General features: G+C 33.7%; 50 protein-coding genes and 1 other RNA gene (2 of these 51 running past the window's edge). 15 read left to right on the top strand and 36 right to left on the bottom strand.

What is annotated here, in order from left to right:
• The 8 genes from PYW35_RS07000 to lysA form a co-directional block, all read left to right on the top strand.
• Positions 1-1,142 carry the 3' portion of an aspartate kinase gene (locus PYW35_RS07000; RefSeq protein ID WP_103322317.1) on the top strand. Its footprint begins 61 nt before the window's first position, so 1,142 of the gene's 1,203 nt are visible here — the last part of the coding sequence; the start codon falls outside the window, past its left edge; the stop codon is at positions 1,140-1,142.
• Positions 1,143-1,162: 20 nt separating this feature from the next.
• Positions 1,163-2,146 carry an aspartate-semialdehyde dehydrogenase gene (locus tag PYW35_RS06995; RefSeq protein WP_103322316.1) on the top strand — a complete coding sequence of 328 codons (984 nt, stop codon included), beginning with the start codon at positions 1,163-1,165 and terminating at the stop codon, positions 2,144-2,146.
• Positions 2,147-2,163: 17 nt separating this feature from the next.
• Positions 2,164-3,054, top strand: a complete 891-nt coding sequence (gene dapA / locus PYW35_RS06990) for a 4-hydroxy-tetrahydrodipicolinate synthase (RefSeq protein ID WP_103322315.1) — start codon at positions 2,164-2,166, stop codon at positions 3,052-3,054.
• Positions 3,051-3,788 (top strand): 4-hydroxy-tetrahydrodipicolinate reductase, encoded by a 738-nt coding sequence (dapB, locus tag PYW35_RS06985; protein WP_103322314.1) that lies wholly within the window; start codon positions 3,051-3,053, stop codon positions 3,786-3,788. The genes dapA and dapB overlap by 4 nt, the downstream gene beginning before the upstream one ends.
• A 1-nt stretch (position 3,789) precedes the next feature.
• Positions 3,790-4,506, top strand: coding sequence for a 2,3,4,5-tetrahydropyridine-2,6-dicarboxylate N-acetyltransferase (gene dapD / locus PYW35_RS06980; RefSeq protein ID WP_103322313.1), 717 nt, complete (start codon positions 3,790-3,792; stop codon positions 4,504-4,506).
• A 70-nt stretch (positions 4,507-4,576) separates the two neighbouring features.
• Positions 4,577-5,725, top strand: a complete 1,149-nt coding sequence (locus PYW35_RS06975; protein ID WP_103322312.1) for a M20 metallopeptidase family protein — start codon at positions 4,577-4,579, stop codon at positions 5,723-5,725.
• Positions 5,725-6,798: an alanine racemase gene (locus PYW35_RS06970; protein WP_103322311.1), complete on the top strand. Its 1,074-nt coding sequence runs from the start codon at positions 5,725-5,727 to the stop codon at positions 6,796-6,798. Before PYW35_RS06975 ends, PYW35_RS06970 begins: the two co-directional genes overlap by 1 nt.
• Positions 6,795-8,060, top strand: coding sequence for a diaminopimelate decarboxylase (gene lysA / locus PYW35_RS06965; protein WP_103322310.1), 1,266 nt, complete (start codon positions 6,795-6,797; stop codon positions 8,058-8,060). Before PYW35_RS06970 ends, lysA begins: the two co-directional genes overlap by 4 nt.
• A gap of 442 nt (positions 8,061-8,502) precedes the next feature.
• On the opposite strand, the gene cspA is transcribed toward lysA, so the two are convergent.
• Positions 8,503-8,703 carry a cold shock protein CspA gene (gene cspA, locus PYW35_RS06960; RefSeq protein ID WP_016912585.1) on the bottom strand — a complete coding sequence of 67 codons (201 nt, stop codon included), beginning with the start codon at positions 8,701-8,703 and terminating at the stop codon, positions 8,503-8,505.
• Between the two features lie 168 nt (positions 8,704-8,871).
• Positions 8,872-9,174 carry a DUF1033 family protein gene (locus PYW35_RS06955; RefSeq protein WP_016912584.1) on the bottom strand — a complete coding sequence of 101 codons (303 nt, stop codon included), beginning with the start codon at positions 9,172-9,174 and terminating at the stop codon, positions 8,872-8,874.
• Positions 9,175-9,321: 147 nt separating this feature from the next.
• On the opposite strand from PYW35_RS06955, the gene PYW35_RS06950 reads away from it, so the two are divergent.
• The 3 genes from PYW35_RS06950 to PYW35_RS06940 are packed head-to-tail and all read left to right on the top strand — an operon-like array spanning position 9,322 to position 11,515.
• Complete coding sequence (locus tag PYW35_RS06950) at positions 9,322-9,591, top strand: acylphosphatase (protein WP_103322309.1); 270 nt, start codon at positions 9,322-9,324, stop codon at positions 9,589-9,591.
• Positions 9,592-9,606: 15 nt separating this feature from the next.
• Positions 9,607-10,320, top strand: coding sequence for a 5-bromo-4-chloroindolyl phosphate hydrolysis family protein (locus PYW35_RS06945; protein ID WP_016912582.1), 714 nt, complete (start codon positions 9,607-9,609; stop codon positions 10,318-10,320).
• The gene (locus tag PYW35_RS06940; protein ID WP_103322308.1) at positions 10,313-11,515 is read left to right on the top strand and encodes a toxic anion resistance protein; all 1,203 of its coding nucleotides are present in this window, start codon (positions 10,313-10,315) and stop codon (positions 11,513-11,515) included. The genes PYW35_RS06945 and PYW35_RS06940 overlap by 8 nt, the downstream gene beginning before the upstream one ends.
• Positions 11,516-11,574: 59 nt before the next feature.
• Here PYW35_RS06940 and PYW35_RS06935 read toward each other — a convergent pair whose 3' ends face one another.
• From PYW35_RS06935 to PYW35_RS06805, 27 genes are all read right to left on the bottom strand, one after another.
• Positions 11,575-12,777, bottom strand: coding sequence for a DUF819 family protein (locus tag PYW35_RS06935; protein WP_103322307.1), 1,203 nt, complete (start codon positions 12,775-12,777; stop codon positions 11,575-11,577).
• Between the two features lie 86 nt (positions 12,778-12,863).
• A complete protein-coding gene (brnQ, locus tag PYW35_RS06930; RefSeq protein WP_103322306.1) occupies positions 12,864-14,201 on the bottom strand; it encodes a branched-chain amino acid transport system II carrier protein in 1,338 nt (445 codons plus the stop codon).
• Positions 14,202-14,316: 115 nt separating this feature from the next.
• Positions 14,317-16,203: a vWA domain-containing protein gene (locus PYW35_RS06925; RefSeq protein WP_103322305.1), complete on the bottom strand. Its 1,887-nt coding sequence runs from the start codon at positions 16,201-16,203 to the stop codon at positions 14,317-14,319.
• Between the two features lie 10 nt (positions 16,204-16,213).
• Positions 16,214-17,011 carry an ATP-binding protein gene (locus tag PYW35_RS06920; protein ID WP_016912577.1) on the bottom strand — a complete coding sequence of 266 codons (798 nt, stop codon included), beginning with the start codon at positions 17,009-17,011 and terminating at the stop codon, positions 16,214-16,216.
• A 95-nt stretch (positions 17,012-17,106) separates the two neighbouring features.
• Complete coding sequence (locus tag PYW35_RS06915; protein ID WP_103322304.1) at positions 17,107-17,310, bottom strand: DUF6501 family protein; 204 nt, start codon at positions 17,308-17,310, stop codon at positions 17,107-17,109.
• A 15-nt stretch (positions 17,311-17,325) separates the two neighbouring features.
• The gene (locus tag PYW35_RS06910) at positions 17,326-18,141 is read right to left on the bottom strand and encodes a VOC family protein (protein ID WP_103322303.1); all 816 of its coding nucleotides are present in this window, start codon (positions 18,139-18,141) and stop codon (positions 17,326-17,328) included.
• Positions 18,142-18,785: 644 nt separating this feature from the next.
• Positions 18,786-20,051, bottom strand: coding sequence for a 2-oxoglutarate dehydrogenase complex dihydrolipoyllysine-residue succinyltransferase (gene odhB, locus PYW35_RS06905; protein WP_103322302.1), 1,266 nt, complete (start codon positions 20,049-20,051; stop codon positions 18,786-18,788).
• Between the two features lie 13 nt (positions 20,052-20,064).
• A complete protein-coding gene (locus PYW35_RS06900; RefSeq protein ID WP_016911872.1) occupies positions 20,065-22,851 on the bottom strand; it encodes a 2-oxoglutarate dehydrogenase E1 component in 2,787 nt (928 codons plus the stop codon).
• A gap of 92 nt (positions 22,852-22,943) precedes the next feature.
• Positions 22,944-24,320 carry a HAMP domain-containing sensor histidine kinase gene (locus PYW35_RS06895; protein WP_103322301.1) on the bottom strand — a complete coding sequence of 459 codons (1,377 nt, stop codon included), beginning with the start codon at positions 24,318-24,320 and terminating at the stop codon, positions 22,944-22,946.
• A complete protein-coding gene (locus tag PYW35_RS06890; RefSeq protein WP_016911870.1) occupies positions 24,317-24,991 on the bottom strand; it encodes a response regulator transcription factor in 675 nt (224 codons plus the stop codon). Before PYW35_RS06890 ends, PYW35_RS06895 begins: the two co-directional genes overlap by 4 nt.
• Before the next feature lie 414 nt (positions 24,992-25,405).
• Complete coding sequence (locus tag PYW35_RS06885; protein ID WP_204107815.1) at positions 25,406-26,014, bottom strand: phosphatase PAP2 family protein; 609 nt, start codon at positions 26,012-26,014, stop codon at positions 25,406-25,408.
• 12 nt (positions 26,015-26,026) lie between these two features.
• Positions 26,027-27,094: an undecaprenyldiphospho-muramoylpentapeptide beta-N-acetylglucosaminyltransferase gene (locus PYW35_RS06880; protein ID WP_103323637.1), complete on the bottom strand. Its 1,068-nt coding sequence runs from the start codon at positions 27,092-27,094 to the stop codon at positions 26,027-26,029.
• 3 nt (positions 27,095-27,097) lie between these two features.
• Positions 27,098-27,613 (bottom strand): GNAT family N-acetyltransferase, encoded by a 516-nt coding sequence (locus tag PYW35_RS06875; RefSeq protein WP_236005708.1) that lies wholly within the window; start codon positions 27,611-27,613, stop codon positions 27,098-27,100.
• 15 nt (positions 27,614-27,628) lie between these two features.
• The gene (locus tag PYW35_RS06870; RefSeq protein ID WP_103323636.1) at positions 27,629-29,056 is read right to left on the bottom strand and encodes a S41 family peptidase; all 1,428 of its coding nucleotides are present in this window, start codon (positions 29,054-29,056) and stop codon (positions 27,629-27,631) included.
• A 95-nt stretch (positions 29,057-29,151) separates the two neighbouring features.
• Complete coding sequence (locus tag PYW35_RS06865; RefSeq protein WP_016911866.1) at positions 29,152-29,373, bottom strand: YozE family protein; 222 nt, start codon at positions 29,371-29,373, stop codon at positions 29,152-29,154.
• Positions 29,374-29,877 (bottom strand): PTS sugar transporter subunit IIA, encoded by a 504-nt coding sequence (locus tag PYW35_RS06860; protein ID WP_016911865.1) that lies wholly within the window; start codon positions 29,875-29,877, stop codon positions 29,374-29,376.
• 14 nt (positions 29,878-29,891) lie between these two features.
• Complete coding sequence (gene msrB, locus PYW35_RS06855) at positions 29,892-30,320, bottom strand: peptide-methionine (R)-S-oxide reductase MsrB (protein ID WP_016911864.1); 429 nt, start codon at positions 30,318-30,320, stop codon at positions 29,892-29,894.
• A gap of 1 nt (position 30,321) precedes the next feature.
• Positions 30,322-30,840: a peptide-methionine (S)-S-oxide reductase MsrA gene (gene msrA, locus PYW35_RS06850; RefSeq protein ID WP_103323635.1), complete on the bottom strand. Its 519-nt coding sequence runs from the start codon at positions 30,838-30,840 to the stop codon at positions 30,322-30,324.
• A 24-nt stretch (positions 30,841-30,864) separates the two neighbouring features.
• Entirely contained in the window at positions 30,865-31,431 is a 567-nt protein-coding gene (locus PYW35_RS06845; RefSeq protein WP_103323634.1) for a DUF2140 family protein, read from the bottom strand.
• Positions 31,421-32,263: a DegV family protein gene (locus PYW35_RS06840; RefSeq protein ID WP_103323633.1), complete on the bottom strand. Its 843-nt coding sequence runs from the start codon at positions 32,261-32,263 to the stop codon at positions 31,421-31,423. The genes PYW35_RS06845 and PYW35_RS06840 overlap by 11 nt, the downstream gene beginning before the upstream one ends.
• The gene (locus PYW35_RS06835; RefSeq protein ID WP_103323632.1) at positions 32,250-32,999 is read right to left on the bottom strand and encodes a lysophospholipid acyltransferase family protein; all 750 of its coding nucleotides are present in this window, start codon (positions 32,997-32,999) and stop codon (positions 32,250-32,252) included. Before PYW35_RS06835 ends, PYW35_RS06840 begins: the two co-directional genes overlap by 14 nt.
• 1 nt (position 33,000) lies before the next feature.
• On the bottom strand, positions 33,001-33,480 hold the full coding sequence (locus PYW35_RS06830) for a dihydrofolate reductase (protein ID WP_103323631.1): 480 nt from the start codon (positions 33,478-33,480) through the stop codon (positions 33,001-33,003).
• 12 nt (positions 33,481-33,492) lie between these two features.
• Positions 33,493-34,446 carry a thymidylate synthase gene (locus tag PYW35_RS06825; RefSeq protein WP_016911858.1) on the bottom strand — a complete coding sequence of 318 codons (954 nt, stop codon included), beginning with the start codon at positions 34,444-34,446 and terminating at the stop codon, positions 33,493-33,495.
• A gap of 433 nt (positions 34,447-34,879) precedes the next feature.
• Positions 34,880-35,680, bottom strand: coding sequence for a class I SAM-dependent methyltransferase (locus PYW35_RS06820; protein WP_103323630.1), 801 nt, complete (start codon positions 35,678-35,680; stop codon positions 34,880-34,882).
• Entirely contained in the window at positions 35,664-36,101 is a 438-nt protein-coding gene (brxA, locus tag PYW35_RS06815; protein WP_016911856.1) for a bacilliredoxin BrxA, read from the bottom strand. Before brxA ends, PYW35_RS06820 begins: the two co-directional genes overlap by 17 nt.
• A 4-nt stretch (positions 36,102-36,105) precedes the next feature.
• Complete coding sequence (locus PYW35_RS06810) at positions 36,106-37,230, bottom strand: virulence factor (RefSeq protein ID WP_016911855.1); 1,125 nt, start codon at positions 37,228-37,230, stop codon at positions 36,106-36,108.
• A 10-nt stretch (positions 37,231-37,240) separates the two neighbouring features.
• Positions 37,241-37,435, bottom strand: coding sequence for a zinc-finger domain-containing protein (locus PYW35_RS06805; protein ID WP_103323629.1), 195 nt, complete (start codon positions 37,433-37,435; stop codon positions 37,241-37,243).
• Between the two features lie 152 nt (positions 37,436-37,587).
• On the opposite strand from PYW35_RS06805, the gene PYW35_RS06800 reads away from it, so the two are divergent.
• On the top strand, positions 37,588-38,277 hold the full coding sequence (locus tag PYW35_RS06800; RefSeq protein ID WP_016911854.1) for a queuosine precursor transporter: 690 nt from the start codon (positions 37,588-37,590) through the stop codon (positions 38,275-38,277).
• 110 nt (positions 38,278-38,387) lie between these two features.
• Here PYW35_RS06800 and PYW35_RS06795 read toward each other — a convergent pair whose 3' ends face one another.
• Together PYW35_RS06795 and PYW35_RS06790 are read right to left on the bottom strand one after the other, a co-directional pair.
• Positions 38,388-39,986, bottom strand: a complete 1,599-nt coding sequence (locus PYW35_RS06795) for a poly(glycerol-phosphate) alpha-glucosyltransferase (RefSeq protein WP_103323628.1) — start codon at positions 39,984-39,986, stop codon at positions 38,388-38,390.
• A gap of 108 nt (positions 39,987-40,094) precedes the next feature.
• A complete protein-coding gene (locus PYW35_RS06790) occupies positions 40,095-47,552 on the bottom strand; it encodes a Rib/alpha-like domain-containing protein (protein WP_239102406.1) in 7,458 nt (2,485 codons plus the stop codon).
• Positions 47,553-47,992: 440 nt separating this feature from the next.
• Between PYW35_RS06790 and PYW35_RS06785 the strand changes: the two genes are divergently transcribed.
• Entirely contained in the window at positions 47,993-48,394 is a 402-nt protein-coding gene (locus tag PYW35_RS06785) for a ribonuclease HI family protein (RefSeq protein ID WP_103322867.1), read from the top strand.
• 374 nt (positions 48,395-48,768) lie between these two features.
• Here PYW35_RS06785 and PYW35_RS06780 read toward each other — a convergent pair whose 3' ends face one another.
• On the bottom strand, positions 48,769-49,653 hold the full coding sequence (locus PYW35_RS06780; RefSeq protein WP_103322868.1) for a 5'-3' exonuclease: 885 nt from the start codon (positions 49,651-49,653) through the stop codon (positions 48,769-48,771).
• An 11-nt stretch (positions 49,654-49,664) separates the two neighbouring features.
• Positions 49,665-53,093, bottom strand: coding sequence for a dynamin family protein (locus PYW35_RS06775; RefSeq protein WP_103322869.1), 3,429 nt, complete (start codon positions 53,091-53,093; stop codon positions 49,665-49,667).
• 286 nt (positions 53,094-53,379) lie between these two features.
• Between PYW35_RS06775 and PYW35_RS06770 the strand changes: the two genes are divergently transcribed.
• Positions 53,380-53,859 (top strand): cytochrome c oxidase subunit II, encoded by a 480-nt coding sequence (locus PYW35_RS06770; protein WP_103322285.1) that lies wholly within the window; start codon positions 53,380-53,382, stop codon positions 53,857-53,859.
• Positions 53,856-55,508, top strand: a complete 1,653-nt coding sequence (locus PYW35_RS06765; protein ID WP_103322286.1) for a b(o/a)3-type cytochrome-c oxidase subunit 1 — start codon at positions 53,856-53,858, stop codon at positions 55,506-55,508. Before PYW35_RS06770 ends, PYW35_RS06765 begins: the two co-directional genes overlap by 4 nt.
• A gap of 460 nt (positions 55,509-55,968) precedes the next feature.
• On the opposite strand, the gene PYW35_RS06760 is transcribed toward PYW35_RS06765, so the two are convergent.
• The 3 genes from PYW35_RS06760 to gpsB all read right to left on the bottom strand — a co-directional run.
• On the bottom strand, positions 55,969-57,090 hold the full coding sequence (locus tag PYW35_RS06760; RefSeq protein WP_103322287.1) for a THUMP domain-containing class I SAM-dependent RNA methyltransferase: 1,122 nt from the start codon (positions 57,088-57,090) through the stop codon (positions 55,969-55,971).
• Between the two features lie 81 nt (positions 57,091-57,171).
• Positions 57,172-57,541, bottom strand: an RNA gene (rnpB, locus tag PYW35_RS06755) — RNase P RNA component class B.
• A 47-nt stretch (positions 57,542-57,588) separates the two neighbouring features.
• On the bottom strand, positions 57,589-57,671 hold the 3' portion of the coding sequence (gene gpsB, locus PYW35_RS06750; protein WP_016912948.1) for a cell division regulator GpsB. It continues 232 nt past the right edge of the window; 83 of the gene's 315 nt are visible here — the last part of the coding sequence; its start codon lies off the right edge, out of view — the gene reads right to left on this strand; the stop codon is at positions 57,589-57,591.

Genomic DNA, 57,671 nt, shown 5'->3' with positions numbered 1-57,671 from the left:
ACATCGCGTATATGTTGAAATCACGCGTTGATAATGGAGAACAATTAGTAGTAGTGGTTAGCGCTATGGGTAAAACGACAGATTCTTTACTTGAGAATATTAGCGCACTAACCTCTCGACCTAAAGATGAACATTTAGCTATGCTTTTAACAACTGGAGAACAACAGACTATTTCATATCTTTCTATGGTATTAAATGATATAGGTGTTCAAACGAAAGCAATGACGGGTTATCAAGCTGGTATTAAAACGGTTGGTCATCATTTGAAAAGTAAAATCGCAGAAATTGATGCGTTACGATTTGAAACAGCTTTTGAAACGAATGACATACTCGTTGTTGCAGGATTTCAAGGTGTAAATGATCATTTAGAAATTACCACTTTAGGTCGTGGTGGTTCTGATACAACAGCAGTTGCGATTGCAGCGAGCATCGATACATCATGTGAAATCTATACAGATGTCGAAGGTGTATATGGTACTGATCCTAGAATTTATAAAGAAGCGAAGTTATTAAATGAAGTTTCTTATGAAGAAATGATGGAAATGAGCGCTCTAGGTGCAGGTGTATTAGAATCAAGAAGTGTTGAAATCGCTAAAAATTACAATACACCTCTTTATCTTGGTAGAACATTATCGAACGTGAAAGGAACATGGATTATGCCACAAACAGAGATTTTAGAGAAAAAAGCAGTCACAGGAGTCGCATTAGATAAACATATGATTCATGTTACTTTAACTTATCCAATGCAAAACTTCGCATTATTACAAAATTTGTTTGATGCTTTAGAAGAACAATCAATGAATGTTGATATGATTTCACAAATTGAAAATCAACAAGGATTACAGCTTTCATTTACGATTAAAGACTCAGAAGTTGTACAAATCGAACAAATTATTGAAAGCTTAACTGAGGATTACCCTCACCTGCGTTACAAAATGAAAGATAATTACGCGAAACTTTCTGTAATCGGAACTGGTATGAGAGATATGTCTGGAATAGCTTCAAAAGCTTTTCGTACTTTAATTAGTCATGACATACGCTTTTATCAAACAACGACTTCAGAAATTAGTATTTCTTATGTCGTTGATCGTGATTCAGGTGAAACTGCCGTTCGAACTTTAAGTGAAGCGTTTAATATATAATTGATGATGGAGTGAAAAAAATGACAAAATTAGCAGTTGTAGGTGCAACAGGTTTAGTAGGAGAAAAAGTATTAGAAGTATTAGATAGAAAGAATGTACCATTTGATGAACTAGTACTATTTTCATCACCAAGATCAGCAGGTAAAGAAGTTGAATTTCAAGGAAAAACATATACTGTTGAAGCTTTAACGGAAGAAAAAACAGATGGTCAATTTGATTATGTGATTATGAGCGCTGGTGGCGGAACAAGTAAAGCATTCGCACCACTCTTTGAAAAACATGGCGCTATTGTTATAGATAATTCTAGTCAATGGAGAATGCATGAAGGTATTGATTTAATCGTTCCAGAAGTTAACGAACCGAAATTAGATCGTAAAATCATTGCGAATCCGAACTGTTCAACTATTCAATCAGTCGTGCCATTGAAACCTTTATTAGATACATTTGGTTTAAAAAGAGTTGCTTATACAACTTACCAAGCAGTATCAGGTTCGGGACTTGCTGGTCGTGAAGATTTGTCTAATGGTGAAAAAGGTGAAGCACCTAAGAACTACCCTCACCCAATATATAATAACGTGTTACCACATATAGATGTATTTTTAGAAGATGGTTATACAAAAGAAGAACAAAAGATGATTGAAGAAACGAGAAAAATTTTAGATCAACCGTCTCTAAATGTTACAGCGACTTGTGTGCGTGTACCTGTACAAGATAGCCACAGTGTCCACATGAACGTAACATTAGATAAAGAAGCAACAGTTGAAGACATCAAGAACTTATTTAAAGAAGATGATCGAGTTGTATTAGTAGACAATGTTGAAAATAACGAATACCCATTAGCTATACACTCTACTGGTAAAGATGAAGTATTTGTTGGAAGAATTCGTAAAGATGATTCTTTAGATAATACTTTCCATATTTGGTGTACTTCAGATAATTTACTAAAAGGTGCAAGTTTAAATGCAGTTCAAGTGTTAGAACAAGTTATGCAATTAAATAAATAAAATGAGGAGTGTTAAGTATGTCACATATTTTTACGGGTGTGGGCGTTGCCCTAACAACACCATTTACAAACGAGGATGTAGACTACGAAGCATTTGAAAATCATATAGAATTTTTAATAGAGAATGGCGTTAAAAGTATTATTATCAACGGTACAACAGCTGAGAACCCAACATTGACAGCTGAAGAAAGAAACGCTTTATTAGAATGCGGTATTAAAAAAGTGAATGGCCGTGTGCCTGTTATTGCAGGAACAGGTACAAATAATACACAAGCTTCAATTGAGGCATCTATTAAAGCAAAAGAATTAGGTGCAGATGCAATTATGTTAATTACACCTTACTATAATAAAACGAGTCAACGAGGTTTAATTGCGCATTTCACTAAAATTGCCAATGAAGTTGCATTGCCAGTCGTTCTATACAATGTGCCTTCAAGAACGAACATGACGATAGAAATTGATACGGTGCTTAAATTAAGTGAAAATCCATATATCGTTGCACTTAAAGATGCAACTGGCGATTTAGAATATGCAAAAACTTTAAAAAGTAAATTACCAAGTGATTTTGCTTTATATAGTGGCAATGATGACAATATGTACGATTATTATCGTCTAGGTGGCGATGGACTTATTTCCGTAGTTGCTAACGCGATACCATTTGAAACACAACAATTATATGATTACGTTTCAAATGATCAATTAGAACAAGCTACTGCTTTAAATGCAGAAATTGTGACTTTATTAAATCACTTAAGTGTCGATGTTAATCCAGTACCAATTAAGTTACTCACTTCTGAATTAGGATTTGGGCAATATGAAGTGAGATTACCACTTGTAACTTTAGAGGAAAAAGAAAGAACTATTTTAAGTGAAGCATTTAATACTTTCAAAGATGGTGTAAAACAATGAGAATATTATTAATTGGTTACGGCGCTATGAATGAACGCGTCGCGAGATTAGCTGAAGAAAGAGATAACGAAATTGTAGGTGTAATTGTAAAGGATTCGTCTAAACAATATCCCTACCCTGCTTTTAATTCAATTTCTAAAGCACCGGAAGCGGATGTTGCGATCGATTTTTCAAATCCTGAACTGTTATTACCGTTGCTAGAAGAAGATTTTACGTTACCTTTAGTCATAGCAACAACTGGTGAAAAAGAAAAAGTAATTGAAAAACTAAAAGAAAAGTCTGCTCATATGCCTGTGTTCTTCAGTGCTAATATGAGTTATGGTGTTCACATACTTAAAGAAATTATTCAATATGCAGTCCCATTACTGGAAGACTTTGATATTGAAATGATTGAAAAACATCATAATAAAAAAGTAGATGCACCTAGTGGTACACTTGTACAACTATATGATGCGATTAAAGAGAAAAGAGAACAGTCAGTGCCAGTTTATGATAGACACGAGTCTTCATCTAAACGTGAAGCAGCAGAAATTGGAATTAGCTCTCAACGAGGTGGTACAATTGTTGGAGAACATCAAGTATTGTTTGCAGGACACGATGAGACAATTGAAATTACTCACCGTGCACAATCTAAAGATATCTTTGCAAATGGCGCTATTAATGTAGCTGATGTTTTAGTAAATAAAGAAAACGGATATTACACATACAATAACTTAAATGAGGAGAGAATTTAACATGGTTAAAGATTTTACAGCAGAAGAAATTATTCAATATATTAGTGAGGCGGAGAAAGTAACCCCATTAAAAGTTTATGTAAATGGGCAATTTGAAAATGTTGAGTTCCCAGAGTCATTTAAAGTATTTGGTTCAGAATCATCAAAAACAATTTTTTGTGATGCGAATGATTGGAAGAGCTTTTATGAGAACAACAAATCTTCATTTACTGATGTAGAAATTGAACATGATCGCCGTAATTCAGCAATTCCATTAAAAGATTTAACAAATACAAATGCACGTATTGAGCCAGGTGCTTTCATTAGAGAACATGCTGTGATTGAAGATGGCGCTGTAGTTATGATGGGTGCAACAATTAATATTGGTGCAGTAGTCGGTGAAGGCACTATGATAGATATGAATGCTACTTTAGGTGGCCGCGCTACAACAGGTAAGAATGTTCACGTTGGTGCTGGTGCAGTATTAGCTGGCGTAATTGAACCACCAAGTGCTTCTCCTGTTATTGTTGAAGACGATGTATTAATTGGTGCAAATGCAGTTATTCTTGAAGGTGTAAGAATTGGTAAAGGCGCAATTGTAGCAGCTGGTGCTATTGTAACGAAAGATGTTCCTGAAGGTGCAGTCGTTGCTGGTACACCTGCTAAAGTAATTAAACAATCAGCAGATGTTCAAGATGGTAAAAAAGAAATTGTATCTGCATTACGTAATTTAAATTAATTATATAACATGAATGCGCCAATCATTTTGATTGGCGTTTTCTATACATACTATAAAGGGACTGAGTTTAATGTCTGAATTAGAATTTGTTCAAAATACAAGAAGATACTTGCATCAACATCCTGAGTTGAGCATGCAAGAGTATGAAACAACAGCATATATTGAATCATTTTTAAAAGAACTTGAAATTCCATATGAACGCCCTATTCAAACAGGTATTATTGGCTATTTAAAGGGTAATTCAAATCATACAATTGCATATAGAGCAGATATTGATGCCTTACCTATTCAAGAAGTGAACGATATTTCATATAAAAGTACGGTCGATAACGTTATGCATGCATGTGGGCATGACGGCCATACGACAGCACTTATGCTTTTTACAAAACGTTGTAAAGCTTTATATGATAAAGGTCAATTACCTCATAATGTTGTATTTATTTATCAACCTTCTGAAGAAACAGAAGCTGGCGCTAATCAATTGATACAATCGAAAGTGTTTGATAAACATAATATCGAAAAGATATATGGTGTGCATATTATGCCTTTTGAAGATGCAGGAACTGTTGCGTTTAAAAATGATGAAATTACAGCGAGTGCGACTGAGTATAGGTTCTATTTAAATGGTTTGTCTAGTCATGTGGCAAGTAAAGAAGAAGGTAAAGCGGCCTCTGAAGCAATGATGCACGTATTATCTCAAGTTACACAAATACAGCAATTTCATTTAAATGGTCTCAATCGTAATATCGTACACGTTGGCCAATTTAATGTTGGTGAAGCGATTAATACCGTTCCTCAAAACGGCTATTTAGAAGGTACAATTAGAACTTATGATACGAATGATCTTCAAATAGTTAAAGATCAAATGCAAAAAATAGCAGCAAGTGTTGAATTATTATTTAATGTAACGTGCACACTTAAATACGCAGAAGGATATCCACCTACTATAAATGATGCCAGTCTTTATGAAGGCGTAACAAATGCGTTATCTGAAGTTAATTTAACACAACATGAACTTGAAAAGCCTTATTTATTCGGAGAAGACTTTAGTTTTTATAGAAATTTAGCACCAAGTTATTTTGTCTTTTTCGGAACACGAAATATAGAAAAAGATTATGTATATGGTCTTCACACAAATAGATTGAATTTTGATGAAGAAATATTGATAAGTATCGCTGATTATTACACAGCTTTATTAACTCAAGGAGAGGTCGTTTAATGGTAGCACGTATAAAAATTGAAGAACAAAAATTTATTAATAATGTAAAAAATGTCATTCACGATAATGATGTTATGGCAGTTGTAAAAAATGATGCTTATCATTTCGGTTTAGAATTTGCTGTCCAATCTTTTATAAAAGCGGGCATTCATACTTTTAGTACGACTTCTTTGCATGAAGCGATTAGAATACGCAACTTAGATCAAAATGTGAACATATTTCTCATGAATCCATCAGTAGAATTTGAAACGTTAAAAACCTATAATATTGCAATGACATTGCCCTCTTTAAAGTTCTTCTATGAGCATATAGAATCTTTAGCAGGTATTAAATTACATTTAGAGCTAGAAAATTTATTGCACCGTTCAGGATTAAAGGATCAATATGAAATGATAGAAGCATTAGAACATAATTCAAGCCTCCCTACAGAGCATCAAGCAATTATTGAAGGGATTTGGACGCATTTTGGCTATGCTGACGAATTTGATGGTGATGAATATGAGACTGAAAGAACAGCATGGAATAACTGTTTAACGCATATTTTAAACGCGGGCTATAAATTTGAATTTATACACTCTCAAAATAGCGCGAGTTATGTCCGTGAAGATGGATTATTAGACAAACATACACATGCACGATTAGGCATCATATTATATGGTTCTAGGCCGTATAGCACCTTACCTACTACACTTACCGAACAAAATTTTTCTGTAACTGCAAATGTCATACAAGTTCGTCCTATAAAAAAAGGAGAAACGTGTGGATATAGCTTTCAATATACTGCTGAGCAAGACTGCAATATAGCTGTAGTTGATATTGGTTATGGTGACGGTATACTTAAGACAAGAGCCAAATATGATGCGTTGATCAATCAAAAGCGTTATCCAATACGCGGTCTAATGATGAGTCACATGTTTGTCGAAGTAGATGATTCTGTACAAAGTGGAGATATCGTTACAATGTATAGTGATGAAATAAGGATAGATGAATTTACATTTAAAGGTGTTGGCGCAAATTCTGAACAAATTAGTGCTTTGAACCATCATTCATTAATAAAGGAGATTATATCATGACAGTAAAATATAACGAACAAGGTGTTTTAACAATGGGTAACGTGTCATTAAAGACAATAGCTGCAAGCTTTGGTACCCCTACTATCGTATATGATGAAGAACAAATTAGAAATCAATGTAGAAGATTTCATGAAGCTTTTAAAGAAAGTGGATTGTCTTATAATATTTCTTATGCATCGAAAGCTTTTAGTAGTATACAGTTATTTAAATTAATGGATGAAGAACAAATGGGATTAGATGTTGTTTCTGAAGGTGAATTATATACAGCTTTAGCAAGTGGCTTCAATCCGAGTAAAATACACTTCCATGGTAACAACAAAACAAATGAAGAAATAGAGTATGCTATAGAAAGTGGCGTAGAATACTTTGTCATTGATTCTTTAGATGAAATCGAACGTATTAATCGTGTTGCCTCTAAGCCAATTAAAGCTGTTTTAAGAGTTAATCCAGGTGTTGAAGCACATACACACGAATTTATTCAAACTGGCCAAGAAGATAGCAAATTTGGCTTGTCAATTAAACATGGTACCGCATTAGAAGGTGTACGTGCTTTACAAGCGTCAGATAAAATAGACTTTAAAGGTATTCACTTCCATATTGGCTCACAAATATTTGAAGCAGATGGCACAATTAATACGATTCAAATCGTATTCGAATGGTTAAAAGCGCACGATATTGAAATTGATATCTTGAATTTAGGTGGCGGATTTAGCATTCAATATACAGAAGCAGATAAAAGTTACCCTATTGAAGATGGTATTAAGCTTATAACTGACGCTATTAAAGAAAATAGTAAGAAATACGAAATGGCAATACCAGAAATATCAATAGAACCAGGTCGCTCAATAGTTGGTGAAGCGGGTGTTACGTTATATCAAGTCGGTACAATTAAAGAAATACCGAACGTGAATACTTATGTATCAATAGATGGTGGCATGAGTGATCATATTAGAACAGCTCTGTATGATGCACAGTATGAAGCATTGCTTGTAAATAGAAATGACGAAGATACGCACGAAGTAACAATTGCAGGTAAATTATGTGAATCTGGAGATTTAATAGGAAGAGACATGAAATTACCTAAATCGACAAAAATTGGTGATTATATAGCAGTATTGTCTACCGGAGCTTATCATTACTCAATGAGTTCTAACTATAATCAAATGTTAAAACCTTCAGTTCTATTTGTTAAAGATGGTAAAGCAAGAGAAGTTATTAAAAGACAATCATTAAAACAATTAATTATGAACGATGTAAAATAAAAATAGTCTAGGACATTAACATGCTAGATTATTGGAAAAGAGCGCAAATTCTTGTTATATGAAGAATTTGCGCTCTTTTTTAGTTTATCTTCTGAGTCTTCGTGCGATTGGTCCGCGAATTTATCAAGTCAGGCCCCACATGATAAATAGCAAAAACTCTTTATAATCTTTCTCCAAGATTTTGTAAAGTGCTGACGCCTGAGGGAATAGTATGCCGCACGCGACTACAGGCTCGAACCATACCCTAGGCAAGCATGCACGAGCAAAATCGTAAATATAAAAATAAAAAAGATCTTTTCACTAGGCTATAACCTAATGAAGAGATCTTTGCACTTCTTAATGATATAAGTATCATTTATTACTAAATTATAATATTATCTCAAAGCAGAAAGAAACCCTAACAATGTTAGGGTTTCTTTCTAGTCTTTCAAATTCATTTATATTATAGTTTTACAACGTTTGCAGCTTGTGGGCCACGGTCGCCTTCTACTACTTCGAATTCTACTGCTTGACCTTCTTCTAAAGATTTGTAACCTTCTTGGTTAATTGCTGAGAAATGTACGAATACGTCATTTTCTCCTTCAATTTCAATAAAGCCAAATCCTTTTTCTGCGTTAAACCATTTTACTGTACCTTGTTTCATAATTGTGAAACCTCCAAGACTAAAATTCAATATGCGATATTCGCATATTACAAAAAACACAATGAATCATTAATGTTATTTGCAATATGGAATAACGATATTGCTATTACTTATTATACGTTACTCAATATCCAAATGCAATACTATTTGAGATATTTTCAGATTTTATTAATTTGGTAAAGGTGTATAAATAGAATTGTCATTTAATATAAGAATACTATAAAAAATTTGTAAATCTTCTTCACAGTCTTCGCAATATGATAAATCACAATTATTATAAAAGGCATGAATATTATGTTTACCTATAACTTCGTTTGTAAACTTAGTTTGATATTTTTCAAGTAAGTTTTGATACTGCTTAACCATTTCATCATAATCGTGACATTCTATTTCTTTAATAATATTATCCTTCCAACCATCAAACAGCCACCAACCCTCATAATCTGTTCGGATTGTTACGATTTTGTACATCTAAAAAACTCCCCTGTTTAGAAAATTGCCCTAGAATTAATTTAAATCTTATTAGAAATTAAATCAAGAGAATAGCTTATGCCTATGTTCCTAATTATTAGTTTTTTTAAACGTAACCCTTTATAATGGATATATGAGGTGATAAATATGAACGGAAAACATATTAAAGTTTTTGGCCGCGTACAAGGTGTCGGTTTTAGATTTTTTACAGCACAACTCGCTAAAAAGTATAACATTATAGGTAGCGTTGAAAATGTTAGCGATTATGTAGAAATATATGCTAGTGGCGAAAATGATGATTTAGAAAAATTTACAAATGGTGTTATACAAGGCGTGGCGCCTGCTTCAGTTGTTGAAAATTATACAGTTGAACAAACGACGTTAGACGAAAAAACAAAGCACTTCAAAACGTTATAAATTAGGAAGATGACAATGAAATATAATTTATCATATGTATTAGGTGCACTTCTGTCTGTACCTATCGCATTTATCGCATTTTTATTTAGTGTTTTTCAATTGGATTTACATTTTATGATTGATACGGCTGTTTTTGCGGGATCGTATGTATTTAGCTTTTTACCTATTCAATGGTATAGTTCTAGAAAATATTTAAAAGAAATGGGTTTAACGCGTCGTGAATTTCATTTTATTAGAAAACAATTAAACGATGCTCAACCAAAGTTGAAACGTCTTTACAAGAATTATATGCGTGTAAGATCATATAGCGAATTTAAAAATTTAAATGAAGTCGCTAAATTGGCCCGTACTATCTATAATACAGTTAAACAATCACCTGAAAAGTTCTACGCAGTTGAAAGTTTCTTCTACTCACATTTAGATAATACTGTAAATTTAATTGATAATTATACAATGCTACAACGTATGCCTAATAAGTCTAAAGAAGAAAAGGCAAAATTAAAGCAAACTAAACTTACAATTGATGAGAACAAAAGAACGCTAGTAGCAGATTTGAAACAACTCAACGAATCTAGCTATCATCAATTAGATATTGAAATGGAACTTGCTGATATAGCTAAAGATAGAAATAGTTATAGACAAGCAATACCAGAATCAACTAAAGAAAAAGTAAATTTAAAAAAGAATGCAAAAAAATACGAATATGAAATGGAGCGTAAAGATGACTGAAACGAATAAAAACTTATTTGATGATCTCATTGATGACCCTTTTAAAGATTCATCTAATGAATTAGCAGCACAAAAATCAGAAGTAACTGAACAACAAACGAAATCTGATGTGACGTCAACTTATGAAAAATCGTTTTCTGATGAAGATCAACGCAAGATAAATGAAATTGCTAAACAAATTAAACCTTTAGATAATGATGGTTTATTGCTATACGGACAGCAAGCTCAAAGTAAGTTATCTCAGTTCTCTCATCAGATGCTAACGCAAGTCCAATCTAAAGATGTTGGTCCAATTGGTTCTTCTTTAAGAAATTTAATGAATAAATTAAAAGAAGTGAATCCTGATGAATTACAGAAGCAAAATAAATCTAGATTAAAGAGAATTTTTAGAAGAGCAGAACGTTCTGTAAATGAAATGTTCAGCAAATATCAATCAGTTGGTGCACAAGTTGACCGTATATCAGTTGAATTACAAAAATCTCAAAATATGTTAATGAAAGATGTTGGCTTATTAGACCAATTGTATGAAGAAAACAAAGCTTATTTTGATGCATTAAATATTTATATTGCTGCAGCAGAAAAGAAACGAGACGAATTGAAACAAAATGACCTCGTTGAGCTTGAAAACAAAGTTAAATCTTCTAATAATCAAATGGATGTTCAAGAATTAGCAGATTTACAACAATATATTAATCGTCTTGAGAAGAGAATTTATGATTTACAACTATCTCGACAAATCACATTACAATCTGCACCACAAATTAGAATGATTCAAAACATTAACCAAACATTAGCAGAGAAAATTCAAAGTTCTATTTTAACGAGTATTCCATTATGGAAAAACCAAATGGCTATCGCATTAACTTTATTAAGACAACAAGGTGCTTCAGAAGCACAGAAAAAAGTTACGGATACTACAAACGAATTATTATTAAAGAACTCTGAAATGTTGAAACAAAATGCTGTAAGAACTGCTGAAGAAAATGAACGCGGTATAGTAGATATTGAAACATTGAAGACGACACAAACAAATATTGTAGATACAATACAAGAAACACTTCGTATACAAGAAGACGGTACACGCAAACGTCAACAAGCTGAACAAGAATTACAAACATTAGAACAAGATTTAAAAACAAAGCTTTTACAACTTAAAGATGAACAACACCAATTAAGAAATACGTTTAAATCATAAAAAAATGGAACTTCGATATCGAAGTTCCATTTTTTATTTAACTATAAGTAATGCATATTCTACATAAATTGACTTAAGTAATACCCCATCATTGTACCGACATAGTTACCAATAACATATCCTAATGTGCCGATAATCAATATTGGTCCAACTAGGCTATGCCAACCTTTAGAAATTGCTAAAGCAGCTGCCGTTGTTGGTCCACCAGCATTGGCATTACTAGCGAGCAATATTTCTTCAATATTGAATTTAAATAGTTTTCCGAAAGAAAGTGTTATGGCTAAATTGAAGATTAATATAATTGCTACGAAAATAAATAATAACGGTGCCGTCTTAATAATGATTGGAATTGAAGCTGGGACCCCTATTACAACGAAGAAAATATAGATTAAAAATGTACCGAGCTCATCAGATGCATTTAAATTTTCGAAAAATCGACTAAATATCGCTACGATAATCAGTGTCAACGTTGTTAATAATAAAAATTGATCGCCTATAATACTAACTAAAATTTCCATAAACGGATTGCTTTTAGGTACGACGCTGTTTACGGTTTCAGAAATTTTAAAACTTATAGCTACTAAAGAAAATGCAATCGCAAATGAATAAGCAATATCTTTTAAACTAATTTCATTTCTTTTCCAATATGCTTCAGCGTTGTTCCCTTCTGATTGATTATTTTCAGTATGTAGTCTTTTGAAATGTTTCTTAATAAATTTTAAGTTAGGTAATGTAATGAGTACGATGAAATAAAAAGCCATGACACTATTATCTGCAACTACAGTAGCTGACACGAGTTCTCCAGGTGTTTGAAATTTAGTGCTGAGTGCAGCAAAATTTACACCGCCTCCAATATAACTACCTGTCATCATAGCACCTATTTTATCTAGTTCCGGTATAAATTGATGCAGTAATAAAAATGCGACTGCTACCCCTACTACCGTGCCAATAGAACTGATTAAGAAAATAAATAACAGTCGTCTACTTTCTTTCCATATTTTAAATATGTTTGATCTAAATAACAGTAATGGTATTGCTAAAGGGATAACATAATTCCAGACTTGATCGTACACCGGTGACTCTATTGGAATAATATTCAAGTTAGATAATATCATAGCACCAATTAAAGCAATGATGGCACCGGTTATTTTAGAAGCAAAAGCGTACCTTTGTTCTAAATAAATGCTGAGTGCTGCAATACTCACTAAAATGGCCCATAAAAGCCATGTTTCATCTTTATTAATAAATGCATTTAAATACATAACAACATCCCCTTTGCTATATTTATAATTATGATGACATAAAAAAGAAGAATCTTCAAAATAAATTTGAAGATTCCATCTTTTATTTAACTATATTCAATTGGTGGTTGGTTTTTAACTTTACCTATAATAAAGCCAATAATAAATCCAACGATTGCAAATGGAATCCATTCCATTTGATATGGTGCTAACGGTAATTTATTAATAAAACCAATTGTTGCCCATCCTGTATGATTAAATACTGATATAAATGAAATGATGGTAACAAATGCTACAGACAACTGCTGTGCAATTGGTGGTGTATTAACATATTTAGCTAATAAGATTAATAATACCGATGTAATCGCAATTGGATATAATACGAGTAATACAGGTAGTGAACCTTTAATCACTGTTGTTAAACCTTGATTTGAAAGTATAAAACTAATTATAGTGAAGATTGCCACAAACCATTTGTATGAAATTTTAGGTATTAATTCATGGAAGAATTCACTTACTGATACGATTAAGCCTGTAGCTGTCGTTAAACAAGCTAAAGCAACAATAATACCTATTAAATATTTACCAAATTCACCAAATGCTAAATGTGCTGCAGTTGTCAGTAAATATGTTCCGATATTTTGTCCGTTATCATTTAATTCTTTAATTGTTTCAGCTGAAACATTCATATGATTTCCTATCCAGCCTAACGAAACATAAATAAAGCCTAGTGCGATAGCTGCAATAACGCCAGCTAAAATAGTTTGTTTAAATAAACCAGTTTCTTTCGTAACGCCTTTACTCTTAATTGCAGTGATTACAATCATTGAGAATGCAATGGCAGCAATGGCATCCATCGTTAAGTAACCTTCTACAAAACCTTTACCAAAGCTTGTTCCACCACTGCTATAAACCTCAAGATCCCCTGCTCCAGCTGGTTGTCCTCCTAAAGTGAAGAACGCTTTGATGATCAAAGCAGTAATTGAAATTAACAATAATGGCGTTAAAATCGCGCCAACTTTATCGACCATTTTACTTGAGTTAAAACTTAAGTAAAATACGATTACAAAGTAAATCAGTGAGAAAATAAATAAAGCCATTGAACTTGTTGTTTCAAATATTGGCGTAATTCCCATCTCGAATGAAGTTGCTGCAGTACGTGGTATTGCAAATAGCGGTCCGATTGTTAAAGAAATGGCCACTAATAATACAATTGCAAATACAGGATGTATTTTCCCTAATGATACTCTATATCCCTTTTCTTCAATTGAACCAGCAATTACACCAACTAATGGTAAACCGATTCCCGTAATGACAAATCCAAATATAGCTGGCCAGAAGAAATGGCCACTCGATAATCCAAGTGCTGGTGGGAAAATTAAATTCCCTGCCCCAAAGAATATCGCAAATAACATAAATCCAACTACAAAAATATTCTTGTTCATATATTTTACTCCTTTTAGGTCATACAATAATTTATATTTTATCATTGGAGATAGTTTTCGTCCATATGAAATTTCTGAAAATTTAAAAAAAGAATGTAAAAATTTTCAAATTTAATTATATAGATTGTAATAATAATTTTTTAAGTAAAGGAGCAAGCTGGTATGGTAAGTTTTCAACACCTTCTACAAACAAGCTTTGTTTACCGTAAATATTATGAACGGTTCTTTTCGTACTTTCATCAATTACATCTTGATTAAGAAAGACATTAAAGACATATACGCCTTGTTTATCAGCTTCAATTACAGCTTCATGTGTATCAATAATACCATCTTCTGCATAATCAAATGCTGATGGTTCACCATCAGAGAACACAATCAAGAATTTTTGTGACTCGGATCTTTGTAGCAAGTGCTGTGTAGCAACTCTTAAAGCTACGCCATCACGATTGTCATCTTGAGGTTCAAGCGTCATAATTCTCGCGTCATTTTGTTTAAGTGTAGATTCATTATACAAAATCAGTTCGTCTATCGTATTTGGTTGATTTAATTTATCAGCTTCAAATGCATCTTCGCTAAAACCTAATATTTCATGTTTAATATCAAGATTTTTAAGCGTTTCATGGAACAATACGACACCCTTTTTAGTTTCCTCCATTTTATCGTGCATGCTTGCTGACGCATCAACTAATAAAGTGAATGTTGCATCTAGTTTTCTACTAAACGCATCTTTTTTAAAGAATAATTTGTATTGATCATCGATAAACCAGTTTAATAAGTTCTTTTGAAGTCTACCTTTAGTTAAATTCTCTCTAATATCACTATATTGATGATTCATAGATTTTTGAATAATGCTCGTTAAATCTTTAATTTCAAACTGAACACTATCGACAGCCTCTTTATATGCAACCACATCGTCTGGTGTAATTTCAGGTTTGTTGAATGACAGTGACACATTTTGGTTTACGCCCTTAAAATTGTAAGGATTGTTTAAACCTTGAGCCCCACCTTCTTCATCATCTATCGTGTCGTTAGAACCTTTACCTTTTTTCTCCATCATGTCGGTCATATCATCTGATGAATCACCTTCACGTTCATTATCTGAAAGGACATCACTATTTTCACCTTCATGTAATTCCATCTCTAAATATGAATCACTATCAGCTTTACTGTCAGCTGTTTTTGTTTCAGCGTCTTCAGTCGTAACATCTTCTTGGTCATGTTCTTGTTCATTACTTTGATCTGTTTGAGCAGCATCTTGTCTTTTTAAATCTTCTAATGTCCACTCTTCTTCATATGATCGATAAATACGTTCAGGTATATGATAATACTGATTTAACATATCTTCTTTTAATAAATAGTCCACTAAAATCATAATACTAACGGCTAAATCATAACTATCTTCTGAAGTTTGTAAATTGAAAATTTGAGTTAATCTATTGAAGACTTGTACGAGCACATCATCAAAATCTTCATGTATTGTAATGTTATTTATAAAGTTCTCATTTAAAATAGCGTGTTCAATGGCTAAAAATAGTAAATCAGTATAAGTTGTTTTAGTTTGATATACATGGATTTGACTATTGTTTTGTTTAATTTTCACATTTAATCTATGCTTAAATAATTTTTTCGTTACGGGTCTTTTATTTATGATGATATGAGATAGTCTATATTCTTCAATGAGCATAAATAATTGTTTGAAAAAGTTCATATGTTCAAATGACTCATCTAATACTTCTTTGTAAATTGAAGGATCAATGTGCTTAAATCCGATTGTATCTAACATAATGTCAGATTTTAGTCCTGCTCTTGTTATATGTTCAGGACGATGCAACCAATTGAAACTGACATTACAAGTATTTTGTATAGGGTCATAATGTTGGAATTTTTGAAACGAGACTTTAACGTTAGGATCTTCAAGTAATAATTTTGCTAGATCTGTTAACATCATAATTTGTTGTGCATCGATTTGTTCATCATTAAATAATATAAAACGATCACTCATGTTATGCTCCTTACTCGAAAATTAATTCAATCGCATTTTGTATGGCTTGTTGTTCTCTTTCATCGTCTATTTTGTCGATAATTGCGCGTTTAATTGCACGTCTAACAGGTATAACTGTAGTTAAGTCGGCAAGGTCAATTAAAGCTCTAATACTTGCTGATTCTTCAGAAATTTGTCCTTGGCTAGACATGATGCGTAAATCTTTATTAAATTGAATGATTGAATCAATTATTTCGTCATCTTTTAATTGACTTTGTTCTTTTATAATCATTTTTAACGTTTCGCCATCTATATAATCAATATCTAGAACGACAAATCTATTTTTTAGCGCTTCGTTCATTGGTAACGTACCGATATAACCAACGTTAATAGCTGCTATAACTGAGAAACCTTCTTTAGCTTGCACAACTTCCCCAGTAAAAGGATTAGTCAATGCTCTTCTGAAGTCCAAAACACCATTTAAAATAGGTAAAGTTTCAGGTTTTGCCATATTAATTTCATCAATATATAATATGTCACCATTTTTCATAGCTTTAATAACGGGACCATCGATAAAGACGATTTCTTGATGACCTTGTTCATTAGTTTCTATAGTTTTAAAGCCTAATAAACTTTCAGCATCTAAATCTACTGAACAGTTTACCGAATGCATAGGTTTATTTAAATCAAGTGCGAGTGTTTCTGCTAATTTAGTCTTACCTGAACCAGTTGGTCCTTTTAAAAGTATATTTTTATTAAGTTTTATCATGGATAATGCATCGTCGTATATTGTTTCATCATTATTCATATATTTATTGAAATTTGCCATAATGTTCTCCTTTAATTCACAATTAATAAACCTAAAAAGAGAAAAGTTCTATAATTAATATAGAGCTTTTCTCTAATTTTTAATGTTTTTTCACGTTAAACTTCTTTAAAGTATGTTTTGTAGTATCCGCCCACATGTCCAGAATTATCAATAATTTGATAATACTCTTCAGTTTCATTCACTACTTCGTATACTTTCCCTACTGTTAACATATCAGATACTTTGAATTTTTCTGCATCCGTATGTGTAACTTCGACATTTTTAATAACGTGATTGTCTTTCCAAGTTTCATGTAACATAAATAAAACGCTCCTTTAGTTCACTGTATCAAAAGTAATTGTAATAATAATACCTGTTAAATCACGGATAAATAATGAAATTAAACCTGCTTCATGTTGAATAATATGATGTTCCATTTCTATTTCTTTCACGTGATTTACGATATTTTCAAAATGTTCAATATCATCGATTGAGATTGCTACTCTTTCAATAGGTGGATTTAAAGATACAATAGCTTTTGGATAATCTATTAAATGTAATTCTCCACCATTTCCACCTGCACCTACTTTAAAGACTAAAGCCGACTCATCATCTATTGTCTTGTATTCTGCAAATAATTGCAACTCAAAAATATTCTTTAAAAGTGAGCCTGTAGCTTGTGTTTCAGGTGATTTAATCATAACTGGCCCTATTCCTTGAATTTGATGAATAGGACTAATTGGACCATCGTCATAAGCAGTACCAAGTGGCACACCAGAATTTAGTTCATCAGAGATAATATGGAAAGCATGACCATTATTATCATGAAACTTAAATAGATTCTTACCGTTAAGTTGCTGAACAGATTCATATGCCACTTCATGCTTATCAAATTGTTGTTTGTATTCATACAATGCTAAGTCAGTCGGTACACGTAATGCAATACCATGAAAATGAGAATCTATCTTTTCTTGATCACCTTGATATTGTTTGAAAATAAGTCTCGTACCAGGGGCAATATTTGCATCCCCGATATGTAAGATATTCGTATCATGGTTCATCAAAGTATTAAGCCCTAAAATATTTTTATAAAATGATTCTGTTTCCTTTAAATCATAAGTCCATAATGTCACACTTCTAAGTCCATTCATGAATATCTCTCTCCCATATATGAAGTCTAATAAATTATAACAAATAAGTTGAAACAATGACAAATCAATCAAGTTATAAGCGTGAATTAATTTTACAATCTTACGATTTTGAAAGTGCATGCTTGCCTGGGGTATGGTGCGAGCCTGTAGTCTCTCACTCATACTACTCCCCCGGGCGTCAGCAGTTTGCAAAATCGTGAGGAATATTATAAAAATTTATTGCTATTTATCATGTGGAGCCCTGACATGATAAATTCAACGACTCTATTTATCATGTGAAGCCTGACATGATAAATTCAACGGCTCTATTTATCATGTGGAGCCTGACTTGATAAATTCAAAGGCTCTATTTATCATGTGGAGTCTGACTTGATAAATTCACGGGCTCTATTTATCATGTGGAACCTGACATGATAAATTCAACGACTCTATTTATCATGTGGACCATGACTTGATAATATCACGGTCTCTATTTATCATGTGAAGCCTGACTTGATAAATTCATCAGGGGTAATCCAAGTAAATACTAGGTAAAACGCACGAAGACTCAGCAGATAAACTAAAAAAAGCGCAAATTCTTCGAAATAAGAATTTACGCTTTTTTATATTAATCTAAGATGTTAATGTCTCAGCATCTTTTAAAATTAACTTTCTAATAATAAGTCTTCTGGGTTCTCGATTAATTCTTTAATTGTTTTTAAGAATCCTACTGCTTGTTTACCATCGATAATTCTATGGTCATAGCTTAATGCAAGATACATCATAGGTCTATTTTCCATGCGTTCTTTATCGATTGCAACAGGTCTTGTTACGATTGAGTGCATACCAAGAATTGCAGCTTGTGTACCGTTCATAATTGGAGTCGACATTAATGATCCGAATACACCACCATTAGTGATTGTGAATGATCCGCCCATCATATCGTCTAATCCTAATTTTTTATCTTTAGCTTTAACTGCTAAATCTACAATGTCTTGTTCGATTTCAGCGAAGTTTTTCTTGTCACAATCTCTAACGATAGGAACAACTAAACCTTCTTCTGTAGAAACAGCGACACCGATATCATAGAATTGTTTTAAGATTAAGTCAGTACCGTCTATTTCAGCATTTACGTCTGGATATTTTTTCAAAGCAGCTACTGATGCTTTAGTGAAGAATGACATGAAACCTAAACGTGTACCATTATGATCTTCTTGGAATTTGTCTTTTTTACGTTTACGTAATTCCATAACATTTGTCATATCTACTTCGTTAAATGTTGTTAACATAGCTGTATTATTAGATACTTCTAATAATTTTTTAGCAATCGTTTGACGTCTACGTGATAATTTTTCGCGTACAACAGGTTTAGAAGGATTGTCATTTGATTTAGCTTGTGCTGGTTGACTTTGCTGAGCTGGTTTAGCTGGTTGTTGTGCTGGTTTAGCTGCATTTTCAACATCTTCAGGTCTAATAACATCACCGGCTTGAGTCTTAACTTTACTTAAGTCTATACCTTTCTCACGCGCTAATTTACGTGCAGAAGGTGTAGCTTGTACTCTCTCGTTTGATGAAGCTTCTGACTCTTCTTTTTCTTCTTGTTTAGGAGATGGCGCTACTGTTTTAGCAGCATCTTCTTTTGGTGGTTCTTCTTGTTTTTCAGTTTCTTTAGAGTCATTAGATGTTGATTGTGATTCACCATCTGAAACTACTGCAATTACAGACCCTACTTCAACAGTTTCGCCTTCTTCAGCTTTTATTTCAGATAGGACACCTGAAACTTCAGAAATGACTTCAACATTCACTTTGTCAGTTTCAAGTTCAACGATGTTTTCACCTTTTTCAACTTGATCACCAACAGATTTAAGCCACTCTGCAATTGTTCCTTCTGTAATTGATTCTGCTAATTCTGGTACTTTTACCTCTGACATTATTCATTTCCCCCTAATTATGTTTTAAAGCTTCTTCGATTACTTTGCTTTGTAGAATTTTATAAATTTCGCCATCACCTTCTGCAGTTGAAGAACGAACTTGACGACCGTGATATTCAAGATTTACTTTACGGTCTTCTAGAATACTTTGTAGTTTTAAGCTAACAAACGACCAAGCACCTTGGTTCTTCGCTTCTTCTTGCACCCAGCGAACAGTTTCTAGATTTCTAAATTCAGATAGAACATTATTTATCTCTTCTTTCGGGAATGGATAAAGTTGTTCTAAAGCAATTAAACAAAGTTCATCGTTAGGATTTTTTTGCAATTCAGTTTTTAAGTCTATAAACATTTTACCTGATGAAATAATAACTTTTTTAACTTTAGTCTTTTTGTAAGGTTCTACTAATATAGGTTCAAATTGACCTTTAGTAAATTCTTCAATTGGTCTTGAAACAATTTTGTTTCTTAACAAGCTCTTAGGTGACATTAAAACTAACGGTCTCATCTTATCAGTGTTTAAATATTTAGCATGTCTTCTTAATAAGTGATAATAGTTAGATGCACTTGTCAAGTTTGCAATTGTCATATTATTTTCACCAGCTAATTGTAAAAATCTCTCTAATCTTGCTGATGAATGCTCAGGTCCTTGTCCTTCATTACTATGTGGCAAGAATAGCGCTAAACCACTTTTTTCGCCCCATTTAGCATTACTGTTAGACATAAAGTTATCGAAAATCATCTGCGCCATATTTGCAAAGTCTCCATACTGAGCTTCCCAAATATTAAATGAATGTGGATTTTCTACGTTATAACCATATTCAAAACCAACAACAGCAGCTTCTGATAACGGTGAGTTATGGATATCAAATGATGCTTTACCATTTGGTACATGATGTAGCGGTATAAATAACTTACCATCCTTTTCATCATGTAAAACAGCGTGTCTTTGAGCAAATGTACCACGTTCAGAATCTTGACCAGTTAAACGAATAGGCGTGCCAGTTTGCAATATTGTAGCAAATGCTAATTGTTCTGCATGAGCCCAATCTACTAAACCATCTTTTTCAAATGGTTCACGGCGTCTATCTAATACTTTGTTTAACTTTTTAAAGACTGTGAAATCTTCTGGATAATCAAACATTGCATCATTGATGGCTTTTAATTCTTCGTAAGTAGCATTTTGCAATTCATAATCTTGACCTTCGCTAATTTTATCAGGTAAAGTCATTTCTGGATTGTCCATTTGAGCATCTTTATCTATTTTATCGTGTGCAGTTCTTAATCTTTTAGTTACATCATCAAAGATGTTGTTCATTTCTTCTTCAGAAATAATGCCATCTTCAACAAGTTTCTTACCATACAATATTTCAATAGATGGATGTTCTTTAATGGCTTTATACATCATAGGGTTCGTAATTGAAGGTTCATCCATTTCATTATGCCCGTAACGTCTGTAACCTACTAAATCAATTACGAAATCTTTGTTGAATTTTTCTCTAAAGTCCATCGCCATTTCGATAGCTTTAACAGTCGCTTCAACGTCATCTGCATTTACATGAATGATTGGTAAATCATAACCTTTAGCAACATCAGTTGAATAAGTTGTTGAACGTGCATCTGTAGATTCAGTTGTGAAACCTATTCTATTGTTAGTAATGATGTGTAAAGAACCACCAGTCGTGTATCCATCTAAATTACTTAAGTTCATTGATTCGAAGTTAATACCTTGACCAGGGAAAGCAGCGTCACCATGTATTAATACAGCAAGTGATCGATTAACATCTTGACTTGGTCTACCAGCATCTATAGTCGCATCTTGGTTTGCTCTTGCTTTACCGAGAACAACTGGTGAAACAATTTCAAGATGACTTGGGTTATTAGCTAACGTAATATATTGTTCAATTCCGTATTTACTCGTTGTTTTAGTACCACCGAGATGATATTTAACATCTCCAGTCCAACCAGCAGTTATTTCTAAAGAACCATCCTTAGGTAAGAAAATTAAAGGATTTTTGTGCATAAACTCAGAAAGCATCATTTCATATGGTTTCTCGAGTACATGTGTTAGCACATTTAATCTACCTCTATGTGCCATACCAATTTGGATGTTTGGAATATTTGATGCATTTGTACGTTTTAAAACGCGCTGCAACATAGGTACTAATGTGTCCACACCTTCTATTGAGAAACGCTTTGCACCTACAAAGTTTTTGTGGATATATTTTTCAAAGCCTTCTACTTCAGCTAAGCTTTTTAATAATTCGATTTTTTCTTCATTAGTAATTTCAATTGTTTTAGTTGATTCTATATATCTTTTTAACCATACACGCTCTTCATTATTATTAATATGCGTATATTCAAAAGCTATAGGACCTTGGTAACATGATGTCATATATTCAATTGCTTCGTATGCGTTATTAAATTCACCATCGAAATGGTCTGATACGATTACAGCTGGAAGCTTTTCAAGTGTTTCCTTAGATAGTCCAAAGTCTTGATGTGTTAATTTAGGTACATTTTTTCTTTCTGGACGGTACACTGGATAAATATCTGCAGTTAAATGTCCATACTGTCTGATATTATCAATTAAACGCATTACACGCTTGACACTTGAGTTGTCCACTCCAGTACTTGATTGTAGGCCAGCGCCTGTGTTGCTACTAGTTAATTCATCGAATAACACTTGTAAGTCTTCTGGTACTGACTCTGGATCATTAACGTAATTATCATACATCTCTAACATTAACCCTAAGTTAGTTCCAAATCTTACAGGTGCTTCGACATGATTATCATTCTTCATGTTCCACCCTCCAAGAAAATTATAAACCGTTTACATTTCCATTTTAGCACTTAACAGTTTTGAGTTAAAGGCTAATTTGACAATAATCACACTTATTTATTTATAAAAGAATCTTTAAATACAACTGAGATTTTAGTGTACTCATTTACAACACTGTCTACCTTTACAGTGCCGTCGTAAAAATTCACTAATTTCTTTGCAATTGATAGCCCTAAACCGTTTCCACCTTCTTTTCTTGATCGTGACTTATCAACTCTATAAAAACGATCAAATATAAATTCTAAGTCTTTTTTAGGTATACCCATTCCGTGGTCAATTATATCAATTGTTATGTTTCTATTTTTAAGATTTGTGTTAATTTCGATATTTTTATTTTTTGTATCGTATTTCATTGCGTTATCGATAAAGATTAATAACATCTGTTCAAAGTGAAATCGATTAATGTTCATTCTTATTGCATTGAAATTCGATTCGAAATTAAATGTATATTCTGGGTGTAATTTTTTTAATGATTTGATTCTAGATTGTATTTCGTAATTGATATCAACAATATCAATCTCGTCACCAGTACTAGAACGGGCATCTTTAGATAATAGAAGTAATTCTTCTACGAGCTTTGTAATGCGAGTCATTTCTTCTATAGATATATCTAATGATTCTTCTAATACTTCAGGATTATTTTTACCCCATCTTTGAATAAGATTTAAATGCCCTTGAATAATTTGCAGAGGCGTTCTCAATTCGTGTGAAGCATCTTCAACAAATTGCTTTTGCTGATCAAAAGAAACTTCTAATTGTTCCATCATATTATTAAAGGTTTGAATCATATCATCTGTTTCTTCATAATTTGTCGGTACTTCAAGTTTTTCTTGGAAACCGTCTCTTCGAATTTGTTTCATTTTATCAGATAAAATTGTAATAGGTTTTGTAATTTGAGATGAGAATATATAACTGATAATAGCTATTAAAAATAATGCAGTTAATCCGAATACAGTGGCTAAAATAATCATAAATTTAATAATGGCATCATAATTATCCATTGGATGGATAACAGCTTCATACCCACTAAAATAACTCGTGTTAACTGGCGTGTACACAACGATATAAGATTTATTGTTTTGACTTGTTTCAAAAATTTTAAGCTGATTTACTCTTTCGAACTTTGGTGTATATTCCAAATTATTGTTATGCGTTTCTTCAAAAATTGGTTTTCCAAATTTATCAAAGAGAACAAGTTTCTGCGTATCAGTAATCGTAGCATTGATATCAGTAGAAGTAATTTGACCTAATGTTTTGGATTTCAATAAATTAACTGTGTCATAAGCACTTCTAGTAGCTGTGCTTGTCTCTTGATCTTTTAAGTACAAGCTGATGAAATAAATAATGAACATACTAAATAATGCGAAAATAATAAATGTAATCGTCGTAGTAAGCATCATCCATTTTGTTTTTAAAGATTGTTGTCTCATGATCTAATCACGTACCCCACTCCTCTAACCGTTTCAATGATGTTTTCTTTTTTGTATGGCTTAAGCTTATTACGTAAATAACGAATATAAACATCTACGACATTTGTTTCTACTTCAGACTCATATCCCCAAACATGATTTAAAATTTGCTCTCTTTGAAGTACGAAATTTTGGTTTTCAGCAAGTAATAACAATAATTCATATTCAGTTTTTGTTAAATCGATTGTTTCACCATGAATTGAAACTGAAAATGCATTTTTATCAATCGATAAATCATTGACTGTAATTGTGTGACTTTCTACTTCAGTTGATAAATTCCTTCTAATAATCACACGGATTCTTGCTAATAATTCTTCTATATCAAAAGGTTTAACAATATAGTCATCTGCTCCATAATCTAAACCAATCACTTTATCGTAAGTGTCGCCTTTTGCAGTAATCATAATAATGGGTGTATCTTTCTCTCGGCGTACACGTCTACAAACTTCTAAACCATTCATTTTTGGTAGCATGAGATCAAGTAAAATACAATTGTAATCATCAGACAAAGCTTGCTTAAGTCCACTTTCTCCATCATTACATATTTCAACTTCATAATCCTCATGCTTAAGTTCTAATTCTATAAATCTAGCTAAATTTTGTTCATCTTCTATGATGAGTATTCTTTTCATAACGACACCTCGTAATAATTTGTAAAAATTTTCTTTATTTTAATTGACAACGATTCTCATTTAGGTATAATAGTAATTGAAAATGATTATCAATGAAAGAGTTCCCCCTCTAGTAAAAGATAACATTTTCGAGTTTAACATGTTCATTATATATGAGCAGAACTATTTTATCATTTAAAATAGTAATTTTTTTGAATAACTAATTGACATTCATTCTCAATTGGTTATAATAGTAATTGAAAGTGATTATCAATCAAATATAAGAGTTCCCCCTCTAAGTATGGATTGAACATTTTCTATAACCCCCTTTTATGCCCATAAAAGTAAAACACCCTAGTGATTCTGTCCAAATCACTAGGGTGTTTTTTTGTAATATTTATGTCGTTGTGAATATAAATTATAATATCGTACGTTTTATATTTTATTTTTGAGCATGCTTTGTGTTAATAGAATACAAATTACGCCACCTATGATACCAGCTATAATATCTGTTGGATAATGTACGCCAAGATAGACACGGGAAGATGATATCATTGCAATACATATGACGCATATTCCGATTAAGTATGGTCTTATAGATTTGTTTGCCACTCTATAAATAACATATATTAATGAACCGAAAAAGGCGGTCGATCCCATTGCGTGTCCACTAGGAAAGCTGAAACCTGTTATATCAATAAGTCTTAGTAATGTGGGTCTTTCTCTATCGAATACATTTTTGAGAAGTGGATTTAATGTGCCTGATAATATCATTGTAATAGCAAAAAATAATGTTTCAATGTGATATTTTTTGAGTTTTAAATAACATATAACCATCAATGATAATGCGATCATGGCCCAAACTTCACCTAATTTTGTAAAACCAAGCATAATAGAAGTTGTAATAAAGCTTTCAGTTGAATAAATAAAGTTATAGACTTCATTATCAATCCACTTACCGAGTCTTGATTCATGGAAAAATGCAATTACACCAAAAATCAAACTGAAGATAAGTATTAATAATGTACGATTAGCTTGGCTCATCCGATTCCCCCCTTACTTTATATCTTCTTCAATTTTGTTGAACAATGTTTCTTTAGTATAACTTTCTTTGAAGTTGGACATTTTGTCAATGATATCAGTTCTTTCATTTTCTAATTGATCTAATTGTCTAACTAGATTTGATTGATTAACTTCTTTTTCTTGCAATACTTTTGCATAACCATTTTTCTCGAAGATTTTAGCATTATCGATTTGGTCACCTCTGGATTGATCTAATCCTAGTGGTATCAATAACATAGGTAGTTTTAATGTTGCAAATTCATAAATTGCGTTTGCGCCAGCTCTGCTTATCACAGTGCTTGTTATAGCATAAAAGTGCATAAGTTCGTTTGACACAAATTCATATTGAACATAATTTTCATTTTTGATTGTATTATCAAGATGACCTTTACCTGTTAAGTGAATAATTTGGTACTTTTTAGTTAAATAGTTAAGGTTTGCTCTAATTGATTCATTAAGTACTTTAGAACCTAAACTTCCTCCCATAATTAATAGTACCGGAAGTTTTGAATTAAACCCTGTTAATTTATAACCTTCTTCTTTAGAACCGCCTCTTAAATCTTCTCTTATAATGGCACCGATATAATCTGATTTTTCATTTGGAACATATTTTAATGTTTCTTCAAAAGTCGTATACATTCTAGTTGCAAATTTCATCGCGATTTTATTTGCTAAACCAGGCGTAACATCTGATTCGTGAACGATAGTTGGTATTTTCAAAGATTTAGCTGCAATGATGACAGGTACACTGACGAAACCTCCTTTTGAAAATACAAGATCCGGTTTTTCTTTTTTTAATACTTTACGTGCATCGAAAACACCTTTCATAACTTTAAAAATATCTTTTAAATTTTCAAAAGATAAATATCTTCGAAGCTTGCCGCTAGATATTGAAATATATTTAGTATCTTTAGCTGAGTCAATTATCATTTCTTTTTCAATACCGTCTTTAGAACCTATATATATTGTTTCAATATTGCGTTTTTGGGCTTCTGGTATAAGGGCTAAGTTTACAGCTACATGCCCTATCGTACCACCACCGGTAAAGGCTATTTTTTTCATGATTTATTTCTCCTTGTTATTTATCAATTTATAATATGCATAAAATGGGGCATCTTTGTCAAATGGAAACTCATCTGTTTCGTATTCGCCAATTTTTTTAAAGTTAAATTTTTCAAACAGACGTTGCGCTCTTGAATTAAGAGAAAAAGTATCTGTTAATAAAATGGGTATGTTCGCTTCTGTAGTAATATCAATAGCAAATTGCATCATTTCTTGCGCAATCCCTTTATATTCAGGATTAGCTGCCATTCTATGAATAACAAAAGCATGCTCAATACTTAATGGCCACTCAAATTGTTGATACCACTCTGCTTGCAGTTGGTTAATGCAAATGTAACCTATAATATCATCGTTCGTTTCGTATAAGTATAAATGTCCATTATCAATATCTTGGTAGAAATCTTTTTCTAGAGGATAGCGATGATCCCATTGTGGATTTTGGTCGGCTGCCATAATGGATTTAGCCATCTCAGTAAGTTTATTAATGTGATGTATATCTGCTCGTGTTGCTTTTCTCAAAATGCTTACCTCCATTTACTTATGAATATAATCGATCGCTTCGTCTAATTGTTTATCTTCAGCACGAATTTTTTTACGTAATAATTCGATAAATTTCTTAGTCGTTTCATCTGTGAACACACCATTTGGCTCTAATTTATGTTCGCTTTGGAATGCTTTAACGTTGTTTTCTAACTGCGCATCAAAAGTTTCATTTTCGTTGCTAGTATTATACCCTAAAGCGTCTAAACCAATCTTAATTGACTTAATCTCTTTCGATTTATCACCTAGTTCATAAGATTTAGTTGGATCAATAATTTCAATACCTTCGTATTTTGGTGCAGAGATTGTTTTGTCAGGTTTGATACCTTTTTTATGGATATACGATTTGTTAGGTGTTAACCATCTCATGTTTGTATACTTCAGAATACTAGAATCATTAAATTCTTTATGAACTTGGCCTATTCCTTTACCGAACGTAGTGGTACCTAGAACGTCAGCAATTTTATAATCTTGTAATGCCCCTGCGAATATCTCCGCAGCGCTTGCTGAGCCTTTATTAACTAATACAGAGTAATCCATATCATCTATTCCGGCCATTTTATCATTTTCAGTTTCTACAGCTTGAGGTTTATCACCTTTCGTTTCTAAATAAATAACAGGTTTACCTTTATCGACAAATAAGTTAACGCTTGTGACAACTTCGTCTAATAAACCACCAGGATTATTTCTCAAGTCTAATACAACATGTTTAACGTTATCTTTTTTAGCTTGTTTTAGCGCTGATTTTAATTCTTTTGTTGTCTTATTTTGGAACTTAGAAATTGAAATGATACCAGTGTCATTCTTTTTCGTATAATCAACACTTGTAAGGTGGATTTTATCACGTTTAATTTGTACATCGAAAGGTTCTTTGCCTTCTCTTTTAATCGTTAAATTAACGGTTGTTCCTTCTTTACCACGAACTTTACTTACAATTTCATTTAATGATTTATTTTTGATTGATTGGTTATCTACTTTAGTTACGACATCTAATGGTTTAATACCTGCTTTTTCTGCAGGAGAATCTTTCATTGGACTCGTAATTCTTACATAACCTTTATGTACTTCCATCTCTGCTCCGATACCTACAAAGTCACCGGAAATTTCTTCGTTATATGTTGTCGTGTCTTTAGAAGATATGTATTCACTATAAGGATCGTCTAGTGATTTGATCATACCGTCAATAGCACCTTGTGTTAATTTTTCATCATCAACATCTTTGTAATAGTCATCATCTATTTGTTTATATGCCTCTTCTATTTTATTTAAACTTTTTTGCTTGTCATTCCCAAAGTATAACCCAAACTTATAAGAAGCAAATGTTACGACTGATGTTAAGAGTACCGTAACAAATAATATAATGAACAACTTATATAGAGGCATTGTAATTTTTTTTTTTTGCTTATTTTTAAATGGTTTCATTTACTCACATCTTTCTTGAAAATATAATTTATTTTAACAGTTAATCCTTACAAAGAAAAACACTTTGGTGCACTAGACACCAAAGTGTTAATCAGTTAGAACTTCAACCATTCTTCATAAGAATCAAATAAATCATCGAAAACACTCATGGGCTTTGTAAACATCGCTTCTGTTTCTAAATAATCAGAAAGTGTATGATAATCATTTGTAAACTTTGGAAATGATAAGTCCTGGAAAATTAAATCAGCTAATTCTCCAACTTCGCTATTCTCATTACGCTTTGTTAGTGCATATTGATAGAAAGAATATTGTTTCATTTATTTCATTTTCACATCAATAGCCTTAGTTTCACCCTTAACTAAGCTTTCTAATGATTCAATATTAATATCTTCTGCATCATCAGTATTTGTAATAATAACAGGGCTGATAACAGATTTAACTTTAGCTTCGATTGTTTCGATGTCGAATTTTAATAATTCGTCACCTTTAGTTACGACATCACCCGTGTTAACGAGTGCTTCAAAACCTTCTCCGCCTAATTGCACTGTTTCAAGACCAACGTGAATAAGAACTTCTAAACCGTTAGACGCTTTAATACCAACCGCGTGATTTGAAGGTTTAAATACGTTTACTACTTCGCCGTCGAATGGTGCGACTACTATACCTTCAGAAGGTTTGATTCCAAAACCTTCACCCATCATTTTTTGAGCGAAAACTGGATCTGGAATATCTTCAATTGCTACATATTCACCTGAAATTGGTGCAAATACTTCAACATTTGAATCTTTTGATTTTTTACCGCCGAATAATTTTTTAAACATAAGTATCTTCTCCTCTAGTCATTAAAATGATTTACTAATTCTCCATACCCTAAATCTTCTAACTTATCGTAAGGTATAAATTGTACAGCAGCTGAATTAATACAATATCTTAAACCACCTGATTCTTTAGGACCATCATTAAAAACGTGTCCTAGATGGCTATCAGAATCATCAGAGCGTACTTCAGTTCTTATCATACCATGAGTTTTATCTACAAGTTCAATAACTTCTTGGTCATCTAACGCTTTTGAGAAGCTTGGCCAACCACAATCAGATTCGAATTTCTCTTCTGAAGTAAATAGTGGTTTACCAGATAATTTATCTACATAAATTCCTTTATCAAAATGGTTCCAATATTCATTTTGGAATGGTGGTTCAGTGCCATTTTGTTGTGTTACTAAATATTCCATTTCATTTAATTCGTTTTTACTTTTTTTAAGCATTTTAACGCCCCCAATACTTTTCTATAAATGCTTTACGTCCAGAACCTTGTTGATAACCTTGATAATGTGCGGGGTTCTTTAAGTAATAATCTTGATGATGTGCTTCCGCAGGGTAAAAGTTCTTAAAAGGTTTAACGGGTGTAACAACGGGTTTATCAAAGATTTGTTGCTCGTTTAATTGATTTATTTTGTGATATGCTGTTTCTTTTTGTTCTTCATCATGATAGAAAATGACGGGTTCATAACTTTCCCCTCTATCGAAAAACTGACCTTTGTTATCAGTTGGATCAAAGGTTTTAAAGTATATATCTAAAATAGCTTCAAAATTCGTTTCTTCTTCATCGTATTCAATTTGAACGGCTTCTACATGTCCAGTTTGATTTGTGCATACTTCTTCGTAAGTAGGGTTATCAATGTGTCCACCACTATAACCAGAAGTTACTTCAATAATACCAGGAAATTCATTGAATGGTTTGACTAAACACCAAAAACATCCCCCAGCTAATGTTGCGTACGCCATAGTTGTACCTCCCTTGATGATAGTTTACTTTAACTTAATATCAAAGTACCATTTTTTTGCTGAAATATCTAATGTTTGAATTTGTATAGATTCAACATTGTCAATATCTAATTGGTCTAAAGAGAGATAGAAAGACTCATCTTTAGGGTTTACATGAATATAGGGTGGAAGATCACTATGCTTTTTGATTTGCGATAGAATAAATGGGTTTGAAATATTCAACTTGCCAATATCTATAGCTTGTATGTCAAACTTTATCGTATCGTTATTTAACTTTACTGGTTTAGTTTTAAGCTTAATAGGGATTTCTTTTCCTAAGATTTTAGTGTGCGTATCAAAGGATAATGCTTTTTTAGTGATGTTAGTTTGAATATCATACTGTGCAATTGAAGCATTCATGAGTGATTCAAGTTCTGCATTATTAAAAGAAATCGTAAAATCTTTATTGATTTGCTCATTCTTGCTATGTGGATATTGGTCATCATTTGATATAGATATAAAGACATATACCAAGGCTAAAAGGATTAAAATAATAAGAGTAATAAAAGCAAAAAACCAAGCCTTATGATTGATCCAATGTTTATTTTCCATAGAAGAACACGCCTATAGCGCCTTCGCCAGTATGTGTTGATACAACAGGTGTCGTTACAGCAGTATCAAACAGTTGAATATTTTTCTTTTCTTTAATTGTATTCATCAGTTTATTCATCAATTGTTCTGCGTTTGCATCAGCTATACCTATTTTTATAATTTCTTTTTTCTCTAAAAAGACATCAAGCTCTTTCATAAGGTATTTAATGACTGCATTTTGTGTTCTCGCGTTATGCATCATTTCAATTTTGCCGTTAATCACTTCACCAATAGGTTTAATGTTCATTAATGAACCAAGTAAGCCTTTCGCTTTACCGATTCTACCGCCTTTAATAAGGTTGTCTATATTACCTATCACAACAAATAATCTTAAGTTGTTTTTTATAATTTCAAGTTGTTCAATGATTTCTTCAACCGTCTTACCCTCATTCACCATTTTCACAACTTCTTCTATTTGGAAACCATAAGCTAAAGAGATGAAATTACTATCAATCACGGTAACTTCACTATCAGTCATTTGTGCAGCTTGTTGAGCTGCACTGAATGTTCCTGATAATTCTGCAGTCATGTGTATACTGAGGATTTCAGAGCCGTCTTTACCTAACGCATCGTAAGTTTCTACTATCTTGCCTATTGCTGGTTGGCTCGTTTTAGGTAGCTCTTTTGCTTCTCTCATTTTTTCAAGAAACTCTGTTGAACTAATTTCAGTCTGATCTTCGTACGTAACACCATCGATTAAAATATTCAATGGCACAACGGTGATATTGTTCTCTTCTAAATAGCTTGCTGATAAGTCTGTTGTTGAATCAACAACGATTTTAATTTTTGACATAATGATTCTCCTTTAATGATTGAACAGTATTGCTAATCTTCCCTTGAACAAATTGGCTAACTTCTTGCATCGTTTTATCTTCAAATACAGTTGGTTCTATAGGGTCTAATATGTGAACATACACATCTCCAGGAACCATTTTCTTTGAATTATACTTTTCCATAATATTAGAAGATCCATATATAGCGATTGGAACGATTTTAACTTTTGCAGATTTTGCCAATTTTAATGAGCCAGCTTTAAATTCTTGCATTTCTCCACCTTTACTTCGGCTTCCTTCTGGGAAGATAAGTAGTGAATGTTGCTCTTTTAATTTATTAATACCATCTTTAATCATTTGTAAACTTGCTCTTCTATTAGAGCGGTCTAAATATATACAGTTCATCTCTTCCATCCAAGGTTTTAAAAATGGGATTTTTTCTACTTCTTTTTTTGAAATAAAGCCAAATGGTTGTGGCAAGTTGTTAATCAACACAGGAATATCAAAATTACCTTCATGGTTCGAAATGTATAATACTGGTTCGTCAAACGGATCAGTGTTACCTGTAACATGAGTTTTGACCCCAGCAGAATCTAATATTCTTGAAGCCCATCTTCTTGCATATAAATAAACCATTTCATCTTGTATACGTACATCATCTATTTGTGTCTTTCTAATTTTCACTTTCTTTAATTGTGAAGACACTAGCGCTGCATAACCAATGATATAACCTATAGTTTTAGCCGTTCTTAACATACTATTTTTTCCTTTCCAAATGAATATAAGTGTGAGGTAATGTGTTTTTTTCATCTAATGTTCCTGCTTCAGATGAAGTGACTGTCCAATCTTTAAATTCATACGGTGGGAAAAATGCATCACCTTGGAATTTATCTTCAATAACAGTTACGTACATATCATCTACACGGTCCATCATTTGTTCATATAAACCTTGACCTCCGAAAATAAATACATGTCCTTCTATTTGGTCAATTTCATCCAAAGAATGAATAACGTCGACCCCTTCATGTTCAAAAGATCGATTAGAAGTTAATACGACATTTCTTCTGTTTGGCAATGGTCTGCCTAATGATTCAAATGTCTTTCTACCCATCACAATAGTATTACCCGTTGTTAAGGCTTTTACTCTCTTTAAATCACTCGGTAAATGCCATGGCATTTTGTTGTCTAAACCGATTACTCTATTTTGATCATGACATACTATAATTGACTTCATTATTTTTGCTCCTTCTTAAACTGCTATTGGTGCTTTAATACTTGGGTGTGATTGATAATCTTCAATTATTAAATCTTCATATTCTATATCGAACAATGACTTATTTGTGTTAATTTTAAGTTTTGGTGCAGCGTATGAATCTCTAGAAAGTTGTTCATTAATGGCTTCGATGTGGTTCTTGTAAATATGAGCATCACCAAAAGTATGAACAAACTCGCCTACTTCAAGCCCACATTCTTTAGCAATTAAATGTGTAAGTAGACTATAACTCGCAATATTAAAAGGAACACCTAAAAAGATATCGGCACTTCTTTGATATAATTGACAACTTAATTTGCCATCTTTAACATAAAATTGGAACAATGTATGACATGGTGGCAAAGCCATCGTATCAATTTCAGTTGGATTCCAAGCAGATATAATATGTCTACGAGAGTTTGGATTTTGTTTAATGTTATCAATTAAACTCTTGAGCTGATCAAAACGCTTACCATCTTGATCTTTCCAGTCTCTCCATTGCTTACCATATACATTACCTAAATCACCGTATGTTTTCATGAACTCATCATCGTTAAGAATCTTATCCTTAAAAATAGCTAATTGCGCTTTATACTGTTCATTAAACTTGTCATCGACTAAAGCACGGCGACCAAAGTCAGTCATGTCTGGCCCTTTATAAGCATCACTTTCAATCCACTTTTTAAACGCCCACTCATTCCAAATGTTATTTTTATATTGCAATAAATATCTAATATTCGTATCGCCTTTTATAAACCATAATAGTTCAGTTGCGATTAATTTAAACGAAACTTTTTTAGTCGTTAGTAGAGGGAATCCTTCTGATAAGTCAAATCTCATTTGGTGACCAAAAATAGAAATAGTACCTGTACCAGTTCTATCGTCTTTACTTTCACCTTCTTCTAATACTTTGTTACATAAATCATGATACGCTTTATCAAAGTTATTCATTAGTGCACCTCTTTTTTTCTTATTCTTCCATATCTATATTAACTAAAAAGTGTCTGTTTTACTACTGATATAATAGAAATAGATCACGATTAAATATAGAAACTTTGATGATTATTATGTATAATGGAATTAAATTACCAAAGAGATATCATTTCAAAGGAGGCTATTTCAATGAATGAAATATTCGCTGTTATAGGATTTTTCTTATTATTAAGCTACATGATTAGTATGTGTATTACTGAATAGTGCTCTTAAGGGGTAAATAACCACCATGGACTTATAAACCATGGTGGTTATTTTTATGTTTCCAATGTACTTTATAATCACAAATTAAAATAAAAAAGCATATCACGCTACTGATTTTTATCTCAGTGAATAGCGTGATATGCGTGGTATTTTACATTAATTTTTATTATTTTAGTTTTGCAGAATATTAATGTCCAAGTCTTTTATGATTAATTTTCAAGCCGTAATGTGTTTTGGTACTTTTTCGAATACATTGCGTGACTTTTAATTTTTTGAAAGACGGACTCTTATAATGTGCTTTTACGATTAAATATTTGTAATCTGATACGGACACTATTTCTTGATTGGTTCCCGTCATTTTAGATAACTCACCCATTCGATCGTTTTCGTCTAGTGTGCGTTCAAACATATTATCTAAGTAAAGCAAATCCAAGACTTCTGGATGCCTTTTGACCCATTTATTGTAATCATCATTTATAAAATGAATGCGTTTATATGTTTCTTCGTCTAAATATCTTTTCATGCCTTCTGATATCACATAATGTATTAAAGGATGTTGTTCTATGGCGTAAATGGTAGCTTGTTTAAATGTTTTGAGTATTAAATAGCTGTCTCTTCCAAACCCCATCGTTCCATCTACAAAATTAAATGAGGGTAAATCTTTAGCTACATAATCCACCATTTCAACGAGCACAGGTTGTTTGTTTTGTTTCATCAACTGTAATTTCACTTTTACGGTATCTAAGTGAAAATAAATGGGTGTTTCAGCAGTAAAATACAGTTTCGGCCCACTACTTTCAAATACGATAAGCGGCGTTGTATCCTGTTGAAATAATTGGCGAATGGTTAATTTTTTTCGGTCAATTACGTTTATATGATTGACCAAATCTAATGCCGATAATATAGAAAATGCATCTTCTACTTGTTTGTAGAGAGATGCATTTGATTTAACGGCAGTTGTTAACCTAACATTAGTCACAGTATTCATCAAAAGCGTCTTTAATATCCATACAAATTTCTTGGATATCTCTTCCTTCAATATGTTCACGAGGCATAAAGTATTTAAGTTCGCTACCTTTAAATAACGCCATAGATGGACTTGATGGTACTTGAGCAATATATTCTCTCATTGTTTCTGTAGCTTCTTTATCTTGACCAGCAAATACAGTAGCTGTTCTAGATGGTTTCTTTTCATTTTGTTGAGCAACAGTGACAGCTGCTGGACGTGCTAAGCCTGCAGCACATCCACATACAGAGTTTACAACGATAAATGTTGTTTCATCGTGCTTTGCATTATCCATATAATCTTTAACAGCGTCAGTTGTTTCTAAACTTTCAAAGCCTTGACCAGTCAATTCAGTTCTCATTGGTTGTGCTAATTCTTTCATGTATTGTTCGTATGCATTCATTTTATTATCCCTCTTTCTTTCTATTGGCCATTTGTTTCCAAACGGAGCCTAATGCTGCCTCACCGTTTTCAATTCTTTCAATTGCCATTTCTACTTGCAATTTAACGTCAAATGCTGGATCATTTTGTCTGTTTTTCAATGCTTCTAGAGCTGTTTCGTCACCTTCATCAAAAATAAACATAGCTGCACGCCATCTCACAATTTTTTGAGGATCTTCAAGAGCTTCAATCATGACAGGCAAAGCTTCTTTAAAGCCTAAGTCACTTAAACAATCTCCAGCAGTTCTTCTTACTGAAACGACTTTATCTTTCATACCTTTATATAAATATGGTAACGTTTCTTTCGTTTCTATCATACCTAATAACACGATAGCCATTCTTCGTACTTGAGGCTTATCATCATTTAATGCTGCCTCTAATAAAGGATAATCCTCTTCAGTTGGTGTTGGAAAGTCGTTTAACATTCTTAATTTTACTTTCCAATCTTGTTCTTGTTCAAACGTTTCTTTGTCTACATGAACAAATTGTTTTTCAGGTATTGTAATATCACTTGTTAAAGCTTCTTCCACAAGTTCATCTAAAATTGATTTAGGATATAAAGCGAGTATTTCTTCTTGAACTGTTTCAAGAACTTCTTCAACTTCACCATAACGTACACCTAAATCATCCCATTTTCTTAAGAAGACGACATTATCAGAGTCTTTCGTTGCTTTTAACATGCTATCGATATAAATTTCAGGTAATTGTTTTCTCTTTTCTTCATCTTGTGTTGTCAATTTAATTTGGTAAGGAATACCTTTGAATTTTAACACTTCTGCTTTTACTTCACCAAAATGTTCATTCACTTGATTTTGATTTAAATCGCCATCTTGATCTGAGCCAGATATAGCAGCTGTAACATCTTTAAGTAAAGTGTCCCAATTTTCTTTCGGACGTTTATCAACAGCAATAAAATCCATCACGTGGAATACAGATTTCACACCTTCTAATTGTAAAATACGGTTAATGAATTCAGGATTATGATCATTAATTTCTGTATAAGTCTTTGACGATCTGTCTTCCTTTTTAAATGATAAAATGATCTTCATTGTATTAGGACTTGGTGTTGGTTCAACTCTAACAATTTCCATAATATCCTCCTTATTGCAATTTGTTGCCTAGTTGTTTTATTCGTATACCGATAGAACACTCAGATATACAATATTGATGCGCTTGGTGCTTGCCTTTTGATTCCCTATAATGCGTCTTAAGCAAACACCCTTTGCAGTATGTTTCCATTAATTGATCTATTTGTTTAATAGCTAACTTTTCTTCTTGAACTAAAATGCGTGTCACTCCCTTACTTAGACCGTTATTATAACATTCATAATATGAATTGTTTATGATAAAGCTTGTTGATTTTTATAACTTTGCGCCTTATAATAGGAAAGTTCGATTATCGCGGTTTCTAAACACCCGCTATATCAAAATTTAGGAGGAACAAAGTTATGTATAATGAATTAATAGGTATTGGCACATTCTTCGTTACATTTATATTAATGTTAGTCCTTTACCGAATTTTTGGAAAAACTGGTCTGTTTGTTTGGGTTGCTATAGGTACTATTATAGCAAATATACAGGTTATTAAAACAGTAGAACTATTTTCAGTCAGTGCAACGCTCGGAAATGTGATGTTCGCTTCAATTTATCTTGCAACAGATATATTAAACGATATCTATGGTAGAAAACAAGCTAAAAAAGCAGTTTGGTTAGGATTTTCATCCGTTATAGTTATGGTGATATTGCTACAATGCTCATTGGCGTTTATACCAGCACAAGATGACGTTTCACAACAAGCACTCGAAACAATATTTAATATTGTACCAAGAATCGCTTTAGGTTCGATCATTGCTTATATTATTGGTCAACATTTAGATGTATTATTGTTTACTTTAATTAAGAAAAAGTTTTCATCTGATAAGACTTTCTATATAAGAGCATATGGAAGTACAGTAGTCAGTTCAATCGTAGATACAGCGATATTTGTATTAATCGCATTTTACGGTAACTTACCAAATAGTGTTGTGTTCGAAATTTTCATCACCACATATTTCTTAAAACTACTTACAACAATATCTAACGTACCTTTCGGCTATATTGCAAAATCAATGTATAGAAAAGGCAAAATTGCTGAATAGAGCAAAATAAATATTTAAGAGTTTGGGTTTCGATCCTTTCTCAATATAAATCACCCTTCCGAAGAATTTATTCTACGAAAGGGTGAATTTTTATTTCTAAATATCATTATCTATTTAAACACTTTCTGATATTGTACGTAACCTGATAAATAATGTTCAATATCATCAATTCTAACTCGGTAACCATGGTGTTTAATAAAGAAAGAATTCAATATTTTAGCTGGATTCTTAAAGTACATTGCAATTTCTGGATAGAAATAGCCCGTTCTTTCATAATCAGCTCGTATATGAATGGTTTTAATGAATTTTTCTTCATCTAAATATTCTTTGACGAGTTCGGAATAACCGGTTTTTTTAGCTTTTTCAACTAAGTGATATGTCGCCATTAACATTTCTAAAAATGTCGGGTAAGTCGTCTCCCTTTGCTGTATATAATCTAAGTAGCTAGAAACGTTTTGTATACCAAATTTATAATATTTTTCTTGTGGGTCAATTTGCACAAGTTCGTTTGTACAATAGCCAAGCCAATGGTCATGATATTTCCAATATTGTTCTTGTATGAATGTCTCGAAGAGCATTTTAACTGTGTTAAGCCATTGTTCATTATGATCTAATTGGTACAATCTTAATAATGCTAAAGCTGCTTCCCCATCATAATATACAATTTTAAACTTTTCTTTCACAGTTAAATCTGGATAATTTAATATATGAACTGTATGAGCATCTTTATCAATCATCTGTAATATACCTTTTGCTACTTTTTGTGCAGCTTCTAGATATGAACCATCGTCTGCTGCATATTTTAAATACTCGCAAATCGCCAATATAAATGTTGCATTTTGCCCTAATTTTATTTCATTAACGCCATTTGTATCATCATAAATATGAGCAAAATCATCCACTTCATATAAATAGTTTTTAATTAAATAATCAATGGGCTTTCTAATAATACTTACATCTTTGTTCAAGTACGTTAAGGCTTCTATTAGTGCATAAGTTGAAGAACTGTGCCTTAAATTATTATAAAAATCTATTTCTTTATCGAAATGTGGGAAGTATCCATAAATGTATTGACCACTATCTTGAATTTGATTTTTCAAAAATTCAGTAGCTTTTTCAATCATGCTATCTATTTCACTGCTAAGATCCTCAATAAATCTCAATCCTTTTCTATATCCTTCTGATTCTAACTTTATGACTTCATTTCCTTCAATCAAATAGCTTTCAGTATAGAATTTATAAACTTGTTTATTTTCATAGTCATTATGCAAATAAACCATAAATAAATCTTTATACCTTCTAATATAGTGTGTGATATTCTTTTCAGATAGTATGAAAACATTTTCTTTATTCGTAGGTCTTATAAAAGCATTTGCATTGATTTCTTCAGGTAAGAAAGCGAGTTTCCAATTTTCATGTAATGAAAATCCATATTGCACATAGTTTCTACGTGTTTGAATTAAATCATTTTTCAACTTTTCATACGGCAAGCTTTCTATAGACGTTACAACATCTATTTTTATCCATGTAGGCTGTTTCCCACTTTTCTTCCGATACGTATCTATAAATTTTTGTACATTTCTATCAACATGATCATAATTAAAATTTTTAACTACAGCTTTCATAGACGGATGACCTAAGCTAACAAACACCCTTTTACAGCTTTTGTGATTCTTTAAAATTTCGCATATATGATAATTAATATCCATTTATTAATGTATCCTTTCATATACATATTTAATTTTACTTTTTATATTTAAGTATAAGAAAGTGGTTAAACCATCAAAGGTTTAACCACTTGTTTGATTCATTAATTACTATTCATTTTCTTCTTTTTCATCTTTACGACGACCAAATAGGAATAATGAACCAAGTCCTGCAAACAGACTACCAAATAAAGTTGTATTTTCTATAGGCTGTTCACCTGTATCAGGTAAAACTTTAGCTTTAGAAGCATCATCTTTATTCATGTCGTTACTCATGTCTTTATTCATGTCACTATTTCTAGAAACATTATCTTTAGAAACTTGCATAGCGTTTGCTGTTTGTTCTTCTGAATTAGATGACATTTGTTTATTCTGAACATCAGCTTGATTAGATGTAACAGAATCTTGTGCTGCTGAATCTCCTGCTACAACAACTTCAACATTCACCTCTTCAGAAGTACCATCTGGATAAGTGACCATAACAGGAATATTAACGATGCTACCAGGAACTGCATTTGCAGGTGGTGTTACAGTTATATCGCCTGTATTAGGATCAACAGTTACAATCCAACCATTAGGAACTTTGCTAGGAGGTACTTCAAACTTAGTTCCAGGAGGGAAAGTATTATCTCCAGTTTGAGGGATATGAGTACTCATGCCAGGTTTCACAGAAGTACTGCTGCTATCCTTACCATAACCAGGTGTATTGTTGTCAGCATCGCTGCCTTTATTTACGTTGCTATCTGAGTCTGAATCGCTATCGGAATCTGAATCACTGTCTGAGTCTGTGTCGCTGTCAGAATCTGAATCACTGTCTGAGTCTGTGTCGCTGTCTGAGTCTGTGTCGCTATCTGAATCTGAATCGCTGTCTGAATCTGAATCGCTATCTGAATCAGAGTCGCTGTCTGAGTCTGAATCGCTATCTGAATCTGAGTCGCTATCAGAGTCTGAATCACTGTCGGAATCTGAGTCACTATCAGAATCTGAGTCGCTATCGGAATCAGAGTCGCTATCAGAGTCTGAGTCGCTATCTGAATCAGAGTCGCTATCAGAGTCTGAATCACTGTCGGAATCTGAGTCACTATCGGAATCAGAGTCGCTGTCAGAATCTGAATCGCTATCAGAGTCGCTGTCTGAATCAGAGTCGCTGTCTGAATCTGAATCACTGTCTGAATCAGAGTCGCTATCAGAATCTGAGTCACTATCTGAGTCACTATCTGAATCAGAGTCGCTATCTGAATCTGAGTCACTATCTGAGTCTGAGTCGCTATCTGAGTCACTATCTGAATCAGAGTCACTGTCGGAATCAGAGTCGCTATCAGAATCTGAGTCGCTATCAGAGTCTGAATCACTGTCGGAATCAGAATCACTATCTGAGTCAGAGTCGCTGTCTGAGTCTGAGTCACTATCGGAGTCTGAGTCGCTGTCCGAGTCTGAATCGCTATCTGAATCTGAATCGCTGTCTGAGTCTGAATCGCTATCAGAATCTGAGTCACTATCAGAATCTGAGTCGCTGTCGGAATCAGAATCACTATCTGAGTCTGAGTCGCTGTCTGAGTCTGAGTCACTATCGGAGTCTGAGTCGCTGTCCGAGTCTGAGTCGCTGTCCGAGTCTGAATCGCTATCTGAGTCAGAATCACTATCCGAGTCTGAATCGCTATCTGAATCTGAATCGCTGTCTGAGTCAGAGTCGCTATCTGAATCAGAGTCACTGTCTGAATCAGAGTCGCTATCTGAATCTGAGTCACTATCTGAATCAGAGTCACTATCTGAATCAGAGTCGCTATCTGAATCTGAGTCACTGTCTGAATCAGAGTCGCTATCAGAGTCGCTGTCTGAATCTGAATCACTGTCTGAATCAGAGTCGCTATCAGAATCTGAGTCACTATCGGAATCAGAGTCGCTATCAGAATCTGAGTCACTATCGGAATCTGAGTCACTGTCAGAGTCAGAATCGCTATCTGAATCTGAATCACTATCCGAGTCTGAATCGCTATCTGAATCTGAATCGCTATCTGAATCTGAATCGCTATCTGAATCTGAATCTGAGTCACTATCTGAATCAGAGTCGCTATCAGAGTCACTGTCAGAGTCAGAATCGCTATCTGAATCTGAATCTGAGTCGCTATCTGAGTCTGAATCGCTGTCTGAGTCTGAGTCACTATCGGAGTCTGAGTCGCTGTCCGAGTCTGAATCGCTGCCCGAGTCTGAATCGCTATCTGAGTCAGAATCACTATCCGAGTCTGAATCGCTATCTGAATCTGAATCGCTGTCTGAGTCTGAGTCACTATCGGAGTCTGAGTCGCTGTCCGAGTCTGAATCGCTGTCAGAGTCTGAGTCGCTATCTGAGTCAGAATCACTATCCGAGTCTGAATCGCTATCTGAATCTGAGTCACTGTCCGAGTCTGAGTCACTGTCTGAGTCAGAATCATATGGAGTAGTTATATCTGGATTACCGTCACCATCTGTATCTGTTGGTTGGTTAGAAGATGTATCAGATTCGTCACTGTTCTTAATACCGTCGCCATCATAATCTTCTTCACCGTCAGGTGTACCATTACTGTTAGAATCAGGATTTGTTGGATCTGTACCAATGAGTTTTTCATCCTCATTGTTTACACCGTCGCCATCGATATCATTATCATCTTTATCTGGCGTACCATCTCCGTCAGTATCTTTCGGTGTCGTGATATCTGGTTGACCATCACCATCAGTATCCGTTGGATGATTAGAAGCTGGATCAGATTCATCACTGTTTTTAATGCCATCTCCGTCATGATCTTCTTCACCATCAGGTGTACCATTACCATCAGTATCTGGATTTGTTGGATCTGTACCAATGAGTTTTTCATCTTCATTGTTTACACCATCGCCATCGATATCATTATCGTCTTTGTCTGGTGTACCGTCGCCATCTGTATCTTTCGCAGTCGTGATATCTGGATTACCGTCACCATCTTTATCCGTTGGTTGGTTAGAAGATGTATCAGATTCGTCACTGTTCTTAATGCCGTCGCCGTCATGATCTTCTTCACCGTCAGGTGTACCATTACCATCAGTATCTGGATTTGTTGGATCTGTACCAATGAGTTTTTCATCCTCATTGTTTACACCGTCGCCATCGATATCATTATCATCTTTATCTGGCGTACCATCTCCGTCAGTATCTTTCGGTGTCGTGATATCTGGTTGACCATCACCATCAGTATCCGTTGGATGATTAGAAGATGTATCAGATTCGTCACTGTTCTTAATGCCATCTCCGTCATGATCTTCTTCACCATCAGGTGTACCATTACCATCAGTATCTGGATTTGTAGGATCTGTACCAATGAGTTTTTCATCTTCATTGTTTACACCGTCGCCATCGATATCATTATCATCTTTATCTGGCGTACCATCTCCGTCAGTATCTTTCGGTGTCGTGATATCTGGTTGACCATCACCATCAGTATCCGTTGGATGATTAGAAGCTGGATCAGATTCATCACTGTTTTTAATGCCATCTCCGTCATGATCTTCTTCACCATCAGGTGTACCATTACCATCAGTATCTGGATTTGTTGGATCTGTACCAATGAGCTTTTCATCCTCATTGTTTACACCGTCGCCATCGATATCATTATCATCTTTATCTGGCGTACCATCTCCGTCAGTATCTTTCGGTGTATTGATATCTGGTTGACCATCACCATCAGTATCCGTTGGATGATTAGAAGCTGGATCAGATTCATCACTGTTTTTAATGCCATCTCCGTCATGATCTTCTTCACCATCAGGTGTACCATTACCATCAGTATCTGGATTTGTTGGATCTGTACCAATGAGCTTTTCATCCTCATTGTTTACACCGTCGCTATCGATATCATTATCATCTTTATCTGGCGTACCATCTCCGTCAGTATCTTTCGGTGTATTGATATCTGGTTGACCATCACCATCAGTATCCGTTGGTTGATTAGAAGCTGGATCAGATTCATCACTGTTTTTAATGCCGTCGCCGTCATGATCTTCTTCACCATCAGGTGTACCATTACCATCAGTATCTGGATTTGTTGGATCTGTACCGATGAGTTTTTCATCTTCATTGTTTACACCATCGCCATCGATATCATTATCATCTTTGTCTGGTGTACCGTCGCCATCTGTATCTTTCGCAGTCGTGATATCTGGATTACCGTCACCATCTTTATCCGTTGGTTGGTTAGAAGATGTATCAGATTCGTCACTGTTCTTAATACCGTCGCCATCATAATCTTCTTCACCGTCAGGTGTACCATTACCGTCAGTATCTGGATTTGTTGGATCTGTACCGATGAGTTTTTCGTCCTCATTGTTTACACCATCGCCATCGATATCATTATCATCTTTGTCTGGTGTGCCGTCACCATCTGTATCTTTCGGTGTAATAATATCTGGATTACCATCTCCATCTTTATCTGTTGGTTGATTAGAAGCTGGATCAGATTCATCACTGTTCTTAATGCCGTCGTTATCATAATCTTCTTCACCGTCAGGTGTACCATTTCCGTCAGAATCTGTTTTCTTAGGATCAGTACCAATGAGTTTTTCGTCCTCATTGTTTACACCGTCACCATCGATATCATTATCGTCTTTGTCTGGTGTGCTATCACCATCTGTATCTTTGTTAGCATCATGAGTGATTTCAACAGGAACATCGACTGTTTCCTTAGAACCATCACCGTATGTCACTTCGACTGGGACTGTATGTTTACCGACCTCTGTTGGAATTTCACCTTTGACTTCCTTGTTGGTAATTTCTGCACCATCTGGAGCAGTTACGGCATCCTTGATGGTATCGGCTGTGACTTCCTCAGTTTCTGGTTTACTGATTGGAGCGACAACTGGATCGTATTTCTGGTTGTCATCCACCTTAGTGATTTCAACAGGAACATCGACTGTTTCTTTAGAACCATCACCGTATGTCACTTCGACTGGGACTGTATGCTTACCGACCTCTGTTGGAATATCAACTTTAACTTCCTTGTTGGTAATTTCAGCGCCATCTGGTGTCGAAATTGCGTTTTTAACTTCCTCTGCCGTAACTGGACTGGTTTCTGGCTTGGTAACCTTAGTTACCGTTGGATTGTACTTATCCTTGTCAGACGGATAATTAACAATAACTGTTACAATCTTGTCTTGGCCACTTGGGGTCGTCAATTTGACATAAACTGGATTGTTCTTGCCTTTTGTTGGTAGAGTAGTGGTTGGTTGCGCAGTAGCAATATCAGCAGAATCAACGATTTCAGCTTGGATTTGATCCTTTGTGATATTGTATCCAATATTGCCATCTGCTTCATTCGTAGTACCACGGTAGTTTTCAAATGCCTTATCCTTGATTTCTTCCGCTGTAACCGTTTGGTTTGCCTGCTTTTCAATCGGAGTTGTCGGATCTGTTACACGCAAGGAAGCAATCTTGAACTTCTCAGAAACCGCTTCTTTAGTAGACGAACCAGTCTCGACAACAGCTCGAACCGTATAGTATGGAAGAATATCTCCGTTCGCAAAATGGTGGACAATATTTCCTTTACTAAAGATAATTTGACTCTTATCAGCAGGTTGCGTGAAGTTCACCACATCATCATGCACAAATGCTTGTGGATCATTGGGATCGCCTTGACCTCCAGTCAAATGAAGACCTGTAATCGGACGTTCGTTCGCAGCTGTGATTGTTCCTGTCGTAAATTCTTTGGTCGTTGGTGTATCTTCCCAGACAAAATAATTTTCAAAATTCGTCGCCTTCGCTACTTTCGTAATCGTAACAGGTACGTTCAACTCATCTTTTGTCCCATCTGCGTATGTCACGACGACTGGGACAGTATAATCTCCAGAGGTAGTTGGAAGTGTGACACCTTCTTTGATTGCTACGGTACCATTTCCCTTATCCGCTACGGCACCAGTCACATCAACCGCAGTCAATCCACCTTCTGGCCGAGTAACACGAGACGCAGTTGGATTGTAGCGTAGATTATCAGGAATTGGGATTGCTCGCATATTACCCGTAACACGGTTAGTTGGATTTAGTCTATTAGAAGCAACCAAACCTGCCATAAACGGCAAATCCACTTTGGTCTCTGCATCTACTACTGCACGAACGACCATTTTGTAGGCACGATTATCACCACCACCAACTTCCTCAGAAAGATAAGCCTCGTTCATTTTATCTTTTAAGTTGTCATTTAAGAAACTTGTAAACTCATTATCATAACCACGTGCTATACGAGTATTCCACTCATTATCAAACGTATCTCTCCACTTATTCCGCTCAGGGTGTTTTTTTGAAACAATCCATCGACTAATATTATTAAAAGTTGACGGATTAACAGTCCATTCGCGTTCCCAATTTCGCCCTCGTCCAAAACCATCATATTTTTCAATTGATTGAACTTCTACTCCATGTGGTACAGTAAAATAAATAAACGGTCTTGATGGCCAAGCATAATTCGCAAGGTTATACTCTATCGTCCAAGTAATATTTCGCTTACCTGTTACGGGGTCTAGTTGGATATCTTGGTGATAAACAACCGTTCCATCAACAGTTCCACCTTCCTTTGTAGTTGACTCCCCATTTGCCGCTTTAAAGGCTCCTGTTTCTCTATTTGGACCTACAACCTCACGGAAGCCTGTCCCTTCTGAAATTGCGTCCGCTGCATGGACAAGTTTTGCCCCCTCGATGACAGCAGTTGCACCATCATAGACAATCGTTGCAGTACCGTCAGGAGCGACACTTACATTTTCAGCACTCAACTGGGCATTGGCCTTCAAAATCCGCTTCAAGACACGCTCCCGATCATAGTCTGTTAGTACAGAAATATCAGCTACTGCAATAGACTCTGGCACACTTGGTTGAAACTCTACACGATTAGCAGCTGTATCTGTTGCTTTCATTGGATCAGACACTGCGGACGTGTTCGGTCTTTCAGCTTTGTCGTCTTCTGATGAAACGCTATCGTTGTCAGCTTCTATGTCTCGAGAACTTTCATGTTCATTTCGTTTATTATCAGATGTTTCAACATTTTTCCCGGTTTGTTGTTTAACAGCGTCCTTGTTCTCAAGCTCTTGATGATCTTGCGGCGCTGTCGATTCTTCTGATTGGTTATTTTCCTCATGATTTACTTTTGCATTTTGTTCTGCTAATGTTTCATGATCCTCTTCTGCATGCGCTTCTTTAGCTGTTGCCTCTGATGAATGTTCCTCACTTGGAGCCTCTACTTCCGCATTATTTTCTTGTTCTGTCGATTCTGATAAATGATCTTCATTTGTTGGTTCTACTTCAGACGTTTCAACATTATTAGGGACTGATTCGCTAGATAAATCTAATGCTTTATCTTGATTAGCTGAATCTTTGTTGTTTGTATTGTCTTCTACAACATCCTTGTCTTTATCATTTAATGAATCTTCATGTTTGATTACATTTGCGTCATTCTCAGAAGCAAATGCATCATGAGTTGGTACACCTAAAAATATGAGCGTACCGATTAATATCGAGCAAGTACCTACCGTGTACTTACGGATACTAAACTTTTGTAATCGCCGTTGCTTGTCCATTAGCAATCCCCTTTACTAAATAAATTTCTTTGGAGAGCAACTTTACTCATGGCAGATTCTTTCCCGTTACTATTTTGTTTTTATCTTTTTAGTAATGTTTCATTATATGATCTTTAATTGAATCTAAGATATATGAGTGAAGTGCACACTATTAATATGCAAATGGTAATATTTCATTAACTCTCCTTCCGTTTAAATTATTCGCATATAAGATATGGAACAAAATTCAATTTTGTTCGAAAATAGTATATCATCTTTTTACTGATAATAAAATACTATAATAATAAAACTCTATAAAATATTTATGCAATTTTAAGAACTTTAAATATTTTCCTTTAATATGTCTATTTAAGATTTATTCAGAAGAGATTCGTTGAACTATATATACTGTTCATGTAAATTAGTCATAATAGAGAAATTAATTGAAAGAGATGATATCAATGCCACAGATTTATTTTGATGCAGCTACTAAAGGTAATCCTGGAGAAAGTTCATGTTCAAGCGTGATTATAATTGAGAATGAAAGACATTATTTCACTAAAAATATCGGTGTAATGGATAATCATCGTGCAGAATGGGAAGCTTTAATCTTTTCAATTCAAAATGCGATTGATTTAAATGTCAAAAATGCTTTGATATACACCGATTCAAAATTAGTTGGAGATAGTATAGAGAAAGATTTTGTTAAAAATGAAATGTTTAAATGTTATTTTAATGAATTCAAACAATTAGAACGAGCCTTTGATTTAATATTTGTAAAGTGGATACCTAGATCACAGAATAAGGAAGCAAATCAATTAGCACAACAAGCTTTGAGGAAAAAATTAAAAAGCAAGAAGTAACCATTCTCAAAATCTCACGATTTTGAAAGTGCATGCTCGCCTAGGGGTATGGCTCGAGCCTGTAGTCTCTCACTCATACTATTCCCCCGGGCGTCCGCACTTTGCAAAATCGTTGAGGATATTCATGTCTATATTATTTTTTCGTTTGTTCTTTTAAATACATGCTCTATGTTGCAAGACTTACCAAACAAGCAACATAGAACGTCTATATATATTAAAATCTTACGATTTTGAAAGTGCATGCTTGCCTAGGGGTATGGTTCGAGCCTGTAGTCTCTCACTCATACTATTCCCCCGGGCGTCAGCACTTTACAAAATCAGAAATAAAAAATCACCCAATCCGTTGGAATCATTTTCGGATTGGGTGATTTATTTTATAAATAGTTAGTAGATAAATATTTACTTGAAACAAATAATTCATGTTCATTACAAATGTTGATTGAATGTTCTATTTGATGATTGTAAGTCATTTCATTTAATAAATCATCCGTTTCTAAAGGTACATCTGTATGAATTTGTGCAAGACGTTTAGATATCGCTAAATCATCTCTATACGTAATAATCTTTTTCTGTTGACCTGCCGTTAAGTCATGCATATTTTCTAAAACATTTTCAACTGTTTCATATTGTTGTATAAGTTTAATAGCTGTCTTCTCACCTATTCCTTTTACACCCGGATAACCATCAGCTGTATCGCCCATAAAGGCTTTTACATCTACTAATTGATGTGGTTCTAATCCGTATTCATCTCTAAATTTTAAAATGTCATATTTGTTGTAAATATTGAAGCCTTTTTTCGTTAACCAAATATCAACATTCGTATTGATACATTGTAATAAATCGCGGTCGCCACTAACGATATATGTTTCATGGCCTTCTGCTTGTGCTTGTTTACTAATTGTACCGATGACATCATCCGCTTCATAGTTCTTAATGCCTATGTTAAGCAAGCCTAACTTTTCTGCGATTTCTTTCGCTCTATCAAATTGTGGAATCATTTCTTCAGGTGGTGCAGTACGGTTTGCTTTATATGACTCGAACATATCATTACGGAATGTCTTCGAACCCATATCCCAACATACTGCAACATGAGTAGGTTGTATGTCATTTATAACTGTGTAAGCGTGTCTCACGAAACCTTGCACGGCGTTTGTTGGAATACCTTTAGAATCTCTCATAAATTGTTTGTGTATACTTGTCGCATAGAAATGTCTAAATAATAAAGCCATACCATCTATTAATAATATTTTGTTTCCCATTTTGTTCTCCTTTATATCTCTTTTAAGACGTGCTCAATTTGTTCAATAACATCGTTATCTATATTAACAGATAAATATGAGTCAATCAGTTTAATCGTTTCTTCGTTATACTTCTCGATATATGCTTCAGCAATTGTATCATAATTTTCTAAGTTAACTGTCAAAACATGATTAAAGGACACGATTGGTTGATTTAGCAGCATCATTGTATCATTTAATATCGCCTTTTGTACGTCCCTTGCTTTAGATGTTTTTAATAAGTCTTTTTTAGAAATTGAATGGATTGTTTGTTGAGCAATATCTTGAATGCGAATGCTAATCGGTTCGGGAATTGTTTTATTGATGAATTCATGTTTGAATTTTGATACGAGTATCGATGCTTCATTTAATTCTACAATAGTTGGTGTCAGTAAATCATCAAACGTTCTTGCATAAAAGTTCTTTAATCTTTCAACTATGAGTGAACTTTCCAGACTCAACTTCTGATTTAAATCATCTACATATTGTTTCGTGCTTGTTTGTAAAGACGCTTTAAAATTGTCAGTTACGGTTGAAGTATTGAAATGCTTCTTCACAATATCATTGAGTTGTATATTAAGCCTGTCTTTCAAATAGTAAAGTTGATCGTGAATTTCTTTTTCTAATTGGTGATGCGACTTTACAACAGTTTGATTTGTGAAATTTTTCTTTTCTTTATACTCAAGCAACGTTGCCTTTCTCTTTTCTAATTGCGCTTTATCTTGTCTATATGTATGAACCATTTGTTCTAATTCATTGATGAGTTGATTAATTCTTGATTCTACTTGTGATTGAAGCACAGTTTTACTTTCAACTTTGACAAAATAATCGACAGCAGTCATAAATCGGTTAAAATAATCATCATATTCTTTGAGCGCTTGTTTACTAGATACTGGATAACATTCAGGTTTAATATTCAATGCATCTAATGATGATTCTACATATGCAATAACTGCATTTTTATCTTCTTCAGATTCAGCTAAATCTATCGCATTGATGATGAATTTTAGTCCTTGGGATTGTTGTAAATTATTCATATCACGCATATAAGTTAAAAACGCAGCATCTTTGTCTGTAAATGCATGATTATAATAACTTACATATATAATGAGATCACTTGAAGCGATGATTTGCTCTGTCTCTCTCGTATGTCTCTGGTTGTTTGAGTTTAAACCTGGAGAGTCGATTATAATTTTATCTTTTAGCCATTCTTCTTCAAGTCTTAAATTAATTTTGTGCACAAATGCAGCATGTGTATCATCCGCAGTTAACTTTTCTAGTTCATCTAGTTCAAATTCAACAGCTTGATCTTGTTTAAGCGTCGTTTCATAATGTTTAAAGTTCGTTTCAACCGCTTCGAAAAATGCGATATGATGACTCGATAATGAAGCATGTTGTTTAATATTATTATCTTCTATAAATTCTTCTATAGACTCATAGCTTTTATTCGCAAATTCCGTAATATGATTAATTTCTTCGAGCAATTGTGCATACGTCTTAAACGTGACTTCTTGTTTCGTGCCATAACTGATTTCCGTAATACTCGCTGTTGTCGGATTTGGTGAACTTAATAAAATCGGTCTTTGTAAAATGGCGTTAATGAGACTACTTTTCCCAGCACTAAATGTACCAAATACAGCAATTTTCGTAATATTGTTTTCTATACGCTGAACTTGATCATGAATGTTTTCAACTTCACCTTCAAATAGCGGTAATTTCTTTAATTGTTCTAATTGGTCTTTAATGTTGTCTATATTACTTACTTTTTGATTTGATTGTTCTTCTTTATATTGATGTTTTTGCTCTCTTTGCTCACCTAAATCTATATCTTCTATACGTACAAAATGTCTATCGATGAGTTTATCGATGGATTCATCTAAATGTATATAATAATGTTGATAGTTATTTGTTATAAGAGATGATTTTAAGTTTTTGAATTCAACATATTCTTCGTATTCGTTTATCTTGTTTGTATCTTCAATCTTTTCATTGCGTACTTCACTAGCCTTTACAATCTCTTCTATAAGTTGATTCGTTTCATTGCGAATTTTGCGATTGATGATTTCTGCTATGCCTTTCGTGTATATAAGCACGTAATCATTTGTAATTGATGTTTGTTCTTGTACATGATCTGCCAACTCTTGTTCAGATATCGTATATTGTTGATTGATGATTTTTTCGAATAATGCGGCATCTTTAATGTATTTGTTGAGGTTCTCTAATGATTTAATCCACACTTTAGTGATTTCGTCATGGATTTTTAAATCTAATTCTTTTTTTACTTCGCCTAATTTTTCTTCTTGAATCTGTGCTTTTTTCTTATCTTTGTTGAATAAACCTTTTACTTTATAATCTTTCGCTGTTGTTTCTAGATATAAGCGAATGGTTTCTCTCATTTCATAAGGCATTAAATATGCATTATCTAATATTTCTTTGCGTTTTTCTTTTAAATTCGTTGTGAACTGCTCTTTATTTTGAATGAGTGACTGTTCATTTTGTACATTGAACTTTTCTTTAAATGTTTGATAATCTTCATCAAAAGATTCGTCGGTTGAATCGATGTCTGAAAGAATAATTTCCATATGACGATTAATATATTCAAGTTGTTCTTGTCTAATATAATTGGTCACACGTTCAATAAATACTTGATGCTCCGTGCGTTGTTGATCAAGTTGATGGATATACTGATTAAATTCAACTTTTTCATTATTTGGCGTATCATATTTCGAAACGTAAAATATTTTTTCTAGATTAAGATTCCAATCTGCAACAGCTTTACTGACCCTGCGCTTATATGTATCAAAAGAGATTTCATCTTCATCATGTTTATCAACTTGGTTAACAACTAAAATAACTGGAATATCTAATTTGTTAAGTGATTTAATGAAGTTAAAGTTCATATCAGATTGTACATGGTTGTAATCGACCGTATAAAAAACGTAATTGGAAGTGAGTAAATATTGAAAGGCACTTTCTCTATGGTTGTCGCTCATTGAATCAACACCAGGTGTATCTTGGAAAGTAAATCCTTTATTAAATTTATCTGAAGTAAATTCTATTTCTATAGATTCTACTTCACGATCTTCTGTATTTAACCTTTTTACATCTTCTTGGTTCTCTACCACTGTATATTGATTGTCACTTAAGTTAACAGAAATACTATTTTTATTAGACGAAATTAATTGTGCGGTATTACTCGTTGTCGGTACCGGTGAACTTGGCAAAATATTTTGTCCGATAACATTGTTGATTAAAGTAGATTTACCTGCCGAAAAATGCCCTACGAAACTCACAGTATATTGTTCGTTATATACTTTCTTAATCATTTCATTAATTTGTTTGATTAATTGGTGATTTGAAGATTTTTCAATTTCTTTTTTAAGTTTATAGAGTAAATCTAATGATTCTTGATTACTTTTCATTTTAATTCCCCTTCATTTTTGCACAAATAATTTAAAATAATGTGATTTATATCACATTATTTTTTCTATCTCTATTCTATTATAAATAATGAAGAGAATATAAGAAAGGATGAATCATATGACAGTCCAAAATAATGACATTAGTAAAAAAACTGATGACTATTCACATGACGACCTCGACCTTAGAGGCACACTCTATTCAGTTTTTACATTGGGAGGCATTTTTGCAGTATTATGGGTAATTTGTTTTATTTTATTTTTAATCAGAATGTAAGGGGTGAAATCTGTGCATAAATATGAAAAGCTATGGTTAAGCGTAGGAACAGCTTCTTTAGCATTGTTTCTTATAATTTTAATAATTACAGGGTTACATAATGGTCATAAACCAGCTGCATCTGGTAGAGCATACGTTAACTCAGATAAAGTCGAACAAATTGAGCCTTTTAATAAACCAGGGCTTCATAAAGTTTACGGTAAAGACTATGATTACGAACTCGTTATTGTAGCCTCAGCTTTTAACTATCAACCTGGGAAAATCGAAATACCTAAAGGCTCAAAAGTAAAAATCATTGCGACAAGTAAAGATACATTGCATGGATTCAGTTTACCTGGAACGAACGTCAACATGATGTTAGAACCAGGACACATTAGTGAATATTCAAAGACATTCAATCATAAAGGTGAATATCTTATCATCTGTAATGAATATTGTGGTGTCGGACATGCAGATATGAAGTCGATGATAAAGGTTGTGGATAAAAAATGATAACACGTTTAAACAAGACGGATAGTAAACTCGTTATGGCACATATGTATGTGGCAGTTTGTTGTTTAATTCTAGGGGGACTCGCTGGATTATTACAAACTTTTGTAAGATCAGGTTTATTACAATTACCTAAGGCCATTTCTTATTATCAAATATTAACGGTACATGGTATTGTATTAGCGCTCGTGCTTACAACTTTCTTTATCTTAGGCTTTCAATATTCAGCAGTCGCTAAAACATGTGGGCATTTAACTACAGTACAAAGGAAATTTGGTTGGATTGGTTTTTGGGTAATGATTGTTGGGACACTTATGGCAGCTACAATGGTCTTACTGAACAAAGCAACTGTTCTATATACGTTTTATGCACCATTAAAAGCACATGTCATTTTCTATATAGGCATGGCGCTCGTCGTTGTAGGAAGTTGGATTTCTGTAGTTGGACAAATTTTAAAGTATCGAGAATTTAAGAAGACTTACCCTACTAAGAAATCTCCACTACTTAGCTATATGGTAGCCATTAACGGGGTAATGTGGATTGTATGTTCATTAGGTGTCGCTGCTACCGTACTTTTACAATTAATACCTTGGTCATTAGGTTTAGTTGAAAGAGTCGATGTTTCTTTAAGCAGAACATTATTTTGGTATTTTGGTCATGCACTTGTGTATTTCTGGTTATTGCCAGCATATATGTGTTGGTATGCAATTGTACCAAAAATTATCGGTGGAAAAGCTTTCTCAGATAACTTAGCGAGAATGTCATTTATGCTCTTCTTATTCTTCAGTATTCCTGTTGGGATACATCACCAATTAGTTGAACCTGGTATCGACGATATGTGGAAGTATTTGCAAGTTATTTTAACGTTTATGGTAGTCATTCCTTCATTTATGACAGCATTTAGTTTGTTTGCAACTTTTGAAAATCACGGTCGTTCTTTAGGATACAAAGGGTTATTCAATTGGTTTAAATCTTTACCATGGCACGATGCAAGATTTGTTTTACCATTTTTAGGTATGTTGGCCTTTATACCTGGAGGTGCTGGCGGTTTAGTAAATGCTTCAGCACAAATGAATGGTTTGATTCATAATACTATTTGGGTAACAGGTCATTTCCATTTAACAATCGCATCAGCTGTTATATTAACATTTTTCGGAATTATGTATTGGTTGATACCACATTGTACAGGTAGAAAATTAACGAAGTTCACAAATAAACTAGCTATTATTCAAGGATTAACTTGGGCTATTGGTATGACAATCATGAGTGGCGCCATGCACTACGTTGGATTAGTAAAAGGCGCTCCAAGAAGATCTACGTATTCCGAATACGGCGGTGCTAAACAAGCTGCTGAATGGATACCTTATCAAGTATTACAAGCAGTTGGGGGAACAATATTATTTATTTCTATTATATTAGTTGTTATGGTATTTATACATTTAGCTTTCTTGTCACCAAAAGGCGAAGAAGAATATCCAGTTGCTGAAGCTTTAGATGAACATCAACCTGTAACGAAACTCGTTGAAAATTGGAGATTTTTAATTGTAATTACAGTACTATTAATTTTAGTTGCTTATACAGTGCCAATAAGTCAAATGTTTATAGATCCACCACCAGGAGCTAAAGGCTTAGGTGAAGGTAAACTTTGGTAAGTAAAAGAGCGCAAATTCTTTTGGAATCAAGAATTTGCGCTCATTTTAATTTGTCTTTTGAGTCTTCGTGCGATTTGATCGGCTTTCACTTGGATTACCCTTTGGGAATTTATCAAGTCAGGCTCCACATGATAAATAGGACCGTTGAATTTATCAAGTCAGGGCTCACATGATAAATAGAGCCGTTGAATTTATCAAGTCAAGGTCCACATGATAAATAGCAAAAATCTCTATAATATTCACCACGATTTTGCAAAGTGCTGACGCCCGGGGGGAATAGTATGCCGCGCGCGACTACAGTCTCGAACCATATTCATAAGGCAAGCATGCACTTTCAAAATCGTAGATTTTAAAATATACAGCCCTTCTATGTTGCTTGTTTGGTTAATCTTTCAACATTCAGCATATACTTAAAAGAACAAACGAAAAAATGCTAGCTCTAAGAGCTACCATTTTTTATCTATTTTCTTTTACCCCAATATTGGTAATAAGTACATTCTATAAAACCATTAAATAATTTTCTTCTCTTTGTTGCTTTATGACCTACTAAAGGTTCGAATTCTTTATAGCTTGTTAACATATATAATGAAACTTGATTATTTTGAGTCAATATTTCACCTAAGTGTTTATACATAGCTTCTACTTCACTTCGTTCACCGATACGTTCTCCGTATGGCGGATTACCAATTATAGAAACAGGTCCTTCTGGTACTGTAAGGTCATGTATATCTTGTACTTTAAATTTAATGATATCTCCAAGACCTACTTCAACGGCATTTGCTTTTGCAATTTCTACCATTCTAGGATCAATATCACTTGCTAATATATCTATTTCTTTATCATAAAGTGCTGCATCATCAGCTTCTTGTCTTAATTGATCAAATAAACCTTCTGGAATAATGTCCCACTCTTCACTTGCAAAGCTACGATTAAAGCCTGGTGCTATATTTTGTGCGATTAACGCTGCTTCTATTGCAAGTGTACCTGAACCACAGAATGGATCTATAAATGGTGTTTCTCCACTCCAGTTTGTTAATCTAACAAGTGCTGCCGCTAATGTTTCTTTCATTGGTGCTTCACCTTGTGCTAAACGATACCCTCTTTTATGAAGTCCTGCTCCTGATGTATCGATTGTGAGGAAAGCTTCATCTTTTAATAAAGATACTTCTACTTGGTATTTACTACCAGATTCATCTATCCAACCTTGAATTTGATATACATGTTTAAGTTTTTCAACTATCGCTTTTTTAACGATTGCTTGGCAGTCAGATACACTGAATAATTTAGATTTAACACTTTTACCTTGTACTGGGAACATGCCTTGAGCGCCTATAATATCCTCCCAAGGTAATGATTTTGTTTTTTCGAACAGTTCATCAAAAGTTGTAGCATTAAATCGTCCTACTACGATTTTGACTCTATCAGCAGTTCTTAACCATAAATTTGCTTTAACGATAGCTGTTTCGTCACCTTCGAATAGAACACGACCATTTTCTACTGTCGTTTCATATCCTAACTCTTGTACTTCTTTAGCAACAATTGATTCTAATCCCATAGGACTAGTCGCGAGTAATTGATACATGTATATACTCCTTTATATTTAAATTATAATTTACAAATAAAAAGCTCTCCTACTTGGGAGAGCAACACTAGTGAGTGATAAATCTGTAAGCCATGTTTTGTCCTTTAGTACTGCTAACGTGCACTAGTTACACTCGTACGCCAGTGATAATCATCTGTCTGTATGATGACATACCTTCTTATTCCGTTCATTTCCGTCAAAGAAGTGCTCCTACCAATTTTGGATTGCTCACTCGAGGGGTTTACCGCGTTCCACCTTCTACATTTCTGTACAAGCTCCGTCACTGTGGCACTTTCAAACTAATTTAACCATATTATAAATAACTTAGGTTATTTCGTTGCCGTCAATTAATTGCCCTGGCTTATTGTTTCGCCAAGCACGAACACTACATTCATCTCAGAATGTGTGAGCATGGACTTTCCTCTACTTAACGTAGCGATTATCCGAAATACCACTCAAGAACGAATTATAGCATAAACTGTGATAAATAACTATAATTTATTCACCGAATACTGCTTTTTCAAGGTTAGAAATACGCTTTAATATGTCTACATTATTAGAATTATATTGTTGTGAGCCTT

This window comes from Mammaliicoccus vitulinus (assembly GCF_029024305.1).
In the GTDB taxonomy this organism is placed as follows: Bacteria; Bacillota; Bacilli; order Staphylococcales; family Staphylococcaceae; genus Mammaliicoccus; species Mammaliicoccus vitulinus.
This window is presented reverse-complemented; position numbering and strand designations above follow the sequence as displayed.

Excerpts from the sequence above, each read along its gene's own strand:
- PYW35_RS06900 (WP_016911872.1), bottom strand. The coding sequence starts at position 22,851 with ATGAAGAATGATAATCATGTCGAAGCACCTGTAAGATTTGGAACTAAC.
- brnQ (WP_103322306.1), bottom strand. The coding sequence starts at position 14,201 with ATGAACAAGAATATTTTTGTAGTTGGATTTATGTTATTTGCGATATTC.
- PYW35_RS06845 (WP_103323634.1), bottom strand. The coding sequence starts at position 31,431 with ATGGAAAATAAACATTGGATCAATCATAAGGCTTGGTTTTTTGCTTTT.
- PYW35_RS06950 (WP_103322309.1), top strand. The coding sequence starts at position 9,322 with ATGAACGGAAAACATATTAAAGTTTTTGGCCGCGTACAAGGTGTCGGT.
- dapD (WP_103322313.1), top strand. The coding sequence starts at position 3,790 with ATGGTTAAAGATTTTACAGCAGAAGAAATTATTCAATATATTAGTGAG.
- PYW35_RS06775 (WP_103322869.1), bottom strand. The coding sequence starts at position 53,093 with ATGAAAAGTAATCAAGAATCATTAGATTTACTCTATAAACTTAAAAAA.
- PYW35_RS06975 (WP_103322312.1), top strand. The coding sequence starts at position 4,577 with ATGTCTGAATTAGAATTTGTTCAAAATACAAGAAGATACTTGCATCAA.
- lysA (WP_103322310.1), top strand. The coding sequence starts at position 6,795 with ATGACAGTAAAATATAACGAACAAGGTGTTTTAACAATGGGTAACGTG.
- PYW35_RS06935 (WP_103322307.1), bottom strand. The coding sequence starts at position 12,777 with ATGTATTTAAATGCATTTATTAATAAAGATGAAACATGGCTTTTATGG.
- brxA (WP_016911856.1), bottom strand. The coding sequence starts at position 36,101 with ATGAATGCATACGAACAATACATGAAAGAATTAGCACAACCAATGAGA.
- PYW35_RS06885 (WP_204107815.1), bottom strand. The coding sequence starts at position 26,014 with ATGAGCCAAGCTAATCGTACATTATTAATACTTATCTTCAGTTTGATT.
- PYW35_RS06865 (WP_016911866.1), bottom strand. The coding sequence starts at position 29,373 with ATGAAACAATATTCTTTCTATCAATATGCACTAACAAAGCGTAATGAG.
- PYW35_RS06995 (WP_103322316.1), top strand. The coding sequence starts at position 1,163 with ATGACAAAATTAGCAGTTGTAGGTGCAACAGGTTTAGTAGGAGAAAAA.
- dapA (WP_103322315.1), top strand. The coding sequence starts at position 2,164 with ATGTCACATATTTTTACGGGTGTGGGCGTTGCCCTAACAACACCATTT.
- PYW35_RS06910 (WP_103322303.1), bottom strand. The coding sequence starts at position 18,141 with ATGAATGGACTTAGAAGTGTGACATTATGGACTTATGATTTAAAGGAA.
- PYW35_RS06955 (WP_016912584.1), bottom strand. The coding sequence starts at position 9,174 with ATGTACAAAATCGTAACAATCCGAACAGATTATGAGGGTTGGTGGCTG.
- PYW35_RS06925 (WP_103322305.1), bottom strand. The coding sequence starts at position 16,203 with ATGAGTGATCGTTTTATATTATTTAATGATGAACAAATCGATGCACAA.
- cspA (WP_016912585.1), bottom strand. The coding sequence starts at position 8,703 with ATGAAACAAGGTACAGTAAAATGGTTTAACGCAGAAAAAGGATTTGGC.
- PYW35_RS06945 (WP_016912582.1), top strand. The coding sequence starts at position 9,607 with ATGAAATATAATTTATCATATGTATTAGGTGCACTTCTGTCTGTACCT.
- msrB (WP_016911864.1), bottom strand. The coding sequence starts at position 30,320 with ATGCTTAAAAAAAGTAAAAACGAATTAAATGAAATGGAATATTTAGTA.
- PYW35_RS06835 (WP_103323632.1), bottom strand. The coding sequence starts at position 32,999 with ATGTTAAGAACGGCTAAAACTATAGGTTATATCATTGGTTATGCAGCG.
- PYW35_RS06860 (WP_016911865.1), bottom strand. The coding sequence starts at position 29,877 with ATGTTTAAAAAATTATTCGGCGGTAAAAAATCAAAAGATTCAAATGTT.
- PYW35_RS06940 (WP_103322308.1), top strand. The coding sequence starts at position 10,313 with ATGACTGAAACGAATAAAAACTTATTTGATGATCTCATTGATGACCCT.
- PYW35_RS06890 (WP_016911870.1), bottom strand. The coding sequence starts at position 24,991 with ATGAAAAGAATACTCATCATAGAAGATGAACAAAATTTAGCTAGATTT.
- PYW35_RS06895 (WP_103322301.1), bottom strand. The coding sequence starts at position 24,320 with ATGAGACAACAATCTTTAAAAACAAAATGGATGATGCTTACTACGACG.
- PYW35_RS06920 (WP_016912577.1), bottom strand. The coding sequence starts at position 17,011 with ATGGCAAATTTCAATAAATATATGAATAATGATGAAACAATATACGAC.
- PYW35_RS06915 (WP_103322304.1), bottom strand. The coding sequence starts at position 17,310 with ATGTTACATGAAACTTGGAAAGACAATCACGTTATTAAAAATGTCGAA.
- PYW35_RS06810 (WP_016911855.1), bottom strand. The coding sequence starts at position 37,230 with ATGGAAATTGTTAGAGTTGAACCAACACCAAGTCCTAATACAATGAAG.
- PYW35_RS06760 (WP_103322287.1), bottom strand. The coding sequence starts at position 57,090 with ATGTATCAATTACTCGCGACTAGTCCTATGGGATTAGAATCAATTGTT.
- PYW35_RS06780 (WP_103322868.1), bottom strand. The coding sequence starts at position 49,653 with ATGGGAAACAAAATATTATTAATAGATGGTATGGCTTTATTATTTAGA.
- dapB (WP_103322314.1), top strand. The coding sequence starts at position 3,051 with ATGAGAATATTATTAATTGGTTACGGCGCTATGAATGAACGCGTCGCG.
- odhB (WP_103322302.1), bottom strand. The coding sequence starts at position 20,051 with ATGTCAGAGGTAAAAGTACCAGAATTAGCAGAATCAATTACAGAAGGA.
- PYW35_RS06800 (WP_016911854.1), top strand. The coding sequence starts at position 37,588 with ATGTATAATGAATTAATAGGTATTGGCACATTCTTCGTTACATTTATA.
- PYW35_RS06820 (WP_103323630.1), bottom strand. The coding sequence starts at position 35,680 with ATGAATACTGTGACTAATGTTAGGTTAACAACTGCCGTTAAATCAAAT.
- PYW35_RS06765 (WP_103322286.1), top strand. The coding sequence starts at position 53,856 with ATGATAACACGTTTAAACAAGACGGATAGTAAACTCGTTATGGCACAT.
- PYW35_RS06825 (WP_016911858.1), bottom strand. The coding sequence starts at position 34,446 with ATGAATAACTTTGATAAAGCGTATCATGATTTATGTAACAAAGTATTA.
- PYW35_RS06870 (WP_103323636.1), bottom strand. The coding sequence starts at position 29,056 with ATGAAACCATTTAAAAATAAGCAAAAAAAAAAAATTACAATGCCTCTA.
- PYW35_RS06880 (WP_103323637.1), bottom strand. The coding sequence starts at position 27,094 with ATGAAAAAAATAGCCTTTACCGGTGGTGGTACGATAGGGCATGTAGCT.
- msrA (WP_103323635.1), bottom strand. The coding sequence starts at position 30,840 with ATGGCGTACGCAACATTAGCTGGGGGATGTTTTTGGTGTTTAGTCAAA.
- PYW35_RS06790 (WP_239102406.1), bottom strand. The coding sequence starts at position 47,552 with ATGGACAAGCAACGGCGATTACAAAAGTTTAGTATCCGTAAGTACACG.
- PYW35_RS06795 (WP_103323628.1), bottom strand. The coding sequence starts at position 39,986 with ATGGATATTAATTATCATATATGCGAAATTTTAAAGAATCACAAAAGC.
- PYW35_RS06970 (WP_103322311.1), top strand. The coding sequence starts at position 5,725 with ATGGTAGCACGTATAAAAATTGAAGAACAAAAATTTATTAATAATGTA.
- PYW35_RS06840 (WP_103323633.1), bottom strand. The coding sequence starts at position 32,263 with ATGTCAAAAATTAAAATCGTTGTTGATTCAACAACAGACTTATCAGCA.
- PYW35_RS06785 (WP_103322867.1), top strand. The coding sequence starts at position 47,993 with ATGCCACAGATTTATTTTGATGCAGCTACTAAAGGTAATCCTGGAGAA.